General features: G+C 71.5%; 52 protein-coding genes (2 of these 52 cut by a window edge). 23 read left to right on the forward strand and 29 right to left on the reverse strand.

The features are described from left to right. Positions 1–384, reverse strand: partial view of a hypothetical protein gene (locus tag OG417_RS08825; protein WP_329252386.1) — the beginning only. The gene continues 855 nt to the left of window position 1, outside the view; the window shows 384 of its 1239 coding nt (coding positions 1–384); its start codon is at positions 382–384; its stop codon lies off the left edge, out of view. A gap of 55 nt (positions 385–439) precedes the next feature. Next, positions 440–1696, reverse strand: coding sequence for a TIGR02679 family protein (locus OG417_RS08830; RefSeq protein WP_329252389.1), 1257 nt, complete (start codon positions 1694–1696; stop codon positions 440–442). A 169-nt stretch (positions 1697–1865) separates the two neighbouring features. On the opposite strand from OG417_RS08830, the gene OG417_RS08835 reads away from it, so the two are divergent. Together OG417_RS08835 and OG417_RS08840 are read left to right on the forward strand one after the other, a co-directional pair. Further along, the gene (locus OG417_RS08835) at positions 1866–2321 is read left to right on the forward strand and encodes a GNAT family N-acetyltransferase (protein WP_329252392.1); all 456 of its coding nucleotides are present in this window, start codon (positions 1866–1868) and stop codon (positions 2319–2321) included. Beyond that, entirely contained in the window at positions 2318–2674 is a 357-nt protein-coding gene (locus tag OG417_RS08840; RefSeq protein WP_329252395.1) for a nucleotide pyrophosphohydrolase, read from the forward strand. Before OG417_RS08835 ends, OG417_RS08840 begins: the two co-directional genes overlap by 4 nt. A 49-nt stretch (positions 2675–2723) precedes the next feature. Here OG417_RS08840 and OG417_RS08845 read toward each other — a convergent pair whose 3' ends face one another. Then, positions 2724–3323 (reverse strand): helix-turn-helix domain-containing protein, encoded by a 600-nt coding sequence (locus tag OG417_RS08845; protein ID WP_329252398.1) that lies wholly within the window; start codon positions 3321–3323, stop codon positions 2724–2726. Positions 3324–3416: 93 nt separating this feature from the next. On the opposite strand from OG417_RS08845, the gene OG417_RS08850 reads away from it, so the two are divergent. Both OG417_RS08850 and OG417_RS08855 read left to right on the forward strand, forming a co-directional pair. After that, positions 3417–4400 carry an NAD(P)/FAD-dependent oxidoreductase gene (locus OG417_RS08850; RefSeq protein WP_329252401.1) on the forward strand — a complete coding sequence of 328 codons (984 nt, stop codon included), beginning with the start codon at positions 3417–3419 and terminating at the stop codon, positions 4398–4400. Beyond that, positions 4397–5590, forward strand: a complete 1194-nt coding sequence (locus OG417_RS08855) for a Cmx/CmrA family chloramphenicol efflux MFS transporter (RefSeq protein ID WP_329252404.1) — start codon at positions 4397–4399, stop codon at positions 5588–5590. Before OG417_RS08850 ends, OG417_RS08855 begins: the two co-directional genes overlap by 4 nt. Positions 5591–5783: 193 nt before the next feature. On the opposite strand, the gene OG417_RS08860 is transcribed toward OG417_RS08855, so the two are convergent. Then, on the reverse strand, positions 5784–6446 hold the full coding sequence (locus tag OG417_RS08860; protein WP_329252406.1) for a hypothetical protein: 663 nt from the start codon (positions 6444–6446) through the stop codon (positions 5784–5786). Between the two features lie 136 nt (positions 6447–6582). Here OG417_RS08860 and OG417_RS08865 point away from each other — a divergent pair, with 136 nt between their 5' ends. Beyond that, complete coding sequence (locus OG417_RS08865) at positions 6583–8049, forward strand: RNA-guided endonuclease InsQ/TnpB family protein (RefSeq protein WP_329252408.1); 1467 nt, start codon at positions 6583–6585, stop codon at positions 8047–8049. Positions 8050–8060: 11 nt separating this feature from the next. Here OG417_RS08865 and lysX read toward each other — a convergent pair whose 3' ends face one another. Next, positions 8061–11333 carry a bifunctional lysylphosphatidylglycerol synthetase/lysine--tRNA ligase LysX gene (gene lysX, locus OG417_RS08870; protein WP_329252411.1) on the reverse strand — a complete coding sequence of 1091 codons (3273 nt, stop codon included), beginning with the start codon at positions 11331–11333 and terminating at the stop codon, positions 8061–8063. A 161-nt stretch (positions 11334–11494) separates the two neighbouring features. On the opposite strand from lysX, the gene OG417_RS08875 reads away from it, so the two are divergent. The 3 genes from OG417_RS08875 to OG417_RS08885 all read left to right on the forward strand — a co-directional run bounded on the left by OG417_RS08875 (position 11495) and on the right by OG417_RS08885 (position 15463). Beyond that, positions 11495–12526: a serine/threonine-protein kinase gene (locus tag OG417_RS08875; RefSeq protein WP_442875667.1), complete on the forward strand. Its 1032-nt coding sequence runs from the start codon at positions 11495–11497 to the stop codon at positions 12524–12526. 54 nt (positions 12527–12580) lie between these two features. Beyond that, entirely contained in the window at positions 12581–14239 is a 1659-nt protein-coding gene (locus tag OG417_RS08880; protein ID WP_329252417.1) for a serine/threonine-protein kinase, read from the forward strand. A gap of 147 nt (positions 14240–14386) precedes the next feature. Continuing rightward, positions 14387–15463: an ATP-binding SpoIIE family protein phosphatase gene (locus OG417_RS08885; RefSeq protein WP_329252421.1), complete on the forward strand. Its 1077-nt coding sequence runs from the start codon at positions 14387–14389 to the stop codon at positions 15461–15463. A 58-nt stretch (positions 15464–15521) separates the two neighbouring features. Here the strand turns inward: OG417_RS08885 and OG417_RS08890 are convergent, their stop codons facing one another. From OG417_RS08890 to OG417_RS08900, 3 genes are all read right to left on the reverse strand, one after another. Beyond that, a complete protein-coding gene (locus OG417_RS08890) occupies positions 15522–16091 on the reverse strand; it encodes a YbjN domain-containing protein (protein ID WP_329252423.1) in 570 nt (189 codons plus the stop codon). A gap of 74 nt (positions 16092–16165) precedes the next feature. Further along, a complete protein-coding gene (locus OG417_RS08895) occupies positions 16166–16834 on the reverse strand; it encodes a response regulator transcription factor (protein WP_329252426.1) in 669 nt (222 codons plus the stop codon). Between the two features lie 31 nt (positions 16835–16865). Next, entirely contained in the window at positions 16866–18086 is a 1221-nt protein-coding gene (locus OG417_RS08900) for a sensor histidine kinase (RefSeq protein ID WP_329252429.1), read from the reverse strand. A 315-nt stretch (positions 18087–18401) separates the two neighbouring features. Here OG417_RS08900 and OG417_RS08905 point away from each other — a divergent pair, with 315 nt between their 5' ends. Then, positions 18402–19544, forward strand: coding sequence for an alpha/beta hydrolase (locus OG417_RS08905; protein WP_329252432.1), 1143 nt, complete (start codon positions 18402–18404; stop codon positions 19542–19544). A gap of 74 nt (positions 19545–19618) precedes the next feature. On the opposite strand, the gene OG417_RS08910 is transcribed toward OG417_RS08905, so the two are convergent. Next, positions 19619–20356: a DUF427 domain-containing protein gene (locus OG417_RS08910; RefSeq protein ID WP_329252436.1), complete on the reverse strand. Its 738-nt coding sequence runs from the start codon at positions 20354–20356 to the stop codon at positions 19619–19621. 178 nt (positions 20357–20534) lie between these two features. Here OG417_RS08910 and OG417_RS08915 point away from each other — a divergent pair, with 178 nt between their 5' ends. Further along, positions 20535–21878 (forward strand): cytochrome P450, encoded by a 1344-nt coding sequence (locus tag OG417_RS08915; protein WP_329252439.1) that lies wholly within the window; start codon positions 20535–20537, stop codon positions 21876–21878. On the opposite strand, the gene OG417_RS08920 is transcribed toward OG417_RS08915, so the two are convergent. After that, complete coding sequence (locus OG417_RS08920; RefSeq protein ID WP_329252442.1) at positions 21852–22121, reverse strand: hypothetical protein; 270 nt, start codon at positions 22119–22121, stop codon at positions 21852–21854. The two genes, OG417_RS08915 and OG417_RS08920, sit on opposite strands and share 27 nt — an antisense overlap. A gap of 76 nt (positions 22122–22197) precedes the next feature. Here OG417_RS08920 and OG417_RS08925 point away from each other — a divergent pair, with 76 nt between their 5' ends. Beyond that, positions 22198–22635: a MarR family winged helix-turn-helix transcriptional regulator gene (locus OG417_RS08925; protein WP_329252445.1), complete on the forward strand. Its 438-nt coding sequence runs from the start codon at positions 22198–22200 to the stop codon at positions 22633–22635. A 58-nt stretch (positions 22636–22693) separates the two neighbouring features. Here OG417_RS08925 and OG417_RS08930 read toward each other — a convergent pair whose 3' ends face one another. Further along, positions 22694–23572: an NAD(P)-dependent oxidoreductase gene (locus OG417_RS08930; protein ID WP_329252448.1), complete on the reverse strand. Its 879-nt coding sequence runs from the start codon at positions 23570–23572 to the stop codon at positions 22694–22696. 107 nt (positions 23573–23679) lie between these two features. Between OG417_RS08930 and OG417_RS08935 the strand changes: the two genes are divergently transcribed. Further along, the gene (locus OG417_RS08935) at positions 23680–24009 is read left to right on the forward strand and encodes an ArsR/SmtB family transcription factor (RefSeq protein WP_329252451.1); all 330 of its coding nucleotides are present in this window, start codon (positions 23680–23682) and stop codon (positions 24007–24009) included. Between the two features lie 43 nt (positions 24010–24052). On the opposite strand, the gene OG417_RS08940 is transcribed toward OG417_RS08935, so the two are convergent. The 9 genes from OG417_RS08940 to OG417_RS08980 all read right to left on the reverse strand — a co-directional run bounded on the left by OG417_RS08940 (position 24053) and on the right by OG417_RS08980 (position 33766). Then, on the reverse strand, positions 24053–24829 hold the full coding sequence (locus OG417_RS08940) for a DeoR/GlpR family DNA-binding transcription regulator (RefSeq protein ID WP_329252454.1): 777 nt from the start codon (positions 24827–24829) through the stop codon (positions 24053–24055). A gap of 603 nt (positions 24830–25432) precedes the next feature. Further along, the gene (locus OG417_RS08945; RefSeq protein WP_329252457.1) at positions 25433–26074 is read right to left on the reverse strand and encodes a response regulator transcription factor; all 642 of its coding nucleotides are present in this window, start codon (positions 26072–26074) and stop codon (positions 25433–25435) included. 5 nt (positions 26075–26079) lie between these two features. Next, complete coding sequence (locus OG417_RS08950) at positions 26080–26796, reverse strand: ATP-binding protein (protein WP_329252459.1); 717 nt, start codon at positions 26794–26796, stop codon at positions 26080–26082. 164 nt (positions 26797–26960) lie between these two features. Beyond that, a complete protein-coding gene (locus OG417_RS08955) occupies positions 26961–28034 on the reverse strand; it encodes a glycosyltransferase family 4 protein (RefSeq protein WP_329252462.1) in 1074 nt (357 codons plus the stop codon). A 184-nt stretch (positions 28035–28218) separates the two neighbouring features. After that, complete coding sequence (locus OG417_RS08960; RefSeq protein WP_329252465.1) at positions 28219–29598, reverse strand: polysaccharide biosynthesis protein; 1380 nt, start codon at positions 29596–29598, stop codon at positions 28219–28221. 121 nt (positions 29599–29719) lie between these two features. Beyond that, complete coding sequence (locus OG417_RS08965; protein ID WP_329252469.1) at positions 29720–30391, reverse strand: response regulator transcription factor; 672 nt, start codon at positions 30389–30391, stop codon at positions 29720–29722. Between the two features lie 74 nt (positions 30392–30465). Further along, positions 30466–31596: a CaiB/BaiF CoA transferase family protein gene (locus OG417_RS08970; protein ID WP_329252471.1), complete on the reverse strand. Its 1131-nt coding sequence runs from the start codon at positions 31594–31596 to the stop codon at positions 30466–30468. Between the two features lie 186 nt (positions 31597–31782). Continuing rightward, positions 31783–31932, reverse strand: a complete 150-nt coding sequence (locus OG417_RS08975) for a hypothetical protein (RefSeq protein ID WP_329252474.1) — start codon at positions 31930–31932, stop codon at positions 31783–31785. 589 nt (positions 31933–32521) lie between these two features. Next, the gene (locus OG417_RS08980) at positions 32522–33766 is read right to left on the reverse strand and encodes an ROK family transcriptional regulator (protein ID WP_329252477.1); all 1245 of its coding nucleotides are present in this window, start codon (positions 33764–33766) and stop codon (positions 32522–32524) included. Positions 33767–33877: 111 nt separating this feature from the next. Between OG417_RS08980 and OG417_RS08985 the strand changes: the two genes are divergently transcribed. Together OG417_RS08985 and OG417_RS08990 are read left to right on the forward strand one after the other, a co-directional pair. Continuing rightward, positions 33878–37177: an alpha-N-acetylglucosaminidase gene (locus tag OG417_RS08985; RefSeq protein WP_329252480.1), complete on the forward strand. Its 3300-nt coding sequence runs from the start codon at positions 33878–33880 to the stop codon at positions 37175–37177. Positions 37178–37364: 187 nt separating this feature from the next. Further along, the gene (locus tag OG417_RS08990; protein ID WP_329252483.1) at positions 37365–38675 is read left to right on the forward strand and encodes a sensor histidine kinase; all 1311 of its coding nucleotides are present in this window, start codon (positions 37365–37367) and stop codon (positions 38673–38675) included. Positions 38676–38700: 25 nt separating this feature from the next. Here OG417_RS08990 and OG417_RS08995 read toward each other — a convergent pair whose 3' ends face one another. After that, the gene (locus OG417_RS08995; RefSeq protein WP_329252486.1) at positions 38701–39294 is read right to left on the reverse strand and encodes a GNAT family N-acetyltransferase; all 594 of its coding nucleotides are present in this window, start codon (positions 39292–39294) and stop codon (positions 38701–38703) included. Between the two features lie 155 nt (positions 39295–39449). On the opposite strand from OG417_RS08995, the gene OG417_RS09000 reads away from it, so the two are divergent. Together OG417_RS09000 and OG417_RS09005 are read left to right on the forward strand one after the other, a co-directional pair. Beyond that, positions 39450–40574 carry an RNA-guided endonuclease TnpB family protein gene (locus tag OG417_RS09000; RefSeq protein WP_329252490.1) on the forward strand — a complete coding sequence of 375 codons (1125 nt, stop codon included), beginning with the start codon at positions 39450–39452 and terminating at the stop codon, positions 40572–40574. Between the two features lie 62 nt (positions 40575–40636). Next, positions 40637–41014: a phage holin family protein gene (locus OG417_RS09005; RefSeq protein ID WP_329252492.1), complete on the forward strand. Its 378-nt coding sequence runs from the start codon at positions 40637–40639 to the stop codon at positions 41012–41014. Between the two features lie 49 nt (positions 41015–41063). On the opposite strand, the gene OG417_RS09010 is transcribed toward OG417_RS09005, so the two are convergent. Both OG417_RS09010 and OG417_RS09015 read right to left on the reverse strand, forming a co-directional pair. Continuing rightward, positions 41064–41735: a histidine phosphatase family protein gene (locus OG417_RS09010; RefSeq protein ID WP_329252494.1), complete on the reverse strand. Its 672-nt coding sequence runs from the start codon at positions 41733–41735 to the stop codon at positions 41064–41066. Positions 41736–41850: 115 nt separating this feature from the next. Then, positions 41851–43536: a substrate-binding domain-containing protein gene (locus tag OG417_RS09015; RefSeq protein ID WP_329252497.1), complete on the reverse strand. Its 1686-nt coding sequence runs from the start codon at positions 43534–43536 to the stop codon at positions 41851–41853. Between the two features lie 256 nt (positions 43537–43792). Here OG417_RS09015 and OG417_RS09020 point away from each other — a divergent pair, with 256 nt between their 5' ends. After that, entirely contained in the window at positions 43793–44209 is a 417-nt protein-coding gene (locus OG417_RS09020; protein WP_329252501.1) for a hypothetical protein, read from the forward strand. 189 nt (positions 44210–44398) lie between these two features. Here the strand turns inward: OG417_RS09020 and OG417_RS09025 are convergent, their stop codons facing one another. The 3 genes from OG417_RS09025 to OG417_RS09035 all read right to left on the reverse strand — a co-directional run bounded on the left by OG417_RS09025 (position 44399) and on the right by OG417_RS09035 (position 46283). Next, a complete protein-coding gene (locus OG417_RS09025) occupies positions 44399–44944 on the reverse strand; it encodes a copper resistance CopC family protein (RefSeq protein ID WP_329252504.1) in 546 nt (181 codons plus the stop codon). Then, positions 44941–45630, reverse strand: a complete 690-nt coding sequence (locus OG417_RS09030) for a YcnI family copper-binding membrane protein (protein ID WP_329252507.1) — start codon at positions 45628–45630, stop codon at positions 44941–44943. Before OG417_RS09030 ends, OG417_RS09025 begins: the two co-directional genes overlap by 4 nt. A gap of 80 nt (positions 45631–45710) precedes the next feature. After that, positions 45711–46283 carry a hypothetical protein gene (locus OG417_RS09035; protein ID WP_329252510.1) on the reverse strand — a complete coding sequence of 191 codons (573 nt, stop codon included), beginning with the start codon at positions 46281–46283 and terminating at the stop codon, positions 45711–45713. Between the two features lie 230 nt (positions 46284–46513). Here OG417_RS09035 and OG417_RS09040 point away from each other — a divergent pair, with 230 nt between their 5' ends. The 4 genes from OG417_RS09040 to OG417_RS09055 all read left to right on the forward strand — a co-directional run bounded on the left by OG417_RS09040 (position 46514) and on the right by OG417_RS09055 (position 51817). After that, complete coding sequence (locus OG417_RS09040; protein WP_329252513.1) at positions 46514–47407, forward strand: endonuclease/exonuclease/phosphatase family protein; 894 nt, start codon at positions 46514–46516, stop codon at positions 47405–47407. Between the two features lie 11 nt (positions 47408–47418). Continuing rightward, on the forward strand, positions 47419–48678 hold the full coding sequence (locus tag OG417_RS09045) for an exo-beta-N-acetylmuramidase NamZ family protein (RefSeq protein ID WP_329252516.1): 1260 nt from the start codon (positions 47419–47421) through the stop codon (positions 48676–48678). A 10-nt stretch (positions 48679–48688) separates the two neighbouring features. Further along, positions 48689–50455 (forward strand): serine hydrolase, encoded by a 1767-nt coding sequence (locus OG417_RS09050; RefSeq protein WP_329252519.1) that lies wholly within the window; start codon positions 48689–48691, stop codon positions 50453–50455. Positions 50456–50836: 381 nt separating this feature from the next. Further along, positions 50837–51817 (forward strand): TerC/Alx family metal homeostasis membrane protein, encoded by a 981-nt coding sequence (locus OG417_RS09055; RefSeq protein ID WP_329252522.1) that lies wholly within the window; start codon positions 50837–50839, stop codon positions 51815–51817. Between the two features lie 42 nt (positions 51818–51859). On the opposite strand, the gene OG417_RS09060 is transcribed toward OG417_RS09055, so the two are convergent. Further along, entirely contained in the window at positions 51860–52501 is a 642-nt protein-coding gene (locus OG417_RS09060; RefSeq protein WP_329252526.1) for a TetR/AcrR family transcriptional regulator, read from the reverse strand. Positions 52502–52560: 59 nt separating this feature from the next. Here OG417_RS09060 and OG417_RS09065 point away from each other — a divergent pair, with 59 nt between their 5' ends. Then, positions 52561–52962: a hypothetical protein gene (locus OG417_RS09065; protein WP_329252528.1), complete on the forward strand. Its 402-nt coding sequence runs from the start codon at positions 52561–52563 to the stop codon at positions 52960–52962. Between the two features lie 529 nt (positions 52963–53491). Here the strand turns inward: OG417_RS09065 and OG417_RS09070 are convergent. Continuing rightward, complete coding sequence (locus OG417_RS09070) at positions 53492–55840, reverse strand: Tex family protein (protein WP_329252530.1); 2349 nt, start codon at positions 55838–55840, stop codon at positions 53492–53494. Between the two features lie 285 nt (positions 55841–56125). Beyond that, entirely contained in the window at positions 56126–56341 is a 216-nt protein-coding gene (locus OG417_RS09075) for a DUF2277 domain-containing protein (RefSeq protein WP_329252533.1), read from the reverse strand. A gap of 79 nt (positions 56342–56420) precedes the next feature. Between OG417_RS09075 and OG417_RS09080 the strand changes: the two genes are divergently transcribed. Further along, on the forward strand, positions 56421–57377 hold the 5' portion of the coding sequence (locus OG417_RS09080; RefSeq protein ID WP_329252536.1) for an NAD-dependent protein deacetylase. The gene runs 60 nt beyond the window's last position; 957 of the gene's 1017 nt are visible here — the first part of the coding sequence; its start codon is at positions 56421–56423; its stop codon lies off the right edge, out of view.

Genomic DNA, 57377 nt, shown 5'->3' on the forward strand with positions numbered 1-57377 from the left:
GGGGAATTTCAGTGAGAGCACGGTGCCGTAGCCGTGTTCACCGGCCGTCAGAAGATTCCGGATCGACGGCTGGCTCGCCGGGTCACTCCGATCGGCCCGGGGCATCGGGAAGAAACCCCGCAGCCATTTCGCCGACACGTCCTGCAACTCGGCGAGGTTCACGCGGTCGAGAGCCCCGTTGACGTTGCCCGCGAGGACGCCGCGCGGGCTCGGCGCACCCGACGGCGGGCCGGAGGAGCTCGGTGCGGAGGCATGGCCATCCCCCTGGGAGGTGCATCCCGCCGCCGCCAGACCGGCGGCCCCGGCCAGACTGAGCAGCCGGCGTCGCGAGAGCCGCTGGAACCTGTCATGCCCATCCGTCGGAACAGCGGAATTCTCCGTCAAGGCTCCCTTTCCCTCCTGGTGACGCGAAAGCAGGCGGCTCGGCCGACACCCCACGTTAGTGGTCAGACGACCGCAGGTCGGAGAGCAAGGCGGGGAGCAGCCACTCCTCGCGGGCGGCGCGGCGTTCGCGGGTCATCGCGTCCGCCAGGCGGGGGTCCCAGGGAGTCGTCGTCCGGCTGCCCTTGAGGGGCTCCCTGCGGCCGGCCGCCAGGGCGTCGGCGTAGTCCCCGGCGCCCATCCGCCACGGCACCGCGGCGTACCGCTCCGTCGCGGCGGCGGTCATGCGCACGCCCGGCCAGTCGAAGTCGTTCCGCCAGTGGATCCGGGCGCCCGCCGCGGCCCTGAGCAGCCGGTCGCAGGCCGCGGACAACCGGCCCTCCGTGCAGACCAAGGCACCGGCGGCGCCCAGCTCCGCCGCCGCCCGTACCACCACCGGGCTCTCGCAGACGAAGATCTGCGGGTCGCGCGGTGTCACCGGGGCGGCCATCAGCTGCTGCAGGGTCAGCCGGAACGGCATGCCCGCCGCCGCGGCGTCGTCCAGCCAGCGGGCGACGGTGTGCTCCTCCCGTGCCCGCAGGCCGAGGACGAGCACCTGGCTCGTCAGGTCGTCGGGGACCACGCCGGCGTCACGCCAGATCCGGCGTTCGTCCTCACGGCCGGCCGGCGGCGGTGCGCCCTGCCAGAGCACGAGAGCGCGCATCACCAGGCTCGCCAGCGGCGTGCCGGACAGCGCGGTGGCGTCACCGGTCGCCCACTCGGCGAGCACCGGCAGCGGTATGTCGCGCGCGGGCAGCCGGTCGAGCACCGCCGCCGCCCAGCCGGGCAGGTCGCCGCGCCCCTGCCGTACCAGCCGCCCGACCGTGCCGTCGCGGGTCAGCGCGCCGAGCCAGCCGGTGAACCAGCCCTCGTCGGCGTACCGGCAGCGCAGGGCCGCCGTCAGCGCCGACCGTACGTCCTCGGGCCGGCCGGGACCGTCCAGCCACGCGAGCGCCCGGCACAGCCCCGCGCCGTACGCTCCGCGCAGTGCCGCGTCGAGCTCGCGCAGCGAGACGACAGGACGCCGGGAGGACTCACGCCGCCCGGTGACCCGGGTGACCACGCGCGACTCCTCATCGGAGGGATAGGCCAGCGAGACCGAGCCGGTCACCTCACCGCCGGTCTTGCCGAGCCTGCGGCGTGCCGCTGCGAGCAGCCGCCGCCACTCGTCGCCGCGCAGCTCGTCCAGGCCGGGGGCCGGCCGGCGACGCGACGGAGCCTCCTCGCCCGGTTCCGTGCCGCCGGCTGCGGCCGCGTCCCGAGCCTCGTCGTTCACGCCGCGTCCGTACCCAGGGTGCGCGCCCGCCAGTCGCCGCTTCCGTGGCACCATCGGAATCCGGACCCGGGAGGCGACCATCGCGGCACGACCTGAGATCCGGCCCCTGGCACCCGCCGCGGCCGGTGACGACGCCACAGTCACCACGCTCACCGACCTGGTCAACGAGGTGTACGCGGAGTCGGAGAAGGGCCTGTGGGCCGACGACGCCGTCCGGACGACCACGCGCGAGCTCGCCGGGCTCGTACGCGCCGGTGAGATCGCCGTCGCGCGCCTCGACGGCCGGATCGCCGGGTGCGTCCGCGTGCACCGGATCGACGCCGGGACGAGCGAGTTCGGTCTGCTCGCCGCCGATCCGCGCCATCGCGGCGTCGGCGTCGGACGGGAGCTCGTACGCTTCGCCGAGCTCCGCGCCCGGGAGCAGGGGGACGGCCGGATGCGGCTGGAGCTCCTCATGCCGCGGGAGCGGTCGCACCCGGCGAAGGAGTTCCTCGCGGCCTGGTACGACCGTCTCGGCTACGCGGTCGTCGGCACGGGCACGATGGAGGACTCCCACCCGCACCTCGCGCCCCTGCTCGCCACCCCCTGCGACGTCCTGATCTACGAGAAGGACCTGCGCGCATGACGCCGATCGAGGGCCTCGCCGCCCGCCTGCGGGAGTTCGCGGCGGCGCGCGACTGGGAGCCGTTCCACACGCCGAAGAACCTCGCCATGGCCCTGGCGGGGGAGACGGGCGAGCTGCTGGCGGAGTTCCAGTGGCTGACCCCGGAGGAGTCGGCCACGGTGATGACCGACCCGGAGGCCGGCGCACGCGTACGCGCGGAGCTGGGCGACGTGATGACCTATCTGGTCCGCCTGGCCGACGCCCTGGACGTCGACCTCGTCGAGGCCGCCCACGCCAAACTCGACGAGAGCGAACGCCGCTACGACCCACGGACCTACCGCGGCACGGCCCGCAAGGCCCCGCCGCTGCCCTGACCCTGGCCGCCAGGGTCGCCGCTGAAGAACCTCAGAGACGCCGCCCGGATCAGGACGCCGGTTCCTGCCGGGGGCGTGGTCTGGCGCGGATGTGCATGCGTTCTCCTTGGCGGCCGAACAGGTTGAGGACCTCCACGGGAGACTCGCCGGTCGGGCCGAACCAGTGGGGCAGGCGGGTGTCGAACTCGGCGGCCTCTCCCGGCCCCAGGGTCAGGTCGTGGTCGGCCACGATGAGCCGCAGGTGCCCGGACAGCACATAGAGCCACTCATAGCCCTCATGGGTGCACGGTTCGGGCCGGTTCTGCTCGGCCGGGATGATCGACTTCCAGGCTTGCAGGGGGCCCGGGTGCGGGGTCAGCGGGATCACCGTACGGCCGTTGCGGACGCGGGGCTTTGCGCGGATCCGGGGATCCCCGACCTCGGGCGCGCCGACCAGTTCGTCCAGGGGCACCTGATGTGCCTGCGCGATGGGCAGCAGGAGCTCCAGGCTGGGGCGGCGTTGGCCCGTCTCCAGCCTGGAAAGCGTGCTCTTGGAGATGCCGGTGGCCTCGGCCAGCGCCGACAGGCTCACGCCGCGTTCGGTGCGGATGCGCTTGAGGCGGGCGCCGACCTGGGCCAGCGTGGTGGCGATCGGGGATTGCTCGTCCATACCGCTCATTTCACCTCCCGCGTCCCAGGTTCGGCAACGAAAGTTGCCGGTCCGCCGCCGGCGCTCACACCATCGGGCGCGGAGGTGATCGCCGTGATCAAGGCGACGGACTTCCCGGACGGCAGCGCACCGCGCCCTGCCGATGACGGGGTCTTCGACGTGGTGGTGGTCGGCGCCGGAGCGGCCGGGCTGAACGCCGCCCTGCTTCTGGGCCGGGCCCGCCGCAAGGTGGTGGTGCTCGATGCCGGCGAGCCGCGCAACGCGCCCGCCGCGCACATGTACGGCTTCCTGTCCCGCGACGGATCGTCCCCCGCGGCACTGCTCGAACTCGGCCGCGCGGAGATCGCCCGGTACGGCGTCCAGATCATCCGGGGGCGGGTGGAGCGGATCGACCGTGATCTTGACGTCCGCATGGTCGGCGGGCCGGTGCTCAAGGCCCGCCGCGTCCTGGTCGCGACGGGGCTGCGCGACGAACTACCCGACATCCCCGGCGTGCGGGAACGGTGGGGCAGGGATCTCCTGCACTGCCCCTACTGTCACGCCTACGAGGTCCGTGACCGGCCGCTCGCCGTTCTCGGCACCCACCCGGGCGCGGTACATCAGGCCCTGCTCCTGCGCGCGTGGAGCGACGACGTCGTCTTCCTCCCGCACACGCTCGAGCCGACGGCGCAGGACCGGGACCGGCTGGAGGCGCGCGGCCTGCGCATCGTCGAGGGAAGGGTCAAGCGGCTTGTCATCGAGGATGACCAGCTGAGAGGGATCGAGCTCACCGACGGCCGCGCCGTCCCTCGCGCCGCCGCCTTCCTCTTCCCCCGCGTGGTCCCGCGCGACGAGCTGCTGACCGGCCTGGGGTGCGCCAAGGACGACAACGGCTGGGTCGCCACCGACCGCACCGGTCGCACCAGCGTCGCCGGCGTCTGGGCCGCCGGCAACGTCATCGACCCCCGCGCCCAGGTCATCACCGCCGCCGGTATGGGGTCCGCCGCCGCCTTCGCGATCAACACCGACCTGCTGGACGAGGACGTCGACCACGCCGTCGAACAGCGCCGCGCCACGGTGGCGGGTGATCGCCGGTGAGCGTCGACACCGCACAGCGGCGGGTTCCGGTCTCTCGCGGGAGGCTGCCGCTGGGCGTCTACCTCCTCGCGTTCAGCCTGTTCGCCATGGGGAGCGCGGAGTTCCTGCTGGCCGGGGTCCTGCCGGAGATCGCCGACGATCTGCAGATCAGCTTGTCCTCCGCCGGGGCGCTGATCTCGACCTTCGCCGTCGGTGTCGTGGTCGGCGGGCCTCCCTTCGCCATCGTGACGCTGCGCTGGCCGCGACGCACCACGCTGGTGACCACGCAGGTCATCTTCGCCGGCGCGGTGACGATCGGCCTGCTGACCGACAGCTACGCGGTGCTCCTGGCGACCCGCTTCGTCTGCGGCCTCGCCTATGCGGGGTACTGGGCGGTCGCAGCGGTCACCGCGGTCGGCCTCGTCGCGTCCGACCGCACCGCACGCGCCTCAGGAGTCGTCGTCAGCGGCCTCAGCCTCGCGATGATCGCCGGTGGCCCGGCGGGCGCACTGCTCAGTCACTTCACCGGATGGCGGGGCGGATTCTGGGGTGTGGTCGCCCTGACCGCCGCCGGTGCCCTCTTGAGCCTGCTCGCGATGCCGGCGACGAGCACGGGCCAGGAGCCGAGCGTACGGCGCGAGCTCCGGGCCATGAGGCGACCACGATTGTGGGTGGTCTACGCCGTCACCGTCCTGAGCACCGCCGCCTACATGATCTCGTTCAACTACCTCGCGGCGTTCCTGACCGACATCACCGGTATCCCCGGCGTCTGGGTGCCCGCCGTCCTCGCGTTGTTCGGCATCGGCGCCTTCGCCGGGCTGTCCATCGGAGGCAGAATCGCCGACAGGCGGCCCTCTCAGGCGCTCCTGGCCGGGGCGCTCGGGACAGCGGCCGGCTCCGTCCTCCTCGCGATCCTGGCGCGGCACGCGTCGGCCGTCGTGCCCCTCGTTCTCCTCCTCGGGATCGCCGGGTTCGTGCTGAACCCGGCCATTTACGGGCGGGTGTTCGCCATCGCGTCCACGGCACCGACGCTCGCCGGCGCCACCACCGTCTCGGCGTTCCAGCTCGGCATCAGCCTCGTCCCGGCACTCGCCGGGGTCGCCCTGAACGCCGGCGCCGGCATCACCTCCGTGGCCTGGATCGGCGCCGCCCTGGCGGCGGGCGTCGTGCCGATCGTCCTTCTCGACCGGGCGTTCTCCCGTCGCCGATGACGGCGGACGGGCCGGGTGCGACGGGCTGAGCCGGGCATCCGGTCTGGACGCGTGCGGCGGCCTGGGGGGCCGGTACGGCGAGTTCGTGCTCGAACCGGCGGTCCCCCAGGTCCGATCGCGGCGTCCGCGCTAGGAGGTGCCGCTGCGGCCGTCGGAACGGCATGCCCGGAGTCCCTGGACGGGGACGGGCCGGTTACTCCTCGTCCAGGGAGCCGTCCCACGCCCAGGCCAGGGCCCGCGGCAGGCCCCAGTGGCCCAGCGGTGTCAGGCGCCGGTGTTCGTCGAGCGCGCCGAGGGCCTCCCAGATCGGCACCATCAGCCCGAAGGCGAACTCGATCGGCTCGCGGTCGTCCGGTTCGTAGGAGCCCTCGATCTCCGGGCACTTGTCGGCCAGGTCGAACAGGTCCTCCGGCCAGGCGCGTGTGCCCACGCCCGCTCGGGTCAGGCCGATGACCGCGCCCGCCCAGTCGGCGTGCTGGAGGGCCATCAGCGAGCTCTCCTCGTGGCTGCCCAGCCCCGATTCGCCGTGCATCGACACGAGCGCGCCGGCGGCCTGGGTCCAGAGGGTCTCGTCGTCGGCCGGGAGCCGGCGGCCCCAGTCGGCGGCCGCGGCGAGGTGGCGGTACGGCCAGTCGGTCAGGCGGTCGCGGACGCGCTGGGACGCCGTGGCCAGTGCCTCCTGCGGAGCGGACGCCCCGGCCACGCCGGGGAGCGCCTCACGGAGGAGTTCGACCGCGGTGCGGTCGGCCTCCTGCCACTCCTGCAGGAACTCATCGGCGTCGAAGCCTTCGAGGTCGTCGTAGCCGTCCAGATCGTCGGCCGCCGGCGGTGTGACGTTTCGATCAGAGTCACTCACGCCTGACGACTGTAGTGGCGTCCGGCCCATGCTGTGTGCGCTCGAACACCAAGAGCCCGCGTGCCCCGGCTAATGCCGTAGCAGGCAACGGTTGCCCTGTCGGCGCGAGACTCGGCGGGCGTGTTGAATCTGTGCGGTGGGCTGGGGGCCGGGTTTTGTCGTAGGCACCTGTTGTAATCGCCTGGTGCCTCGACGTGACGTTGCTGATGGTGGTGCCCGGGTGGTGTTGCGGACCGCCCGGGTCGACCTGCGGTTGACTCCCGCGCAGCGGCGCCGTTGTTTCGAGTTGCTGGTCTCGGCCCGTGATGTGTGGGCGTGTGTCCTTGATATGAACCGGTGGCGGAGGCAACGCGGGCTGCGGGCGATCGTGGGCTATCAGGCATTGTGCCGGGAGCTGGCGGCGGCGGGGCCGGGCACGTTCGGGGAGTTGGACTCGGTCGGGGCACGGTCGGTGCTGCGGCGCTACAGCGACGCCTGGTTCGCCACCGCCAAACGCCGAAAAAATGGCGAGGAGACGGCGCGGTACCCGCGGCGGAAACGCCGGTTGATGCCGGTGCGTTACTACCACGGCACATTCACCCTGGAAGAGCGGCGGTTGCGCCTTCCGGTCGGTCGTGGGTGTGCGTCGTTGTGGGTGCGGTTGGCCCGGCAGGTCCCGTATGAGGCGGGACAGGTGCGGTCGGTGACGTTGGTGGCCGAGGGCGGCCGGTTGTTCGTCGACGTCACCGCCGAAATCCCCATCACCACCTATCCACCAGACCAGCAACCGGACCCGGGTCGGGTCGCGGGGGTCGATCCGGGGGTGATCCATCCGTTCGCGGTGGCGGGGCCGGATGGGGAGGGGCTGGTGGTGTCGGGGCGGGCGATCCGCGCCGAGACCCACCTGCACCTCAAAGACGCCAAACACCGGCGGCGCGCGATGGCGCGGAAGGCACCGAAACCGGGCCAGGCGGGGTCACGCCGATGGCGAAAGTACCGGGCCCGGCAACGCAAACTCGAAGCCCGCCACAAACGTCGGGTCCGCCAAGCCCAGCACGAGGCAGCCAAAACCGTCATCGACTGGGCGGTCGCACGCCGAGTCGGCACACTGGCGGTCGGTGACCCGCGCGGCGTCCTGACCCTCAAGGCGGGGCGAAGGCACAACCAGCGGGTCCAGGCCTGGAGGATCGGGCACCTGCTCCGGTGTTTGACCGATAAGGCCGAACAGGCCGGGATCGGCCTGGTGCTGGTGGATGAGCGGGGCACGTCCTCGACCTGCCCCGCCTGCCACCGGCGGGTTCCCAAACCCAAAGATCGGAACTTCACCTGCATCCGTTGCGGGTTCAACGGGCACCGCGACCTGGTCGGCGGCGCCAACATCGCCCGGCGCGGCCCGGGCGGCACCATCACCACCACGAGCATGTTTCCGGTGATGATCACGCACCGTCGAGCCGGACGACACCTCCCCGGTGCCGGACCGTCCCGGCATGACCCCAGGCGGTCCCCCCATCACGGCACCGCACCCGCGGTCCCCTGGCCGGCCGTGGCCCGCCCCACCAAAAGTGGGGAGTCGCTCGCCCCAGCGAGGATCAGCCAACCCCCTCCCCAACGAGGCAAATGTTGACTGACACGGCACTAAGATCCCGGACGCGTCAGGGGGAACGCGATGGTGTCGCGGATGTTGCGGCCGGTCAGCGTCATGATCAGCCGGTCGACGCCCATGCCCATGCCGCCCGCGGGCGGCATGCCGTACTCCAGGGCCCGCAGGAAGTCCTGGTCGAGGTCCATCGCCTCCGGGTCCCCGCCGGCGGCGAGGAGCGACTGCTCGGTGAGGTTGCGCCGCTGGACGATCGGGTCGATCAGCTCGGAGTACGCGGTGCCGAGTTCGAGGCCGAACACGATCAGGTCCCACTTTTCGGCGAGTCCCGGCGTGTCGCGGTGGGGCCGGGTCAGCGGCGAGGTGGTGGCCGGGTAGTCGCGGACGAACGTGGGCGCGCGCAGCGTCGACTCCACCAGCGTCTCGAACAGCTCCTGCGTCAGCTTGCCCTGGTCCCACTCCGGATCGTGGCCCAGGCCGACCCGGTCGGCGTGTTTCTGCAGCGTGCGCAGGGACGTCGCCGGCGTGACCTGCTCGCCGAGGGACTCGGAGACCGAGTCGTACACGGTGATCTCCTGCCACGGCTCGGCGAGGTCGTACTCCACGCCGTCGCGCACCACGACGGTGCCGCCGATGCCCGCGCGCGCCGCCGCGAGGACCAGTTCGCGCGTCAGCGCCGCCATGGTGTTGTAGTCGCCGTACGGCTCGTAGGCCTCCAGCATCGTGAACTCGGGGTTGTGCCGGACCGATACGCCCTCGTTGCGGAAGTTGCGGTTGATCTCGAAGACCTTGCCGATGCCGCCGACGAGCAGCCGCTTGAGGTACAGCTCGGGTGCGATCCGCAGGAACAGGTCCAGGTTGTAGGCGTTCATCCGGGTCGTGAACGGTCGCGCGGCGGCGCCGCCGTGCACCGGCTGGAGCATCGGCGTCTCGACCTCGAGGTAGCCGCGTTCGCGCAGCGAGTCGCGGAGGGCGGTCACGACGTCGCCGCGCAGCCGCAGCATCCGCCGCGCGTCGTCGTTGACGATCAGGTCGACGTACCGCTGGCGGACCCGCGACTCCTCGTTCAGCGCGTTGGAGGCGTGCGTCGCGGGCAGCGGGTGCAGGCACTTGGCGGTGAGCCGCCAGGAGGCGACGAGCACCGACAGCTCGCCCGTACGGGATGTGATCACCTCGCCGCGCACGCCGACCTGGTCGCCGAGGTCGATGAGCTGCTTCCACTGCCGCAGCGCCTCGGCGCCGACGGAGTCGGCCGTGAGCATGAGCTGGAGGTCGCCCGACTCGTCGCGGAGCCGTACGAAGATCAGCTTTCCGTGCTCGCGCGCCAGCACGACCCGGCCCGCGATCGCGACGGTCTCGCCCGTGTGGACGTCCGGCGCCAGGGCGCCGAACCGCTCGCGGACCTCGGCCGCGGTCGCGGTGCGCTCGAAGCCCAGGGGGTACGGGTCGATGCCGGCCTCGCGCAGGCGGTCGAGCTTGTCGTGGCGTACGCGCTCCTGCTCCGACAGCCGGCGCGCGGGCATGCGGGCGGCGTCCGCGGCCTCCTCGATCTGCTTGATCTTTCCGACCAGCGTGGGCGACGGTGAGGGCGTGTCCAGCCGCGGCTTGAACAGCGTCGGCAGGAACCCCTCGGCCCGCGCGGCGGCGAGGCCGATGCGGACCAGGTCGCGGCTCTGCGGGAAGCACATGAACCGCGGCGTCCAGACCGGGTTGTACTTGGCGTTGGCCAGGAACAGCGACTCGAGCTGCCAGAACTTCGAGGCCACCGACAGCAGCCGGTACAGCAGCCGCGAGATCGGGCCCGCGCCGATCGCCGAGCCGCGCTCGAACACCGACCGCAGCATGGCGAAGTTCAGCGAGACGCGCGTGACGCCGACCGCCGCGGCGTTCTCCGCGAGCTTGGCGACCATGAACTCGTTGAGGCCGTTCTCGGCGTCGCGGTCGCGGCGCATGAGGTCGAGGGAGAGCCCGGGCCGGCCCCACGGCACGAAGCTCAGCAGCCCGCGCCGCACCCCGGCGCCGTCGAACGCCTCCACCATGACGCAGCGCGCGTCGGTCGGGTCGCCCAGACGGCCGAGCGCCATCGAGAACCCGCGTTCGGTGTGCCCGTCGCGCCACCGGTCGGCGTCGGCGACCAGCTCGGCCATCTCGTCGCGGCCGATCGCGCCGTGCCGCCGGATGCGCACGGTGTAGCCGGCCCGCTCGACCCGGCGTACGGCCTGGCGCACCTGGCGCATGTCGCGGCCTTCGAGGTTGAACTCGCGCAGGTCCAGGATCGCCTCGTCGCCCAGTTCGAGGGCGTCCAGCCCGCAGCGCCCGAAGGCGGCGGCGGCGCGCTCGCTGGCGCCCAGCACGCCGGGGATCCACGCGTGCGCCCGGCACTCGGCGAGCCAGGCGCTGATCGCCGCGTCCCAGGCCTCCGGGTCGCCGAGCGGGTCGCCGCTGGCGAGGCTGACCGAGCCCTCGACCCGGTACGCGATGGCGGCCCGGCCGTTCGGCGACAGGATCACGTCCTTGTCGCGGCGGAGGGCGAAGTACCCGAGCGAGTCGCGCTCGCCCCACTCGGCCAGGAGGGCGCGGGCCGGCAGCTCCTCGTCCGGCGTGAGCACGGCGAGCCGCTGGCCGGGCCGGAACAGCGCCCAGACGGTGATCACGAGCAGGCCGCTGCCGAGGATGCCGAGGATGCCGTCGACCCAGATCGGAACGTCGACGTTGAGGTCCCAGCCGTTGTCGCCGGCGCCGAGGAGGGTCTGCAGCCCGGCGTAGACCAGGTGGGTCCAGGCGGCGCCGCGATGGTCGCGGTCGGTGAGGAAGACGAGGTTGGTGCCGATCACGCCGCCGACGACCAGGAGCACCGAGAAGACGACGAGCGCGAGACGCCGGTTGGCGCGGTCCGGCAGCGCGTAGAACTCCTGGCGGGCGGCGACGAGCAGCGCGACGACGAGGCCGAAGGCGCCCGCCGTGATGAGCTCGCCCGACCCGCCCCAGTCCGACAGCCCGGCGAGCGCCCAGACCGCGAAGAACAGCAGGAACAGCACGACGCTGATCCGCCAGGCGGCCTTCTTGCGCCGCCGGACGCCCACGGACACGAGGATCAGCAGCAGGCCGTACGGGAGGCTCGGGTACCAGCCGAAGTAATTGATGGAGCGGAGCACCCAGACGTTGAACATCCACTCGATCAGGCCGTAAGAGAACCAGGCCAGGACGGAAAGGATTCCGGAGACGCGGAGGTACCAGAACAGGACGGTCGGCACTGTCTCGACAACCCGCCGAGCCCACGGCCGCTCCGCGCCCGCCGCCTTCGTCGTCATCTCGCTCCTGAGGTCGCGCGCCATATTCTTTCTTTGTACCGGTGATTGGGTGAGCGTCAGGCCAACGGAGGCCTCGCGGTGGGTATCGTGGGCGAACTATGCCGGAAAACCCCCTTCTTGCGCAGCGTTATCGCCTGCTCACCGAGGTAGGCCGCGGTGGCATGGGAACCGTCTGGCATGCCCGGGACGAGGTTCTCGGCCGCGATGTCGCGGTCAAGGAAGTGATCCTCCCGCACGGCTTCTCCGACGAAGAGCGCGAGGTTCAGCACAAGCGCACGTTCCGGGAGGCGAGGACCGCTGCGCGGTTGAGCCACCCGGGCGTCGTCACGGTCTACGACGTGGTCGAGGAGGACGGCCGGCCCTGGATCGTCATGGAGCTGATCCGTGCCCGCTCGCTGCACGAGCAGATCAAGAAGGACGGCCCGCTGGAGCCCCGGCGGGTCGCCGAGATCGGGCGCCAGATGGCCGGCGCGCTGCGCGTCGCGCACGAGGCGGGGATCCTGCACCGTGACGTCAAGCCGAGCAACGTCCTCGTCGGCGGTTCCCGCGCGGTCCTCACCGACTTCGGTATCGCGCGGGCGCAGAGTGACGCGACACTCACCCAGACGGGCATGCTCATCGGTTCTCCGGCCTACATCGCGCCCGAGCGGGCGCGCGGGCGGGTCGCCGTGCCCGCTTCGGACCTGTGGTCGCTCGGCGTCACGATGTACGCCGCGGTCGAGGGCAAGTCGCCGTTCGAGCGCCCGGACGCGATGGCGAGCCTGGTGGCCGTGCTCACCGACGATCCCGAGCCGGCGCCGAACGCCGGCCCGCTGCGCCCGGTCATCGACGGACTGCTGCGCAAGGACCCGGCCGAGCGCCTGACCGTCGACGATGTCGCGGTGATGCTCGACCGCGTCCTGGCCGGCGACGCCGCGGCCGAGCCCGACGACCCGCCCGCGGACGCGCCCGACGGGGCCACCCGGCGGCTGCCGCCCAGCGTCCTGACCGCGGCGAAGGAGGCGGATCCGGCGCCGGCCGAGGAGTACGCCGACGACGTCGGCGAGGGTGCCGAGCCGCCGGCGGCCGTGGTCACGGCGCCGGACCGGACCGAGCAGATCGGCGCGTCACCGTATCCGATCCGTTCGATCGTTATCGTCGCCGCAGTGCTGCTTGTCCTTTTTGGCGTGTTCTTTTTCGCGACATTTAGCTGAATTACCCGGCCAACATGGCCGAACCGTCGCTGGCGGTCGGTATGGTCCTCAGCTATGCCGTTCGGGGAGGGTTCGGTGCTCGCGCGCCGCTATCGCCTGCTGAGTCAGGTCGGTCGCGGTGGCATGGGCCGAGTGTGGCGCGCGCACGATGACCTGCTGCACCGCGAGGTGGCGGTCAAAGAGGTCATCTTTCCGCCGGGGCTGACGGACTCCGACCGCGAGGTGCTCGTCGAGCGCACCCTGCGCGAGGCCCGGTCGGCCGCCCGGCTGTCCCACCCCGGCATCGTGACCGTCCACGACGTGGTCGAGGAGGACGACCGCCCGTGGATCGTCATGGAGCTCGTACGCGCGCGGTCGCTCCAGGAGGTCATCGACGACGACGGCCGGCTCCCGGCCGTGCAGGTGGCCGAGATCGGGTCGCAGATGCTCGCCGCGCTGCGCGTGGCACACGCCGCCGGGGTTCTGCACCGCGACGTCAAGCCCGCCAACGTGCTGCTCGACTCCAGCGCGGACGGCGCCACCCGCGTCGTGATCACCGACTTCGGCATCGCCCGGGTGGCGGGCGACGCCACCCTCACCCAGACCGGCCTGGTCCTCGGCTCTCCCGCCTACATCGCGCCCGAGCGCGCCCGCGGCGAGGGGGCGAGCCCGGCCTCCGACCTGTGGGCGCTCGGCGCGACGCTCTACGCAGCCTGCGAGGGCCGCAGCCCGCACGACCGCGTCGAGGCGATGGCGGCGCTGGCCGCCGTGCTGCACGAGCAGGCCCCGCCGCCGCAGTACGCGGGCCCGCTCGGGCCCGTGCTCATGGGCCTGCTGGTCAAGGAGCCGGCCGAGCGGATGACGGCCGAACAGGCCGCCGCCGACCTCGCTCGCGCCGCGCGTGGCGAGATGCCCGCCTCGGGCGAGCCGGCGCTTTCCGGGCCCGGCTCCACGGTTCGCGTGCCCCACCCGACGACCCCGGCGGAGCCGGCTCCGCGGGGAGAGCACGCGACCGAGCACGCGTTCGGCGCGCCCGCGCCGGGCCCCGGGGCAGTGCCGGGCCCCGCGCCCGTGCCGGGCCCTGGTGGCAAGGCCGCGAACGGCCGCTCGAAGGTGTGGTTGATCGTCGTGGCCGCCGTGCTCGTGGTGGTGGCGGTGGCCGCCACGGCCGTGCTCCTGACGCACCGTTCCGCCGGTGATACGACGCCGCCACCCACCCCCACGCCGACGACCACCAAGCCGACGGCTCCGACGCACACGCCGACGCCGACGCCCGGCCCGACCGTGCCGGCCGGATACCACCGCTCCACCGGCCCGGCGGGCTCCTCGATCGCCGTACCCGCCGGCTGGACCCGTCAGGCGCGCGAGAACTCGGTCCTGTGGAAGCAGCCTTCCACCGGCGCCTACATCCAGGTCGACGCGATCCCCTGGGGCGTCTCGGATCCCGTGGAGCACTGGCGGGTCTTCGAGCACGAGGTGCAGGCCAAGAACGTCCTTCCCGGCTTCCAGGAGATACGCCTCAGCGACCGCTTCCCCGCGCGCGGCTGGTCCGCCAGCGATCTGGAGTACACCTGGAACACCCGCGACCATGGCACCATGCGGGCGATCGACCGCGGGTTCACCGCGAACGGGCGGCAGTACGCCATCCTCGTCGCCGCTCCCATGGGCCAGTGGGCTCGCTACTCCACCGTCCTGGATGGAGCATTCGGGTCATTCCAGCCCGCTACGGGCTGACGGGCGTCACTCTCTGTAACCGGCCGTGGGGTTCCCGGGGTCTCGCGTCTCTTGTTTTCCTCACAATGTGTAATCAGGGGCTCGCGTTCTGTCACGATGGGAGCGAGAGACGTCGACCGAGCGGCACATCTCGCGAAGGGAGCTCCCGTGCATCCGATTGTGCGGGCGGCCTACCCGGCGGACCGGACCGCCGTCGCGCAGGCACGCCGGTTCGTCCGGGAGACGCTCATCGGGTGGGGCGCCGATGACGCGATCGACGACGCGGTCCTGCTGACCAGCGAACTGGCCACCAACGCCGTCATCCACGCCCGCACCCCGTTCGAGGTGGTCTGCCGGGCCGCCTGCGCGTCGGTACAGATCGAGGTGGTCGACGGCGATGCCGCGCACGTGCTGCCCGCGCCGGGCGACGGCGACGATCCCGACCGCATCAGCGGCCGCGGGCTCCTCATGCCCGTCATGCTCGCCACCGAGTGGGGCGTGTCGTACGCCGTCGGCTCGAAGACGGTCTGGTTCCGCCTGCGCACGCGGGCCACGCCGCCGTCCGAGCCGCCCGCGTACGCCCTGCCGCGGATCCCGGGCGTCGAGCACCGCCTGGTGCGCCGGGGCGAGACGTACGACGGCGCCCTGTACGACGTGTTCGAGGCGGCGCCGGACCGCTGGCGCTTCGCCCTCGGCGGCGCGTGCGGCACCGGCCCGGAGGCGGCCACCGTCACCGGCCTCGCCCGCCACGGCATGCGCCTGCTCGCCGCCGAAGGACACGGCGTCGCCGACGTCGTCACCCGCCTCAACCACGCCGTCGTCCGCGAGGGCGTCCACGGCCGGCTGATGACCCTCGTGCACGGCGAGCTCGTACGCCGCCGGGGCGCCGGCGTGCGGGTGACGCTGGTCTCCGCCGGGCACCCGGCGCCGCTGCGGCTGAGCTCCTCGGGCGAGGTGACCTCGGTGAGCGCCGTGCAGCTGTCGCTGGGCGCGGTCCGCGACGCCCGGTTCGAGGAGCACACCGTCGACCTCGACCCCGGCGACGCGCTGCTGTGCGTCACCGAGGGGAGCGCCGACGGGGTCGTGCAGGGGAACGGGGGCGCAGAGCCGGGCCCCGGCGCCGGGGCCCGTGCGGACGGCCTGGCGCGCCTCCTCGCGGGCCGTACGGACCTGACCGCCGAGACGGCGGCCGAGCACCTGTCCTACGCGGGCGACCTCGCCGTGCTCCTCCTCCGCGTCCTGTGATCCCCCTGCTCCACTGACGGAGCCCACGCGCTCTGAGAGCCCGCGTGGAGGAACCGCGCTACCGCGCGTTCCCATCCGGGCGGGCTCTTACGCCGGACTCGTCTCCGGGCTTCTCGTCGGCGGCGGAGCCGGGCTCGGGGTTCAGGCCGAGCCGTTCCACGAGCCATCTCTCGAACTCCATCGCGGCACGGATCGAGGAGACGGTCGACGACACGAAGTGCTCGACGGAGACGCCGGTGCCGATGAGCATCTGGTTCTCGCCGACGAGGCGGATCGTGCCGTCGTCGTGGGCGTGGGTGTAGACCTTGGGCCACAGGGTTTGGCGGTTCCAGTCGTCGATGGTCTCCAGGATTCGCGGCCTGGCGTCGGCGCCGTGCCGGCGGTCATAGAACGTCCGCACCGAGAAGACCTGCTGCTCGCCCTCGCCGCGGAACATGAAGTACGTCCGGAACGTCGTCCACGGCGCCCCGAGGTCACCCTCGTCATCGACGAAGTACTTCAGCTCCATCTGCTCCAGGAGCTCCTTGACCATTTCCCGGTCGGGAATGACGGGGCCGGTCGGGCCCGCCCACTGCTGCGGCTCCGCGTTGCCTCCGGGATTCGGAATCGAAGACGGATCGATGCTCACGCTTGGTCCCCTCGTACGGAATGCCGCCATTGTGTCCCACGCCCGAAGGCCGCCTGATCGTTTTCGGCGAATGTCTAGTCCAGCCAGCCGGGCTTGACCAGGCCGGTCTCGTAGGCGATGACGACGAGCTGGGCGCGGTCGCGGGCGTGGAGCTTGATCATGGCGCGGCTCACGTGGGTCTTGGCGGTGGCCGGGCTGACGACCAGGCGGCTCGCGATCTCCTCGTTCGACAGGCCCTCGGCGGCGAGGGCCATGACCTCGCGTTCGCGTTCGGTCAGGGCGGCCAGCGCGGTGGAGGCGGAGTGCGGCTTCTTCGCCTTGGCCGCGAACTCCGCGATCAGCCGGCGGGTCACCCCCGGCGACAGCAGCGCGTCGCCGGCGGCGACCTCGCGCACGCCGCGGACGAGCTCGGCCGGCTCGGTGTCCTTGACGAGGAACCCGCTGGCCCCGTCCCGCAGGGCCTCGAAGACGTACTCGTCCAGCTCGAACGTCGTCAAGATGATGATCTTGGTGTCGGAGAGCCGGCCGTCGGCCGCGATCCGCCGGGCGGCGGCCAGCCCGTCGAGCACCGGCATGCGGATGTCCATCAGGACGATGTCGGGGCGCTCGCGCCGGGCGAGGCGTACGGCCTGCTCGCCGTCGCCGGCCTCGCCGACCACCTCGATGTCCGACTGGGCGTCGAGCAGCGCGCGGAACCCCGCGCGGACGAGTGCCTGGTCGTCGGCCAGCAGTACGCGGATCACCCGTGGTCTCTTTTCCGGTAGGCGTCGGCTGTCATCGTGCCCGTGGCTCCTCACCCGGCTCCTCCTGCGCGGGTGCCTCGGCGGGACGGGGCACCGGTAGCCGGGCCCGTACGCGGAAGCCGCCGGCGTCCGTGCGGGGGCCGGTGGAGATCTCCCCGCCCAGCGCGGCGACGCGTTCGCGCATGCCCGGGATGCCGTTGCCGCCGCCGGGCAGGTCGCCGGGGGCGCCGCGTCCGTCGTCGAGGATCTCGATCAGCAGCCCGTCGTCGTCGTACCGCAGCCGTACGGTCGCCGTCACGCCGGGGCCGGCGTGCCGCGTCACGTTCGTCAGCGACTCCTGGATGATCCGGAACGCGGCCAGGTCGACACCGGCCGGCAGCGGGCGCGGCTCGCCGCCGGTCTCGGTGTGCACGGTGATGCCGGCGACCCGCGCCCGTGAGATCAGCCCGTCGAGACGCGCCAGGCCGGCGGTGGGCGAGCGGGGCGCGCTCTCGTCCACCTGGCGGAGCACGCCGAGGACCGACCGCACCTCGGTGAGGGCCTCCTTGCTGGCGTCCTTGATCGCGCTGAGCGCCGTACGGGCCTGCTCGGGGCGTTCGTCCATGAGGTGCAGCGCCACCCCGGCCTGCACGTTGATCATCGAGATGTTGTGCGCGAGCACGTCGTGCAGCTCGCGTGCGATGCGCAGGCGTTCTTCGCTGGCCTGCCGTCGTTCTTCCTCGGCGCGGGTGCGGCGGACCTCGTCGGCGCGCTCGCGGCGCACCCGGAAGATCTCCGCGCCGGTCAGCAGGACCACCAGCCAGGTGAAGACCGCGAGAGTGTGGCCCAACGTCCAGTACGCGAGCCGGAACGGGCCGAACGGCGTGAACAGGCTCACCACGGCGAGCACGCCGAGCGCGCCGCTCGGGATCGCGTACGTGAGCGCGCGGCGCCCGGCGGTCACCGCCGCGACGATCGCGATGACCGGGCTGAGGAAGACCGGGCCGAAGGTGTACCCGCGCAGAAGGTAGAGCACGGTGGCCGCCATCACCACGGCGAGTGTGGTCGTGGGGTAACGGCGACGGAAAAGGAGGGCGAGGGGCCCCGTGGCCAGCAGCGCGTACGCCGGCGGGTCGAGCAGCATGTGGGGGTACCGCATGTGGGCGTCGGCGCCCGACGACCCCATGAGCTGGAGGAAGCCGGCGATGATCGGCACGACGAAGACGGGGAGGTCCCTGGGCCGCCATCGGGCCGTCCCACGTTCGCCGGTCACATGTGAACCCTAGGAGGTCGAAGCGCGTCAAACATCGTGCACCGGTGGACATCGCGACTACGCCGCCGGGAGTAGCCACTCACTGACCTGGCATTTACCAGTCGTTTGCCGTCCATCCACAACACTGTGGGCCGGACGAGTGTCGCCATATTCGACAGGAGTGCCGGTCTTCGCGGCGACTCGGGCATGTGAGTGGGACGGGAGTGGTCGGTTTGACGGATACCGTAATCCGGCCGGGACGCGCGCGCGTCCCTTCCCCTTCCTGAGCCCTGGCGCGTTCCCGCCGGGAACGGGCCGGATCCTGAGAGGACATCGGTGGGACTGACGAGCGGGGTCCTCCTCGCCTTTCTGATCTTGGTGGCCGTCGGTCTGGGCGCGGCCACGATCTGGTGGTGGCCGAAGTTCGCCGGGCCGGGACCGCGCATGCTGGCCGCCCGGCTCGGACTGTTCGCGGGCGCTCAGTTCACGCTGTTGATGGTGCTGCTGGTCGCGGTGAACAACTACTTCCTGTTCTACGCGTCCTGGTCGGATCTGCTGGGCACGAACCACCAGCCCGTGCGCGTCCAGGCCAACAACAGCATCGTTGCCATGAAGCCGATGGGCACGGCTCAGCCGCTCGCCCGCCAGGCCACCTCCTTCGACAAGAAGAAGTCCGATCCGGCGCACGACGGCCAGATCGAGCAGGTGCAGATCCAGGGCCCGCGCACCGGCCTGACCACCGACGCGTACGTCTTCCTCCCGCCGCAGTACTTCCAGAAGCAGTTTGAGAAGCGCCACTTCCCGGTGATGTACGACTTCACCGGCTATCCGGGCCTTCCGCAGCAGCTGGTGACCCGCCTGAAGGTGCCCGCCACCGCGGCCCAGGAGATGAACACCGGACTGGTCCAGCCGATGATCATCGTGATGATGCGGCCGACACCGACCTCGGTCATGCCCAAGGACACCGAGTGCACCGACGTGCCGGGCGGCCCGCAGGTCCTCTCCTTCTACACCCAGGACGTCGCCGAGGCACTGATGTCGACGTACCGGGTGGCGGCCAACCCGCACGCCTGGGGCGTGATGGGCGACTCGACCGGCGGCTACTGCGCGGTCAAGCTCGCGATGAAGGCCTCGGACCGGTTCACCGCGGCGGTGTCGATGGCGGGCTACTTCTACCCGCGCCAGGACTGGCAGACCGGCGACCTGTACGCCGGGAACAAGCAGGTCAAGAACGACAACAGCCTGATCTGGCGGCTCCAGCACCTGCCGCCCCCGCCGATCTCGGTGCTGGTCACCACCAGCCCGGACGGTGAGCGCGACTACGGCGAGGCGCGCAAGTTCCTGCAGGCGGCGCGGGCGCCGATGACGACGGACAAGATCCTGGTGCCGGGCGGCGGCCACAACCCCCGCACCTGGCGCCGCGTCCTGCCCAGCGCCCTGCAGTGGATGAGCCGCCACCTGGTGCACGAAGGCGTCTGAGAGCCCGCGCTCTAAGGCGGCCGGGAGGTCGCGGGCGGCTCAAAGCCACGAGCCGCCGCGGCCGTCCCGCCGGCTCACGACCAGGGCGACTCCGGGCGCTCCTGCGGCTCGCCGTCGACCTCGACGTCGGTCTTCTCGTTCCAGAAGCAGACCAGGTCGCGCACCGGCTCCGCCTCGCGGAGCGGCCGCTCGTACGTCCAGGCGATGTCCTCGCCGCCGTGGCTCCAGTAGGTCGCCTCGCCCTTGTAGGCGCAGTAGCTGGTGGTCTTCGACGGCTCCAGCAGGTCGAGGCGTACGTCCTCGCGCGGAAGGTAGTAGCGGACCGGCAGCCCCGTCTCGAACAGCATGACCGGGCGGGACGACTCCGCCAGCACCTCGCCGTTCCGGCTCACCTTCACGCGGCGGGAGCTCTTGAGGATGTCGATGCGGCTGTACGGGTCGTGCGGATGCCCGAAGACCTGTTCGTCCTCTTCGTACCAGGCGTCCATGGAGTCCCAGTAGAACGCGACGTAACCCTTGAGCCAGGGCGCGATCGGGTCCGGGTAGCCCCAGACGGCGTTCTCGGCCGTACGCCCACCGGCCGTCACCGTCCAGTAGGCGGCGTCGCCCTTCACCGGGCAGTGCGACGTGCGGTCGGTGCGCGTCAGCAGGTCGGTCCGTACGTCGCTCTCGGGGACGTAGTAGACGGGCAGGATCCCGGTCTCGAACAGCAGGCCGGCGCCGGTGGTGTCGACGATCGTCTCCCCGCCGAACTCGGCCCGGATCCGCTTGTGCACCGGCTCGAAGTACAGCAGGTGTCGTGGGGCGTTCACATTTCCGTTGAACACGCCCGCCGGCCGGCCCGACAGGGGTGCTCCAGGCAAAGTGAGGCTCATAGAAGCGGCAACTCCCGCCGACGGCTGAGCATTCCGTTCCCCTCCCACGCGTCCGGAAGCGGTCTTGGTCCGAGCGCCGGGTACGAGTTACGGTCCTTAGACGCGGGAGGAAAAGATGACTCAACGGCGAGTCAGCCGTCCGATCTCCGACACGGAGCTGATCTACAGCCCGGACACCTACGTACGCTCCGTGCCGTACGACGCGCTCACCCGGCTGCGGCGATCGACCCCCGTCGTCTGGGTCGAGGAGCGGCCCGTCGACGACTGGCCGGCCGGTCCGGGGTTCTGGGCGGTGCTGCGGCACGCGGACGTACGCCACGTGCTGCGCAACCCACGGCTGTTCTCCTCACATCTGGGCGCCACGCAGATCCGCGACGCCGAGGACCTCGACTACGTGCGCCGCATGATGCTCAACATGGACCCGCCGGAGCACTCCCGGCTGCGGCGGCTGCTGACCAAGGCGTTCACCCCGCGCGCGGTGGCGCGGCTGGCCGAGGGCATCGAGCGACGGGCCCGCGCCCTGGTCGACGCGGTGGCCGAGAAGGGCGAGGCCGACTTCGCCAAGGAGATCGCCGCCGACCTGCCGCTGCTCACGCTGGCCGACGTGTTCGGCATCCCCGAGTCCGACCGGTGGCTGCTGTTCGACTGGTCCAACCGCGTGATCGGCTACCAGGACGCGGAGTACTCCGTCAGCTCCGCGTTCGACGCCACCCAGGCGACCGACATGGCCCGCCGGGCGATCGCGCTGCGGCCCTCCGGCCCGGTGAACCCGCGTGCGCGCGCCGGCATGCCCGACCTGTACGCCTACGCCCACGAGCTGGGCGAGTACAAGCGGCGCCATCCCGGCGACGACGTGATGACCGCGCTGATGCACCACGTCGACGACCAGGACGGCACGGTCGCGGTCGAGGAGTTCGAGAACCTCTTCTGGCTGTTCGCGGTGGCGGGCAACGAGACGGTGCGCAACGGCCTGCCCGGCGGGATGTACGCGCTGCTGAAGAACCCGGCCGAGCTGGCCCGGCTGCGCGCCGACCGTTCCCTGCTCGACACCGCCGTGGAGGAGATGCTCCGCTGGTGGACGCCGGTGATGAACTTCCGGCGCACGGCGACGGCCGACACGGTCGTCGGCAACGTCCCGGTGCGCGAGGGCGAGAAGGTGGTCGTCTGGTTCTCCTCGGCCAACCGCGACGAGGAGGTCTTCGACCGGCCGTCGCGCTTCGACGTCGGGCGGGCCGGGGGCGACCACCTGACCTTCGGGCACGGCCCGCACTTCTGCCTCGGCGCGCACCTGGCGCGGCTGCAGCTGCGCGCGATGTTCGCCGCCGTCCTCGACCGCCTGGACGACATCGAGCCGGCCGGCGAGCCGATGCGGCTGCGCTCGAACTTCCAGAACGGCATCAAGCGCCTGCCGATCCGCTGGAAGCCGCGCGGCTCAGCCGCCGGCGACGATCTCCCGTAGCGCGGGCGAGCGCGGCTCGAAGACCTCCAGCACGCCGACGGCGGTCAGCGCCGGAAGCAGGGAGCGCAGCTGGGCGGCCACCGCCTCGTATTCGGCGGTGCCAGGGGCCAGCCGCTGGAGGTTCCTGGCGTTGGCCACGAACGCCGCGACCGTGCCCTTGCGGACGTCGACGCCGTTCATCGACGCGCGGTCCACCTCGTCCGGCAGGACGTCCTCGGGGCGTACGACGGATTCACCGGTCATGAGCCCTCCGTAGCGTGTGTTTTGCACGCATCTCAGGCTACCGCAAGTGCGTGCGCTTTGCACGTATGATCGGATGGTGACCACGCCCACCGAACGCATCGCCGTGGCCTTCGGGGCGCTGCTGCTGCGCGGCAACCGCACCCATCTGTACGACCGGCTCACCGCCGGGGTCAACGGCGTCGACAGCACGACCTATCCGGTCCTGTCGGGCCTGGCACGCACCGGCCCGACGACGGCGAGTCGCCTCGCCGACCTCGTCGGCCTCGACCGTACGGTGACGACGCGCTACGCCGGCCGCCTGGAGAAGGCGGGCCTGGTCGCGCGGGCCGCGGACGCCGACGACCGGCGCGCGACCCGGCTGTCGCTGACGGACGAGGGCCGGCGCGCGGTCGCCGCGTCGCGCGCCGGGTTGGAGGCGATCCTCGCCGAGGCGCTGGAGACGTCCTCGCCCGAGGAGGTCGAGGTCTTCGCGCGGATGCTCGAACGCCTCCGTGACGCCCTCCTGCCGGGCTGAGCCTCGTCCCCGGCGCGGGCACCGCCTGGAACGCCCCATGCCGTGCTCGCGACGTCTCTCAGGTCGCGGGCCGGGCGAGCGTCGCGGCGAGGCGGGACAGTCCGTCCGCGCCGTGGCCCACCTCCACCGCGCGCCGGAGCAGCGCCCGTGACGCGGTGAGCGTGCCGGTGTCGATGCCGTGGACCTCGGCGGTGGCGATGATGTGGTCGATCCCGGCGGCGGCGGACGCGATCGTGGACCGCTCGCCCGGGTGGACGCCCTCGTCGAGCTGCCGGGCGAACCGGGTCGTCATCTCCGGCAGCAGCCCGAAGATCGACTCGGCGTACGGCGCCAGCGCGCCGCCGGAGATGCCTTCGGCGCGGGCGAGCGCGAGGCCGTGGACGAGTCCGCCGACGGAGTGCCAGAAGATGTCGAGCAGGGCCATGTCGTACGCCGCCGCTCGGCCGGGATCCTCGCCGAGGTAGGTCGCGGTGCCGCCGAGACTCGCCAGTACGGGGGCCTGCGTCCGGTACGTCTCCTCCGGCCCGCTGTAGAGCACGAGGGCCGAGGGCCGTCCGATGGTCGGTGTCGGCGTCATGATCGTGCCGTCGAGGTACGCGATGCCGCGCTCGCGCGCCCAGGCCGCTCGGCGCCGCGCCTGCTCGGGGGAGGCGGACGTCAGGTTCACCAGCGTCCGTCCGCCGCCGAACGCCACCGGGTCGAGGACCGCGTGCACGGCGTCGTCGTCCAGCAGGCAGGTCACCACCAGGGGACCGGCGGCGACCGCCCCGGCGGCCGTGGCGGCTTCGGTCGCGCCACGGGCCACCAGGGGCTCCGCCCGGGCGGCGGTGCGGTTCCAGACGGTCGTCGGATGGCCGGCGTCGAGGAACGCTCCGGCCACCGCCCGGCCCATCGGGCCGAGGCCGATGACGCTGACCGGGGTGGGTCGTTCGGACATGGAGGGCCTTTCGTTGGATGGTTGGGCGATCGTCAAACTAACATGACGGTTTGAGAAACGTCCAACAATCGAACTATGCTGTCCGGCATGAAGACGCGGGTGCGATGATGCGAGAGCCGTTCCATCCCCAGACCGAGGACATCGAGCTCGCCGCGGTCATGCACGCGCTCTCCGACCCGGTGCGGCTGGAGATCGTGGCCCGGCTCGCCGACACCGACGGGGAGAACTGCGGAGGCATCGGCGACGGCATCGACGTGCACAAGTCGACCCTGTCCCACCACTACCGCGTCCTGCGCGAGGCCGGCGTCACGCTCACCACGGTCGAGGGCCGGTCACGGGTGGTCCGGCTCCGCACCGGCGACCTGGAGACGCGGTTCCCCGGCCTGCTCGCCTCGGTCCTGGCCGCCCTCGGGCGCACCGCCTCTCTTCAGGACTGACCGCTCACGAGGGCGTCTCGCAGAGACGGATCGAGGGCGGAGCCTAGGCGCGGACGACCTTGATGCCGGCCTCCTCGTACGGGCGGGTGTCCGCGTGCTCGTCGGTGACGAGCATGTCGACCTCGCCGATGCCGCAGATCTTGGCGAACGCCCGCTCGCCCAGCTTGGAACCGTCCGCGACGACGACCACGCGCTCGGCGCGGACCGCCATCTGCCGGTTGATGCTCGCCTCGTCCTCGTTGGCGCAGGTCGCCCCGCGCTCGACGTCCAGGCCGCTGACGCCCAGGAACGCCATGTCCAGCGTCACCTGGTCGAACACCCCGTTCGCGAGCGGGCCGACCAGTTCGTACGACTGCGGCAGCGCCACGCCGCCGGTCAGCACGATCTTGATGTGCGGGCGTACGACGAGCTCGCCGGCGATGTTGAGGGCGTTCGTCACGACGGTCACCGCGGGGGAGGCGCCGTCGGAGGGCAGGTCGGCGCGGGTGGCCAGGGCGCGGGCCACCTCGGTGGTGGTCGTGCCGCCGTTGACGCCGACGACCGCGCCGGGCTCGACGAGGTCGGCGGCGACCGCCGCGATGCGCTGCTTCTCCGACGCGAGGCGGGCGCTCTTGTAGCGCAGCGGAAGGTCGTAGGTGACGGTGTGGGCCACGGCGCCGCCGCGCGTACGGGTCAGCATCTGCTGCTGGGCGAGCTGGTCGAAGTCGCGGCGGATGGTCGCGGCGGAGACGCTCAGCTCGTCGGCCGCCTCCTCGACGCTGAGCCGCCCGCGGCTCGCGAGCAGGGACAGCAACCCATTCCATCGCTCATAACGACTCATGAATCCTCCTTCGTCGGAGGAGTGATCAGGGACGCTGTGTTGTCGATTCGCTCACTGCGTTCGCTCATGAATCCTCCTTCGTCGGAGGAGTGATCAGGGACGCTGTGTTGTCGATTCGCTCACTGCGTTCGCTCATGAATCCTCCTTCGTCGGAGGAGTGATCAGGGACGCTGTGTTGTCGATTCGCTCACTGCGTTCGCTCATGAATCCTCCTTCGTCGGAGGAGTGATCAGGGACGCTGTGTTGTCGATTCGCTCACTGCGTTCGCTCATGAATCCTCCTTCGTCGGAGGAGTGATCAGGGACGCTGTGTTGTCGATTCGCTCACTGCGTTCACTCATGAATCCTCCTTCGTCGGAGGAGCGATCAGGGACGCTGTGTTGTCGATTCGCTCATTGCGTTCGCTCAGGAGTCCTCCTTCGCCCCACCTTGGGAGAGAGGAGGGTCTGGTGCGCGATCGACCGCTTCTCCCGTCCGTCCGCGTGCTCGCTCGTGGAGGCAGGGTGCAGGTCAGGGATTAGACCAGCTGCCGCCGATGAGCTTTACTGATCGTACATCCCTCGCACCGCGCACGAATGTGCATGAGCGGCTAATATGCCGAAAATCAGCCCAGCAGCCATTCCCCGGTGTTCACGCTGACGAGGCCATAGCGGGCGGCGGCGATCACGGCCTCACGCTGGGAATGCACGCCCAGTTTGGTCAGCACGCTCTGCACGTGGCTGCGCGCGGTACTCCGGGTGATCTTCATGGTGCGCGCCAGGGACGCGGTGCTCTCTCCGCGCACGAGCCGGGTCAGCACCTCGCGCTCGCGAGGGGTCAGGTAGTGCGCGAGCCGCTGCGCCTCGCTGCGCGGGCGTAGCGGCATGCGGGTGCCGGCGGCGGAGTCGACCACCACCTCGCCGGAGTGGACGCGGTCGAGCATCGCGACGATCTCGTCGGCCTGCTGGCCCTTGTGCGCGAAGCCGCACACGCCTCCCGCGAGCGCGGCGTCGAGCAGCTCGGCGTCCATCGATCCCGACAGCACGACGAACCGCGTCGCGGGCGCGGTGCGCACGAGCTCGGGCAGGCGGTCGAGCGCCGAGCCGCCCGGGAACTGCAGATCGATCAGGCACACGTCGGCCACCGCCGACGAGAGCAGGCGCAGCGCCTCCTCCGGGGAGTAGACCACGCCGACCACGTCGTGCCCGGCCTCGCCTAACACGAGCGCGAGCGAGTCGGCGAACACCGCGTGGTCGTCGCAGACCACGACCCTCATGGGACGGTCGCCGACGGCAGCAGGATGCGTACGCGCGCGCCCCCGAGCTTGCAGCGGCGGACCTCGAGCCCGCCGCCGTAGCCGGAGACCAGGTCGTGCACGATGCCCAGCCCCAGCGAGGCGAGCCCCCCGGCGCCGCCACCGAAGCCCGGTCCGTCGTCGTCGACCTGGACCACGGTCAGGCCGTCCTCGCTCGCCACGCTCACGTCGACGCGCTCGGCCGCGATGCGGCACGCGTTGTCGAGGATGTTGCGCACGGCGCGCCACAGCGCGAGCGGGTCGATGTGCGCCCACGCCGGGCTCGCGTCGTATCCCACCTGCCGGATCGACGCCAGCCGCATGCCCGAGACGATCTCGCCGACGAGCTCGTCCACGCGGATGCGCTCCGGACGCGGCGGGTCGGCGGCGGGGCCGTCGTCGTCCTCGTCGAGGCGGCGGAGCAGGTGGTCGAGCCAGCGGGTCTCGCCGAGCAGCGCCTCCACGCGGTCGCGGCTCCGCGGCCCGACGTCGTCGGCGACGGAGACGGCGGAGGCCAGCATGATGATGGTGCCCAGCTCATGGCGGATGTCATGACGGATCCGGCGCCGCCGGAGAACCGGGTCGTCGGCCGGCGGGGCCGGCAGGACCAGAGCGTCACCGGCCGTCGCGAGGGTGTGGCAGCCCAGCCGCGGGGTGGTCGCGGACGGTGAGGAACGCGATTGTCCATCGATCATGGCAGACCCCCGTCTTCGGAAAACATGAACCAACCTTTGTCGACCGTCACTCGGTAAGACGCCGGTGTCCAGGCAGCCGGCGGTAAAGACAGGGTTGCTGGCCGGAGGTGGTCATGTCGTCACTGAGGGTAAACTACGCTTCAATGCAATGCGTCTCGTTGCCGTCAAACGGCAGGGGACGATCCTCGATAAACCAGGTCCAACGTCACCGAAAGTGACCGCGGATCGCACCGGTCGGCCACCCGTTCCAGGGCCGCGCGGCTCATGCGCCGTGCCTCCGCCGGGTTGTCCAGCAAGTAGCCGACCGCGCCCGCGAGCTGCGCCGGGTTGCCGGGCGCGGTGAGCAGGCCCGTCTCGCCCGCCCGGATGATGTCCGGGCCGCCCGGCGCCGCCGTGCCCACGAGAGGCACCCCGGCCGCGGCGGCCTCCACCGCGACCTGCGGCACGCCCTCGTGCCGGCCGGTCATCGCGAGCACGTCGAAGCCGGGCAGCAGGTCGGCGATGTCGTCCCGGCGCCCCAGCCACATGAGGCGCTCGCCGCCGAGCCGCTCGGTGAACCTTCGGCCGACCCGCCCCGGCAGGCGCGCGACCGGCCCGCCGTCGCCGTCGGCCCACACCCCGTAGACGTGGTCCGGCAGCCGGGCGATCGCGCGGGCGAACACATCCGGGCGCCACGCTCCGCGCGCCGGGCCGATGCCCCCGACCACCTGCGCGCCGAGTGGCAGCCCCAGCAGCTGCCGCGCCCGCGTACGCGTGCCCGCGCGGTCCGGCAGGGCGACGACCGGCCAGATCGCGCGCAGCCGCTCCGGCGAGGCCAGGCCCAGTCGGAGCGCGCGGGAGGCCGTTCGCGTCCCCACCGCCAGGAACATGCCGGTGTGCCGTGCCGCACGCCGCTCCGCGATCGTCGGCGCGGGCGGGGAGTACCAGGTGTGCACGACGCGCGGGACGCCGGCGCGTGCGGCCGCGAGCCGCCCGGCCGTCCCCCCGTGCGTGTGAACGACGTCGTACCCGCCCGCGCCGATGGTCTCGGCCAGCGTGCCGTGCCCCGCCGCCCGCACGACCTCCACGCCCGAGCCCTCGGCCCACGCGTCGAGCCCGCCGGGCGCACCGGTGATCACCGTGTGCGTGTACGCCTCGGGATCCAGCGCCAGGGCCGCGGCGATCGCCGCCCGCGCCGGCCCGCCCTCGAGCCGGTCGAGCACCAGGGCGACACGGAGCCGGGTGCGGGGTTCGGTCACGGAACCTCCCTGCGGGCTGCGCCCTCCGCCCATGGCTGTGCCCGGTCACCAGGCCCTCCTGCGTCGGGGAGAGTGACCACAGGGGCGTGTCTGTTGATTCCCTCGCTTCGCTCGGTCATGGGCCCTCCTGCGTCGGAGAGGGTGACCACAGGGGCGTGTCTGTTGATTCCCTCGCTTCGCTCGGTCATGGGCGTTCCTCCTGCGGCCGGTACTCCGGCAGGATGCGCCGCATCAGTGCGCGTACCTCGTCGTCGGCGCCGCGTGCGGCCGCGTCGAGCAGCGCGGTCAGGGGCTCGCTCCGCCCGTGTGCGGGCGCGGTGGCGCGGGTCGCGCAGATCAGCGGATGGGCGGTCCGCATGCGCTCCTCCGAGTCGGCGAACGAACGGGCGCGCAGCCGTTCGCCGGGACCCAGCCCGGTGAACCGGATCGTCGCGTCCGGCACGCGCAGCCCGTCGACGAAGGCGCCCACCACCGCCAGCACCGACGACGGCGGGCCGGTGTCGAGGGCGAACGTGTCGGCGTCATCGGCCATCACCGTCGCCTCCAGCACCAGCTCGGCGGCCTCGCGTGCGGACATGAGGTGCCGGGTGGCGTCGGGATGGGCCACGGTGACCGGCTGCCCCGCGGCGAGCCGGCCGGCGACCGCGCTCAGCGGGGAGTCGCTCGAGCCCAGCACCCCACCGGCGCGTACGGCCGCGAAACAGGTCGAGCCGCCCGCCTCCGCGCGCAGCACCAGCTCGGACAGCCGGCGGGTCGCGCCGAGGACCGACACCGGCTCGGCGGCCTGGTCGGTGGAGACGAGGACGAAGCGTTCGACGTCATGGCGGAGCGCGGCGCGGACGAGGTTGCGCGTGCCGAGGACGTTGGTGCGCACCGCCGCGGAGGGCCGGCGTTCGAGCGGGCGCGGGTCGTGGTTGAACCCGGCCGCGTGCAGCACCAGCTCGGGCCGTACGTCCTCGAACAGCGCGTCGACGCGTGGCCTGTCCCTGATGTCCACGACGGCGGAGCGGCCGGTCTCGCTCTCGGCGGCGAGCCTGGCCAGGCCGTCCTCGTCGTGGTCGAGCTGGACGAGCGCGGCCGGGTGGAGCGTGCGCAGCCGCCGGCAGAGCCGCGCGCCGACCGTGCCGCACGCGCCGGTGACCAGCACGCGACGCCCCGAGACGAACCGCCGCGCCCGCGTGCTCGCCACGACCAGCTCACGTCGCCCGAGCAGGCTGAGCGGCTCGTCGCGCGGGCCCGCGCCGGGCGGAAGGTAGCGCACGTCGAGGCCGGCCGTGCAGACGTCGTCGACGAGCCGCGCGACGCGTACGGGCGGCAGCGAGGGGATCGCCACGATGACGAGGTGCGCGCGGACCGGCCAGGTGGCGCCGGCGATGTCCGTGGTGCCGCCGAGCACCGGCAGGCCGTCGACCGCGTCGCCCACCGGCCCGTCGTCGAGGAACCCGACCGGAGTCAGGCCGCCCTCCTTGTCCAGCAGCGCCCTGGCCACCGTACGGCCCGCACCGCCCGCACCGACGATCACGGTACGGACGCCGTCGCCGCCGTGGCACCGTCGCCTGCGCAAGCTCAGCCCCGTCCGATTCTCACGAACGCCCCTCTCGTTTGCGCTGAGAGTACGGCCGCCGTTCCTGCGCCTGAACGCGCATCAGGACGATGAGGACCTACGCCATATGGTGGACGTCGCTTCACAGCGGGGGATCATCGCCGGGATTCGACGGGCGCATCCCCGCACGCATCGCCACCGTGATCGCCTCGAGCGCGGAGTGCGCGTCGAGCTTGCCGAGGAGGTTCTGCGTGTGGGTGCGGACGGTGTTGGCCGACAGCCCGAGCCGGTCGGCGATCTCCGGCCGGCTCAGCCCGTCGACCATGCACCGGAGCACCTGGCGTTCGCGCGGCGTCAGCTCGGCGAGGTCGTCGGTGTCCGGGGCGCCGTCGGCGAACAGGCGCCGGAGCACCTCGCCGAGGACCGTCGGCGGGATCCAGCCCCCGCGCCCGGCCGCTCGCCGGATCACCTGGGAGACGAGGTCGGCGCTCTCGGTCTTGGGCAGCCAGCCCACCGCCCCGTGCCGCAGCGCGGTCACCATGGGATCGATGTCGGTGATGCCGCTGAGCACGACCACCCGGACGTCCGGATAACGCCGCCGGATCAGGTCGAGCGCGTCCAGGCCGCTCTCCTCCCCGAGCACGAGGTCGAGCACGACGACCTGGGGCGCCTCCGTCGCGATGAGCGCGGTGGCACGCCGGATGTCATGGGCGACGGGCAGCACCTCAAGGTCGTGCTCGGCCCCGAGCCGGGCGGCGAGCGCCTCGGCGAACAGTGCCTGATCATCGACGATGAGGACGCGAATGGGCCTCATGCGGGCCAGGATGACGCACCCCGGCCGATCGCGGATCCCGCATTTGCTGGAGACCGGGCGCCCGTGGCCCCGGGTCAGGCGACGGCGCCTCGCTCACGCAGGTCGGCGATCTCCTGCGGCGACAGGCCGAGCTCGGTCAGCGTCGCGTCGGTGTGCTCGCCCGCGCGTACCGGAGGCGCCGGCTCCTCGGCGGACGTACGGCTGAAGCGCGGCGCCGGGGCGGGCTGCGTCAGGCCGCCGACCTCCACGAACCCCTGGCGCGCCGTCACGTGGGGGTGTTCCGGGGCCTCGCCCAGGCTCATCACCGGCGCGACGCAGGCGTCGGTGCCGTCGAAGATCTTCGTCCACTCCGCGCGGGTACGGGTCTTGAACACCTCGGTGAACCGCGCGCGCAGTTCGGGCCAGCGGTCCTGCTCGTGCTGGCCCGGCAGGTCCTCGCCCTCCAGGCCCAGGCCGTGCAGCAGCGCGGCGTAGAACTGCGGCTCGAGCGCTCCGACGCTCATGTACAGCCCGTCGGCCGTCTCGTAGGTGTCGTAGAACGGGGCGCCGCTGTCGAGCAGGTTGGTGCCGCGGTCGCCCGCCCACAGGCCCTGGCCCCGCATGCCGTGGATGAAGGACGTCAGCAGGGCGGCCCCGTCGACCATCGCCGCGTCGACGACCTGCCCGCGGCCGGAGTGCGACCGCTCGTACAGCGCGGCGAGGATGCCGACCGCCAGCAGCATGCCGCCGCCGCCGAAGTCGCCGACGAGGTTGAGGGGCGGCAGCGGGCGCTCACCGGCGCGGCCGATGGGATCCAGCGCCCCCGCGACGGCGATGTAGTTGATGTCGTGTCCGGCCATTGCGGACATGGGGCCCTCCTGGCCCCAGCCCGTCATCCGGCCGTAGACGATGCCGGGATTGCGGGCGAGACACACGTCCGGGCCGAAGCCGAGGCGTTCGGTCACTCCCGGGCGGAAGCCCTCGACGATGACGTCGGCGTTCTCGACCATGCGCAGGAGGACGTCCACCCCGGCGGGGTCCTTGAGGTTGAGGCCGATGGAACGGCGGCCCCGGCCGAGCGGGTCCACCGGCGCCTCGCCGCCGACCGTGGCCGGACGGTCGACCCGGATGACGTCGGCGCCCAGGTCGGACAGCACCATGCACGCGAAGGGCGCGGGTGCGAGACTCGCGATCTCGACGACGCGGACACCGTTCAGCGGTCCCATGCCTCACCTCTCAGGTCGGTCGCTGCGGTACACCCTAGAACGTCGTTCTGGAGCGTCGCGCACCGCCTCCAGGGAAGGGAGATGCGAGAAACCGGTCGCTCCGTGGCGGGAAGACCACGGTGAGATGACGGCGGAGAACCGCCGCCGTGCAACGTGGATGCGGCGCGGCCTGAGCCGCGCCGGTTGTCACAGTGCGTTCACGAACCTCGACAAAGAGTTGCCCGCGTCGGCGAGGCTGCCGAGTGCGCTGTGCACCACGCGCGCCGCGCCGGACGGAGAAGTCAGCAGGTAGAACACAACAAAGGCCCCGAGTGCCCAGGTAAGGTACTTCTTCATTGGCGCTCCCGCCTCCCTATGAACGCCGATTTGCCGCCAACGTGTGGCGTGGACGGCATCCTTCCGGTTTCAGTTGTTCTGGTGCGGGCCGCCCGGTGGGCGGACCGTCATCGCGATCGTCCGTTTCCCATAGTCGAGTATCACCGCTTCGCTGGCTTCTGTCGCGTGTCAACTTTGACACACATTGGTGCGAGGGGGCGACCAAGAGTCGAGACCCCGTACAAGGTTTCGCTAATGACATCAAATGTACTGGTCACGGCACTGTCGTGGCGAAGTCATGCGTTCCGTCGTAGCGGCTGGGGTGGTGCCACCGAGATGGCGCGGAAGTGGGAGATATGCCGACGGTTCCGTCGCTGAGCGTGTCCGCCGGTCACTCCCCGTCGGCGAATCGTCGCACCGTGAAAAACGGATATAGGTGCATATATCTCCGAGTGTCCGGTCGCCGGGGATGACCGCGCTCCGGCCGCTTTCGGACAGCTCCGTCTCGTACTTCGGACACTCGTAGGTCCGGCCGGGCGGCGAGTGCTCGGCGGCTTGGGTGTTCCGGCGAACGACGCGGGCTCCGCGCTCTGCCGGGCGGGAGCCTTTCTCAGGAGGAGTCGGTCGTCATCTCGTGTATCCGGTCCTTCACCGCCGACCGGGCGTGAACGGCGGCGCCGCGCGCCACGGCGTTCTCTCCCAGCTCCGACAGGACGAGGCGCGGCTCGACCAGGAGGCGCGCGGCCAGGTGCCGGTTGAGCAGGTCGATGAGGGGTGGGCCGGAGGCCGCGACATCGCCACCGATGACGACGACCTCCGGGTCGAGCAGCAGCAAGAGCGCGGCGAGCCCCGTGGCGAAGCGGCGCGTGACGCGCTCGCACAGTGCCTGTGCCACGGCGTCGCCCTCCGCGGCCAGCTCGAACAGGACCCGGGAGATGTGGCCGAGGTCCGCGGCGCGCGCCCGCGCGTGCAGGGCCGATCCGGGGGCCGCTTCGGCCAGCGCCAGCTCCCGGATGGCGCGGGTCCCCACCAGGCGCTCGAAGCCGCCCAGCCCGTCCCGCGCGGTCAGGTCGCGCGCATCGTCGCCGGATGGCCGGTCCGGGTCGCCGGCGACGTCCAGGAAACCCAGCTCGCCCGCTGCTGAGGAAGAACCGCGGTACGGCCTGCCGTCGATCATGACGCCGGTGCCCACGCGTTCACCCCAGTGCACGTAGGCGAAGGTGTCGTTGCCCGACGCCGCGCCGAGAGAGTGCTCCGCCAGGGCGGCCAGGGTGACGTCGTTGTCGATGAAGACCGGGCACCGGAACCGCCGCCGCAGGACGGAGTTCACCGGCAGGCCGGCCCAGTTCGGGATGCTGGGGGCCACTCTGATCGCTCCGTCGGTGTCGATGATCCCGGGAGTCCCCGCCGTGACGGCCCAGAGGCGGGTGCCGTCCACGCCCGCCGAGCTCAGGCAGTGGTCGATGGCGTCGGCCGCGGCCTGGACGATCTCCGTCCCCGAAGAGGGTGCGACGACGCCCGTGGCGGCCACCGGGGTTCCCGCGAGATCGGTGAGCACGACCTGGATGTGGCGCGGGTCGATGCCGACCCCGGCGACATGGCCGATCTCGGCGTTGAACCGTACGTGCTGGGCGGGGCGGCCGACTCCCGTCCCACGGGCTTCCAGCCACTCCACCAGGCCGACCTCGCCCAGGTCGGACAACGCGCGGGTGACGGCGGGGCGGGACAACCCGGTCCGTTCCATGACCATCGCCACCGTCGCGAGCCCCGGTGCGGCGCGCAGCGACTCCAGGACCACCCTGCGGTTGATATGACGCAGTACGCCCGGCCCCCGTGCGGGCTCGTCCGGTCCCATAAGGGTCAACTATCCCACTCCGAACCCTTGACACGGTTGCCGAAAGAATACTTAATAGCGATTCGTTAATAATACCCCGCTTCTGAATCCCGACCCCCGCGGGAGTAGTCAATGCCCCACTGGCCACGTCCCCTCCGCCGCCCCTTCCGCCCGCTCGCCCTCGCCGCCGCGCTCCTGGCGACCGTCGCGCTCGTCCAGGGCGGTACGGAGGCCCCAGCCGCGGCACGGCCCCAGGCCCGGCCGTGCATCACCGACCCGAAGCCGTCCATCCGTCCAGACGAGACCGTCGGCGCGATGTCGCCGGGGCTGGCCGACCGGGTGATCCGGCGCCTGCTGCCCTGCCGGCAGGCCTCGCAGATCGTCTTCGCGAAGGCCGGCGCATCGCCCGGCCGTGACGGCTTCACCGTCTCCGGTAGCCACGCCAAGGTCCGGATCTCCGCCGACACCACGAGCGCCGCCCTCGCCGGTGCCGACTGGTATCTCAAGTACGTGCTCAAGGTGCAGGTGTCCCGGCACGCTCGCCCCGACCTGTCGCGGCTGCCCGCCAGGCTCCCCGTGCCCCGCCGGCCGATCAGCCGCAGCACGCAGATCGTCAACCGCTACATGTACAACTTCACCTCGGCGGGCTACTCGATGCCCTACTGGAACCTCGACCAGTGGGCGGATGAGCTCGACTACGTCGCCGTCGCCGGGTACGACCAGGCGCTGGAGCTGATCGGCCAGGACTACGTGTGGTACCGGTTCCTGCTCCGCTTCGGCTACACCGACGAGCAGGCACGGAGCTGGATCAGCCAGCCCGCGCACCAGCCCTGGCAGTGGATGAGCAACATGTCCGGCTTCAAGGGCCCGATCGCCAAGGACCTGCTGGACAAGCGGCTGGCCCTGGGCCGCCAGGTCGTGGCTCTGATGCGCGAGCGCGGCATCACGCCCGTCTTCCCCGGCTTCGCGGGAACCGTGCCCGCGGACTTCGACCGGCACGTGCCGCAGGCGCGGCTGGTCCAGCAGGGCGGCTGGGAGGGGTTCGAGCGTCCCGCCTGGCTGGACCCCACCAGCGAAGCCTGGGGCACCGCGGCGCGTACCTGGTACGACGTGCAGACCGAGCTTTTCGGGCCGACCTCCCACTACGCCATGGACCTCTTTCACGAGGGCGGCAAGAACGGCGATGTCCCCGTACGGACCGCCTACCGGCTGGTGCAAGAGGCGCTCGAGTCGGCGCACCCGGGTGCCATCTGGATGCTCCAGGGGTGGACGGGTACCCCCAAGGCCGGCTTCAGCGCGGACCTCGACACCTCCAAGGTCCTCGTACTGGACCTGAACTCCGACGGTGACGCGAAGTACAGCGCCGGCTACGAGGGCGTCCAGTGGGCGTTCGGCTCCATCAACAACTGGGGCGGTCGCGGTTACGTCTTCGGCCGGCTGTTGTCGATGGCGACCTCGATGCCGGCCGCGCTGGCCTCCGACCAGGGCCGCCGGATGACCGGGATCGCGTCCGTCATGGAGGACACCCAGGCGAACGACGCCGACGCGGACCTGCTGGCGGACCTGGCCTGGCGGACCGAGCCGGTCGACCTGCGGTCGTGGCTGTCCGACTACGGCGTCCGGCGGTACCAGTCCGACACTCCCGACGTACGAGCCGCGTGGGAGGGCCTGGCCCACTCCGCGTACAGCCTCGCCGGAGAGCGCTTCTACCCCGGCCACGGCGGGCCCGACGCGATGTTCGAGGCACGGCCGAGCTGGAGCTCGACGGGCGCGATCACGTACCGGCCCAAGAAGCTCTACTGGGACCCCGGAATCCTCGACGCGGCGTGGCGGCACCTGGTCTCGGCCTCGGACCGGGACCCGCGCCTGCGGAGTGACGACGCCTACCGCAAGGACCTGGTCGACGTCGGCGCCCAGCTGCTCAGCGACCGGTCCCGGTACGACTTCACGCAGGCCAAGGCCATCGCCGCCAAGCCGGTGAGCGACTCCTACCCGGCTGATCGGAAACTGGCCGACTTCGGCGCCGCCGCGCAGACCTTCCTCGACCACCTCCGGCTGGCCGACGAGCTGCTCGGCACCCGGCGCGACTCCATGCTCGGGACCCTCATCGCCGAGGCCCGGTCATGGGCCGGCTCGCCGGCCGAGGCCGACGTGCTGGAGTACGACATCCGCTCGATCGTCAGCACCTGGGGCGACACCGCACAGCGCGCGGCCGACCTGCACGACTACAGCGCGCGCCACCTGAACGGCCTCTACAGCACGCTCTACACGCAGCGCTGGACGACGTTCTTCGACGCCGTCAAGAACGCGATCCGCACCGGCGCCGACCTTCCGGACATCGACTTCTACGGGATGGAGGCGGCGTGGACCACCTCGACGGACAAGGCCCACATTCCCACCGCACCCTCGGGTGACACGGTCGAGGTCAGCGGGCGCATCGCCAAGGCCATCACCCCGGTCGACCTGACCCACGGGCAGCGGATCTCGATCTCGAAGATCCCGGCGAAGGTCACCCAGGGCGCCCCGTTCAAGGTCGCCGTGAGCATCACGAACACCGGGACCGAGCGGCTCAGCAGTCTGGCTCCCCAGCTGGAACTGCCCGACGGGTGGGCGGTCGTCAACGCCGGAGTCGCCTCCCCGACGGCCATCGACGCCGGTGCCACGGCCACGGCGACCTACACCGTCATGCCCGGCCGGCACACCCCGATCGGCACGGCCACGGTCACGGCCCGCATGCAGTGGGTCCCCGGGGACACCGCGACCAACCCGACGTTCGTCGGCACGCCCACCGCGTACACGTCCGCGCACGTCAGGGTCGGGCCGTGGGTGAAGACCCCGGGCGTCGACACGCCGTTCGCCTCGATCGCCGACGCCTTCTCCGCCGTCGCCTTCTCCGACGACACGAACCCGTCGGCAGGCGACATGGACCTCAAGGGCAACAGCTACAGCGCGCAGGCCCTGGCCGCCGCCGGGTTCACGGTCGGCGGGAAGGTCTCCGCGCTGGACACGACCTTCGACGTCGGCCGCGCCGGCAGCCCCGACGCGGTCCCCGCCGACGGATCGTGGTTCAACGTCAACGAGGAGGGGCGAAAGGGCGCGAAACTGGCGTTCCTCGGGGCCACGGCGAGCCCGAGCGCGTCCGGCACGGTCACCGTGACCTACACGGACGGCACCACGGCCACGGGCACGCTCGGCTTCCCCAACTGGGCGCAGGCCTCCATCCCGGACAACCCGGCCTTCGGCGCCAAGGTGGTCGTCGACAGCCGATACCGGAACGTGCCCACCGGCCCCGCCAACCAGGGATTCCACTACGTCGTGTGGGGCAACACGATCGACATCGATCCGGCCAGGACGGTCGCCTCGGTGCGCATGCCCGTAACGGCCAACGGCGAGTTGCGGGTGTTCGCGGTCGCGGTCGTCCCCGTGTCGTGACGCCCTGAACCGGTCGGCCTGACCGCTCGTCCGCTTACCCGCGGTCAGGCCGACTTGTGGCCTCTGGCCTGCGGCAATGCATGATCGGAGGTTCCGCAGGGTAGATCACCGTTGCCGTGCGCGGCCGTCGGGGGGGCGCCGTCCACGGCGGACACACGTGCGGCCATCGAACGAGCAACTCATCAGAGTGCGCGTCACCGTCATCGCGATGGTGGTGACGGGCTTCCTCGCCATGCTCGGCTACGGGGGGCTCCTCGCGTTCGTCCGCATCCAGGCGGGCGCCCAGATCGACAACCAGCTGATGTTCACCGCCCGTCAGGTCGCCACCCTGGCGCGGGCCGGTCACCTCGAGAACCCGATCGTCAGCGGCAACCCCGGCCTGATCCAGGTGCAGAACGACCGGCGGCAGGTCGTGGCGGCCAGCCGTTCCCTGGTCGGCCTGTCCGCGCTGCGGGCGAAGGCGCCCACCGGCGACGGCCACCTCTTCGAACGCGTCTGCCCGGGCAACCGCTGCTTCCGCGCCATGGCGATGCGCGTGACCGGCCCGGACGGCCCGCTCACCGTCTACGTCCTGGCGCCGGAGCTCGGCCTGTTCCCCCGGCCAGGACTTGCCGTCTTCCTCGCCCTGGGCATCCCGTTCAGCATCGGGGTGGCCGGGGTCTGGCGATGGTGGCTCGCCGCGCGCAGGCTGCGTCCCGTCGAGCTGATCCGCGCCGAGCTCGACGAGATCAACGCGGCCGACCTGCACCGGCGGGTGTCGGTGCCGCTCCGGCGCGATGAGTTCTCCTCGCTGGTCGAGGCCGTCAACGCCACGCTGGACCGGCTGGAGGCGGCCGTCGAGCAGCAGCGGCGGCTGGTCTCCGACGTCTCGCACGACCTGCGCAGCCCCATCGCCGGCCTGCGCGCCGAGCTGGAGGCGGCCCTGATCGACCCGGAGGGCACCGACCTGCGGTCGGCGCTGAGCCGGACGCTGAAGAACACCGAACGCCTGCAGAACATCGTCACCGAACTCCTCGTCCTCGCCCGCAGGGAGGCGGGCCTGCCCGGCCGTACCGAGCGCGTCGATCTGGGGGAGCTCGCCGAGCGCGAGGTGGCCCGCCGGCCCCGCCGGGTCTCGGCGAAGGTCGCCGCCGAGCCGGGCGTGATCGCCCGGGTGAACGACGTCGACGTCGGCCGGGTGCTCACCAACCTGCTCGACAACGCCGCCCGGCACGCCGACTCCGAGGTGATCGTGACCGTACGGCGCGAGGGCGACGTGGCGATCGTGGAGGTCTTCAACGACGGTGAGGCGATCGCCCCCGAGGACCGCGAACGCATCTTCGAGCGGTTCATCCGGCTGCCCGCCTCACGGAAGCGGGACGCGGGCGGTACCGGGCTCGGGCTGGCCATCTCCCGTGACATCGCCAACGCGTACGGCGGCTCTCTGGAGCTGGCCGACGACGACCTCGGCACCCGATTCGTCCTCACGCTCCCGCTCGCGGGGGAACCCGAGGCCTGAGCGAAGCCTCATTCGTTGCGGCTCGCTACTGCGGATTCCGCCACATGGGCCAGACGCGCGGCCCGCCTCCGGGCACGCGGATCTCCCCGGTGAGCCGGAACCCGAAGCGCTCGTAGTAGGCGATGTTCGCCTCCTTGGAGGACTCCAGGTACGCGGGGAACCGCTGGTCGTCGCAGCGGGACAGCCGCGACATCAACAGCGCCGAGCCGAACCCGCGGCCCTGGGCCGACGGGTCGGTGCCGAGTGTCGAGAGGTACCAGTGCGGTTCGATCGGGTGCGCCCGCTCGATCTCGCCGAGCCCGCGCAGCACCGCGTACGTCCGGGTGCCCAGGACGCGCAGCATGCCCGGAAGCTGCCGGAGCTGCGCCGCGAGGGAGATCCGGCCGCGGCCCGGCGGGTCCCACAGCGCGCCCGCCCGGACCCGGCCGTTCTCCTCGGCCAGCTCGTTCAGGCCGTTCGGCAGGCGTGCGTGGCGGAGCAGCATGGCGAACATGGCGGCCATCCGTTCCGGATGGCGGGGGAACATCCACGTCCAGACCGGATCGTCGGCGAAGGCGCGTCCCAGCACCGCCGCGAGCGCATCGGCGTCTGAGGCCAGGACGTCACGGACCGCGTTCATCTGAATCCTCCGAGGAAACCCCGCCCTTCAGGGCGGGAGGAATCGGAGCCCTGTGGAGCAGGGCATGGGTAGCCGAATCGCCGCCAGGGCGATGCGGCGGCCACCTCCCGAAAACCCGGTGCACGGTCACACTTTGACGCGATGGTCTGCGGTCTGTGACCACCCGTCGTGTGGCGCGTGCTTTCAAGTACCGCTTCTATCCGACCGATGTGCGGGCAGTGGAGTTGTCGCGCACGTTCGGGTGCGTGCGGAAGGTCTACAACCTGGCGCTGGAGGCCCGCACCGACGCCTGGCGGTCGCGGCGGGAACGTGTCGGCTACAACGCCACCTCGGCGATGTTGACGGCGTGGAAGAAGACCGAGGAACTGGCGTTCTTGAATGAGGTGTCCAGCGTTCCGCTGCAGCAGGCGCTGCGGCACCTGCAGACCGCGTTCACGAACTTCTTCACCAACCGGGCCAAGTACCCACGGTTCAAGGCGAAGAAGAAATCCCGCAAGTCCGCGGAGTACACCGCCAGCGGGTTCCGGTTCCGGGAGGGAACACTCACCCTCGCCAAGATGGCAGAGCCGTTGAACATTGTGTCCCTGCTGTGCGACGACCCCAACGTGCAGCCGTTCCCGGCGAACGGTAACGCGGTCGGGGCCGATGCCGGGCTGGAGCATCTGCTGACGCTGTCCACCGGGGAGAAGGTCACCAACCCCCGGCATGAGCGCCGGGACCGCAAGCGCCTGGCCCGCGCTGGGCGGGAGTTGTCGCGTAAGGCCAACGGGGATGGGTCGAACCGGGCCAAGGCCCGGCGTAAGCTCGCCCGCATCCACGCGCGGATCGTCGACCGGCGCCGTGACGGTCTGCACAAGCTCACCACTCGACTCGTCCGCGATAACCAAACGATCGTGATCGAGGACCTGACCGTCCGGAACCTGCTGAAGAACGGCCATCTGGCCCGCGCCATCGCCGATGCCGCGTGGAGCGAGTTCCGGAGCATGCTGGAGTACAAGGCGACCTGGTACGGCCGCGAGGTGATCGTGGTCGACCGCTGGTTCCCCTCCTCCAAACTGTGCTCGGTCCGCGGCGACGTGACCGGCACGCTGCCCTTGGACGTCCGCATCTGGACGTGCGGCTGCGGCGCGACTCACGACCGGGACGTGAACGCGGCGAAGAACCTTCTGGCCGCCGGGCCGGCGGTGTCGGCCTGTGGAGCCGGTGTAAGACCTCAGCGGGATCCCTCCCGGTCGGGGCTGTCGGCACTGAAACAGGAAGCCCTACAGCGCGAGCCGTAGGAACCCCCTCGTTCACGAGAGGGAGGAGCCAACTGCTGAGTGTTTCGTGCAACGATCGGTATGTGAAGATCCTGATTCGAGTGGTTACGACCGCAATCGCACTCTGGGTGGCGACGCTCATCGTGAGCGGCATCGACCTGACGACGGCCTCCACACCGAAGAAGGTCGGCACTCTGATCGCCGTGGCCATCGTCTTCGGTGTGATCAACGCCTTCCTGAAGCCGATCGTCAAGACGCTCGGCTGCGTCTTCTACATCCTCACGCTGGGGCTCTTCGCGCTCGTGGTGAACGGGCTGCTGCTGTGGCTGGCCAGCTGGGCGGCCGGCAAGATGAGCCTGCCCTTCCACGTGAGCGGATTCTGGCCGGCGTTCTGGGGCGCGATCGTCGTCGGCGTCGTGAGCTGGCTGCTCAACCTGTTCGTCCACGACGACAAGGACTGAGGTCGCGAAGGCCGCCCGGGAGTCGCGGGCAGCGGCTCCGGGCGGTCTCTCAGGCGGGCAGGTCCGCCGCGTCGAGGTGCTCGGTGCTGTTGGAGGTGACCAGCCGCAGTTCGCCGTCCTTGCGGGCCCACAGCGTGAGGGAGGCGTTCGGCACGAGGGTGCGCTCGATCTCGAGCACCTCCTTCTCGGTGAGCCGCTCCACGATGTAGCGCGTGAGGACCACGACCGCGTCGTGGGCGACGACCAGCACCCGGCCGTCGGGATGGTCGCGCTGGATTTCGGACAGCACGCTGCGGAGCCGGAGGGCGACGTCCGCCCAGGACTCGCCGCCGGGCGGCCGGTAGTAGAACTTGCCGGTGAGCCGCTTGCGCGCCACCTCGTCGGGGAACCGCGCGGCGATGCCCCGCCACGTCAGCGCGTACAGCACTCCGTTCTCCCGGTCGCGCAGCCGCTCGTCATAGCGGATCGGCACGTCGCCGACCTGCGCCAGCGCGATGCGCGCGGTCTCCGCGGCACGGACGTACGGCGAGGAGTAGACCACCGTGGGCCGCTCGTCCGGCGGCGTCGAGGCCAGCCACCGGCCCAGCGCCTCGGCCTGCCGCCGGCCGGTCTCCGACAGCGGGACGTCGGGGTCGCGCAGGCCGATGTCGATCTCTTCACGCTGGTCCGTCTCGGCCGCGCGCCAGGCGACGTTGCCGATGCTCTCTCCATGCCGGGCCATCGCCAGCCACTCGATTGAGTTCAGGAGTCCTCCTTCGTCGGAAGAGTGACCAGCCGCGTGTGTTCAATGGTTCGCTCGCTGCGCTCGCTCACAGAATCCCGACCTTACCGGGCGCTCAGGACATGGGGCATTCCTCGCCGCACGTGAGACGGATCAGCATCTCGAGGAACACCTGCTGGATCTGGCCGGGGTCGAGCGTGACGAACGCCTGGCCGCCGGTTCGCGCCGCGATCTGCTGGAGCGGGGCCGGATCGATGTCCGGTCCGAAGGCGATGGGCACGATCGCCACCGGCTTGAGCGGGTCCGCGATGCGCCCCAGCTCCTTCAGCAGCTCCTGCAGAAGGATCGTGTGCCCGGGGTCGTAGTTCATGCCGTCGGTGAGCACGACCAGCACGTTGTTGCGGTCCGGCTGGTAGGTCCGCACCGCCTCCCGGTACGCGGCCAGCACCGAGTCGTACAGCGCCGTACGGGTGCCGGGCGCGGGCCGCGCCGCGTTGAAGGCGGCGATCACGGCGTCGCGCTGGGTCCCGGCGCCCACGCGCTGGGTCAGCTGCCGGTACGGCACGAGCTGCCGGTAGTCGCGGTCACCGTCCAGCCGGGTGGAGAACTCCCAGAGGGCGACCTGGGAGTTGTCGCTGAGGATGCGGGTGCCGCCGATGGCCGCCTGGGTCGTCGCGCGCATGCGCGTCTCCTTGCCGCGCGGCACGGGATCGCCCATCGAGGGGGAGACGTCGAGCAGGATCAGCATGCGCGCGCCGAGCACGGTCCGCTGCCACATCTGCAGGATCCGGCCGACCGTCGCCGGGTCCTGCGGGCGCGTCGGCGCCGGCGCCTCGGCCGCGACACCGTACCGGGGACCGAACCCGGCACCGGCGACGCCGTCCGGGGTGCGCAGCCCGAGCGACTGCAGAGCCTCGCGCGCCGGCGACTGCGACAGCGCGTCGCGGAAGTCCTCCACGGTCCGCGACCGCTCGCGGTCAGTGGTCGCCGAGACGTACGGGAAGTCCAGCGCGAGCGTGCCGTCGGCCGGGTAACGGGCGCTGACCGGCCGTTTCGGGTCCACGTGGTTGTGCTGCCAGACCGACTGTTCCGACAGCACCACGGCGGTCGGCGGGTCGCCGCCACGGAACATCGCCTCGTACGCGGCCTTGTCGTCGGGCAGGGCGGAGCCGAGATCGGAGTAGAGCGTGATCGCGAACGTGCTGAGCCCGGACTTTCCCGCCCCGGACGCCTGGTGGGCGAGCATCAGCGCGCCGAGGCCGCTCGCCTGCGTCGTGGGATCGAGGAACCGCACGCGGACCGGCGGCCGCGCCGCGCCGGTGCCGGGCAGCCGGGAGGACAGGAGCAGCCGCCAGCTCACCTGGTTCGGTGAGCGTCCCTGCGCGGCGGCCAGGATCAGGGGCGAGGAGGCGATCGAGGTGCCCGACGGCCGTACGGCGGCGGCGCCGAGGCGGGTGCGCCGGGCGACCGGCAGCCAGAGCGAGGAGTCCGGGATCCACGCGTCGGGCCGTACGGCGCCGGGGGAGGAGCCCTGCCCGGACAGGACGCCGGCCACGTCCGCCGGCTCCTTGCGGAGCACGGTGACGCGGACGCAGGTCGTCCGGGCGTTGTAGCGGCGGGCGGTCTGCTCGACGGCCGGCGCGATCGTGGGCGCGGCGGCCACGGTGATCGCCTCGGCGCGGCAACCGTCGGCATGGGAGCCGAGGGAGCAGGCGGCGGCGGCCGGAACGATGGTCAGCAGGAGGGCCGACAGCAGGGCCGGCGCCTTGCCCCGGACAGCGCTACCGCGACGGTATGGCATCCAACACCCGTCCCCGATCATTAACGGCATCCCGTCATTTGCCCCGGAGATTAGCCGGTTAAGCGCACATCAATGTCCCTTTCCTGACATTTCGGCTGAGGTGTGGCGTGGAAGTGAGATGACTTTCGTAACACCAGTCACAGAACTTTCTTTGAGCCGCTTTATTAACACGCGATACCGGGAGAACTCGCCCTGGTCGACTCTTGGCTATTTCGAACACCTGACGTCGCATAGGTCACTGGATAAGCTCCCCGTTGTGGGACGTCATGTCTCTGCCGAGCGAAGACGTGCGCTTCGCGGCCGGTTCTTCCTCGCGCTTCTCGCGATCGGGGCCCTCGTCTGCCTGGCGGCGTTCGCCGGTTACCGGATCTGGGACGAGACGCGCGGCCGGCCGCTCTTCCGGCATGGCCGGCCGTCGCCGTCGGCGGCTCCGGCCGCGGTGACCCTCTCGGTCACGGTGACGGGTCCGAAATGCCAGGTGTTCGTGCGGGTGCCGGGCGGCGACATCCTCGTCAACCGCAACTTCACGCGCGGCCAGTCGCTGCGCTTCGACGAACAGCGGCTGAGCGTCGTCCTGAGCGACGCGAGCGCCGCACGCGTCTATGTGAACGGCCACCTGCGCCCGCCCGGAAAGCCGGGCAGGCGCGTCGCCTTCGTCGCGCTGAAGGGCTGACGCGGAGGCAGTTTTCGGTTCGCCGGAAAGGCGGGTTTCCTTCTGCCGCAATTACGGCGTACGGACACCACACGCGTACGCCGTGCGAGCGTCCGGGCGATTCGGTGCGGGTCACGAGGCGCACTGACCGGCCATCCGGGGGACGTGGTCCTCGTTCCCCGCGGCCGGGGAACGAGGACCACGGAGGCGTCAGGCCCGGCCGCCCGCGGAGCGGCGGCGGAGCAGTGCCAGCGCGCCGCCGATGACGCCGAGGACGATGACGACGAGCCCGATCCACCACCAGCCGGCGCTGGAGGTGTGCCGTACGGGCTCGGCGGCGGGGGAGGCCGGCGCCGACGACGCCGAGCCCGCCGGGGCCGTCTGGGTCGCCGACGGAGAGCCGCCGCCCTTCACCGTGAACTTGTACTCGCCGGTCACCGGGTGGCCGTCCTCGGCGACCACGCGCCAGCCGACCGTGTAGACGCCCGGCGCCAGCGCGCCGCCGACCTGCTGCGTCACGTGGTTGTCGACCGCGCTCGCCTTGCCCGCCTCGTGGTGGCCGCCCTTGGCGTCCAGCAGGACGACGCCGGGGAAGCGCACCGGGTCGGCGTAGGTCAGGCGGATCTGGGCCGGTGCGGCCACCGTCGCGCCCTTGGCCGGATCGGACGATGTCAGGGTCGTGTGGGCCTCGGCCGGCGCGGCCGTGGCCAGCACGCCCAGCAGTGCCGCCGCCGTGGCGGCCACCGCGATCCTCATGACGCGCGCCTCCGGGTCAGGCCGTACACGCCGACGGCCAGGCCCACGACCCCGAAGCCGAGGCCCAGGCCGCCGAGCAGCCGTGCGGTGCCGTCGTCCGGCGACGCCGGGGAGTCCGCCGCGGTCACTCGCGTCGACGCGTCCTTGGCGTTCGCACCGGACGCGGCGGCGACGAGATGGATGGTCGGCGCGGGGTGCTCGGGCTCCTGACCGCCGTTGCCGGGGTCCTGGTTCCAGTTCACCACGTCGCCGTCCGAGTAGGTCTGGGCCGCCTTGAACATCAGCCGGTCGACGCCGGTCGGCAGCGGGCCCATCGAGACGTCGAACTCCTGGAACTCGCCCGGCGTGATCTTCCCTCCGCTCCAGGTGATCTTCGAGACGGCCTCGGTGAGCTCCCCGCCCTCGACCTTGAGCGGCGTGGCCAGCTTGGTCTTCTCGACCTTGATCTTCCAGCCGGGCACCGGGCGGACCGACACGGAGGCGATCGGGTGGTCGGCGGGCAGGTCGACCTCCAGCTTCGTGGTGTCGGCGCTCTTCTCCTCGTTCGGGACGCGGAACGACACCTTGCTGTACGAGCCCGGCTCGGCCGTGCTCGGGTTGGCGGTGACGTGCGCCGAGGCGGCTCCGGCCGCGAGCGTGACCGCCAGACCGGCCAGGGCGGACACGGTCGCCACGCGCTGTGACATGCGCATAAAGGGACTTCTCTCCATTTGACAGTGGAACGCCGAATTACCGGACCTGCGGAGATCCGGGAGCCGTGCGGCGCTCAACCGGCGAGCGCCGCCGTACGGGCGGCGGGAGGTCCCCTTCGGATGACGACGTGACGCAGGAGGGCGCCGCGCGGCGCGGCGGCGGGTGAGGGCGCGGCCTGGAGGCGCGGCGCCGAGCGGACCGGCGGCGCCGCCGACAGCAGGGCGCGCGCCGGACGTACGAGGGCCGCGGCGACGCGCCGGGCCAGGCTCCACACCGCCCGCTCGCCGCGGTGCAGCCACCAGGCGGACACGGCCGCCGCCACGCCGTGGGCGAAGGTCATGGTCCAGCCGGCCGAGGACGGCGCCATGGTGTCGCCGTGAGTCAGGTGCTGCCCGTGCTCGGCGGCCGAGAACAGGGCGTGCAGGACGAACTGGCCCCCCAGCAGCCCACCGAAGATCGTCGCGAGGGAGCGTTCGGCGCCGGCGAGGGCCATGCCGACCACGGTCATGACCGCGAGCCCGCCGACCGCCGCGACCGGGGAGACGGTGGCGTGCGAGGCCATCATGTGACCGGTGACGGCCAGCGCGACGCACACGGTGGCGAACACCACCGCACGCGCGGCACGGTACGTCGGACGGGTCGGCATGACGCCTCAATTATCGGCGTACACCCTCTGTGCTCGCGGCCGCCTCACCCGAATCCGACACTCGCCCGCAGATGCCCTGGACGCTCGCGGTCGCCTCGCCGGAAGACCGGCGGCGTGCCGATGTCGGCCAACCTTAACGTCGCAGGCTATTGACGCCGTGATCGTTAGTACTTAACTTCCATACGACCACGTGATGACGTTGGATTTTTTCCAGAACCACCGGGAGATCCATGTTCCGGCCCGTTTCGCGTTCCTCCCGAGCCGTACGCCGCACCGCAGCCGGGCCGGCCGTCATGGCCCTGCTGCTCGGTGCGCTCGCCACCGGTCCGTCCGCCCATGCCGCTACGGAGAGTGATCACGGCCGAGGCGTACGGTTGCGGGTGATGAACTACAACATCCAGGCCGGCGCCGGCTCCGATCACGTCTTCGACCTGGAACGACAGGCCGAGGCCATCGAGTCCGAGCACCCCGACGTCGTCGGCCTGGAAGAGGTCGACGTCGACTGGGCGAGCCGCAGCGACTACACCGACGAGGCCACGTGGCTGGCCCGGCGGCTGCGCATGCACGTCTTCTTCGCCCCCATCTACGACCTTCCGCCGGACCGCGAGGGCGCGCCCGACCGGAGGTTCGGCGTCGCGTTGCTGTCGCGGTTCCCGATCATGTACGCGAAGAACCACGACATCACCCGGCTGTCCACGCAGGTTCCCGACCCGGTGCCCGCGCCCGGCCCGGGATTCCCCGAGGTGCTCCTCAACGCGCACGGCATGCCACTCTGGGTGTACGTCACCCACCTGGACTACCGCGCCGATCCGGGCGTACGGGAGGCCCAGGTGGCCGACATGGACTCGATCATGGATCGGCGGCACGGCCGCAAGCTGCTCCTCGGCGACTTCAACGCCCAGCCGGACGACCCGGAGCTGGCGCCGCTGTGGACGCGGCTGACCGACGCCATGACGGTCGTGGGGCAGCGCACCACGCCGACCTGGCCCGCCGACACACCGACCAAGCGGATCGACTACGTGACCTACTCGACCGGGTCCGGCATCCGCGCCGTCGGGGCGCACGTGCCGGACACGCTCGCCTCCGACCACCGGCCCGTCGTGACCGACCTGACGGCGTTCTGAAGGGGGATGACATGACGACACGACGAGGAGTACTCCGCGGCATCGCCGTCACCGGAGCCGCGGCGCCGTTCGCCTCTTTGGCCGCCACGCCCGCCGAGGCGAAGAAGGCCGGCGACGTGCAGACCGGCTTCGACGTGCTGCACGCGGGCGGCTACCAGCAGCTCAAGGGCCAGAAGGTCGGCATGGTGGCCAACCCCACCGCGGTCGTGCGCGACCTGAGCCACGAGGTCGACGTCATGCACGCCTCCGGCGCCGTCGATCTCGTGGCGGTGTTCGGCCCCGAGCACGGCTTCCGCGGCTCCGCGCAGGCCGGCGGCTCCGAGGGCTCCTACAAGGACCCGCGCACCGGCATCCCCGTCTACGACGCATACGCCAAGAGCGTGCAGGCGATCGCGGACGACTTCACCAAGTCCGGCATCGACACGGTCGTCTTCGACATCCAGGACGCCGGCGCGCGCTTCTACACCTACATCTGGACGATGTACGACTGCATGCAGGCGGCGTCCCTCGCCGGCAAGCGCTTCGTCGTCCTCGACCGGCCGAACCCGCTCGGCGGCACCCAGGCGACCGGCCCGGTCATGCAACCGGGGTACACCTCCGGCGTCGGCAAGCAGGCGATCTCGCAGCAGCACGGCATGACCGTCGGCGAGCTGGCCCTGCTGTTCGACAAGGAGTTCCTCGGCGGGAAGGTCAAACCGCAGGTCGTGAAGATGCGCGGCTGGCGGCGCGGCATGTTCTTCGACGAGACCGGCCTGCCCTGGGTGATGCCCTCGCCGAACATGCCGACCCTCGACACGGCGATCGTCTACCCCGGCCTCGGCCTGTTCGAGGCCCTGACGATCTCGGAGGGCCGCGGCACGACCCGTCCGTTCGAGATCGTCGGCGCGCCGTTCCTCGACTGGCACTACGCCGACGCCCTGAACGCGCTGAACCTGCCCGGTGTGCGGTTCCGCGAGATGTACTTCGTGCCCACGTTCTCCAAGTGGGCGAACCAGAACTGCGCGGGCGTCGAGGTCACGGTGACCGACCGCCGCAGGTTCGACTCGATCCGTACCGCGATCGCGATGATCGTGACCGCGAAGAAGCTCTACCCCAAGGACTTCGCCTGGCGCGAGAGCGCCCCGCCGTACTGGATCGACAAGCTCACCGGCTCCGACCTCGTCCGGAAGGGGGTCGACGGCGGCTCCACGACGGACCAGATCGTCGCCTCCTGGCAGGGGGAGCTGGCACGGTTCCGCGCCCAGCGGGCCCGTTATCTGCTGTACCGCTGAGGAGGAACCGTTGCGTCGCCCCCCACGTCGCTCCCTCATGGTCCTCGTGGCCGCCGCGTGCCTCGGCGCGCCGGCGGCCGCCCAGGCCGCCCCATCTTCGCCGTCCGCCGCGCCTGCGGGCGGCCCGCCGACCGTCACCGCCTCCGATTTGAAATTCACGCCCGGCCGTACGCTGCACTACGGCTCGGCCGCCTCCGCCGGGCTGCTGCCCGACCAGGTCGCGGCGATCGCCAGGGACGCCGCCGCGTACGAGACCGCCCTGCCCGGCGCGGCGCACCCGCTGTACCCGGGCGCGGTCGTGCTCGCCGCGCGGGGCGGCACGATCGTCCAGCACAGTGCGTCCGGGTACGCGCTGCGCTACTCCGACGACAAGCCGACCGAACTGCCGCGGGACCAGTGGATCCCGATGCGCGACGACACGATCTTCGACCTGGCGTCGATGTCCAAGCTGTTCACCACGATCGTCGCCCTGCAACAGGTCGAGCGCGGCACGATTGATCTGGACAAGACGGTCGCGACGTACCTGCCCGACTTCGCCCAGAACGGCAAGGGCACGATCACCCTCCGCCAGCTGCTCACGCACACGAGCGGCCTGGAGCCGGACCTGCCGTTCTACAACTACGAGGGCCGCGCCGCGCAGGAGCAGGCGCTGTACGCGGAGAAGCTGCAGAACCCGCCCGGCACCGCGTACGTCTACTCCGACCTGAACCTGATCACGATGCAGTTCATCCTGGAGCACGTGACCGGCAAGACCCTCGACGTCCTCGTACGCGACGGGATCACCGGGCCGCTCGGGCTGAAGGACACCGGCTACAACCCGCCCGTGTCCGAGAAGAACCGCATCGCCGCGACGGAGTACGAGCATGTGCCGCCCGCCCAGCTCAATCGCGGGCTCGTGTGGGGCCAGGTCCACGACGAGAACTCCTACGCCCTCGGCGGTGTCGCCGGGCACGCCGGGGTCTTCTCCACCGCGCACGACCTCGCGATCCTCGCCCAGATGATCCTGGACGGCGGCCGGTACGGCCACGCGCGGGTCCTTGGGGACTCGTCGGTGCGGAAGATCTTCACCGACTTCAACCAGGCGTTCCCCTCCGACTCGCACGGCATCGGATTCGAGCTGAACCAGCGCTGGTACATGGGCGGCCTGTCCTCCCCGGTGACCGCCGGCCACACCGGCTACACCGGGACCGACATCGTCATCGACCCGCTGTCCCGGTCGTTCAGCATCCTGCTGACCAACCGGGTGCACCCGAGCCGCAACTGGGGCAGCATCAACCCGGCGCGTGTCGCGGTCGCCCAGGACCTGGCCCGCGCCATCCCGGTGCGCCCGGCCGAGGGCCGTACGGCGTGGTTCTCCCAGACCAAGGACAAGAGCACCGCGACGCTCACCGCCCCGGTGACCGGCGCCACGAAGCTCTCCTTCGACCTGTGGTACGACACGGAGGAGACCGACCTCGGCGTGCTGGAGGCCTCGCCGGACGGCACGACCTGGACGCCGGTGCCGTTCTCGCTCAAGGCGGGCCGTTCTTCCTGGACGTCGGACGGCACGTTCTCCGGCTTCGAGGACCGCCGCTGGGCCAAGGCGGCGGCCACACTGCCGGCGGGCACCACGCAGGTGCGCTGGCGCTACACGACCGACCCGCTGTACGAGGGCCGCGGCGTGTACGTCGACGGCGTCCGCGCCTACGACGCGCACGGCCACGTCGTCCTCAACGGCGAGCGCCCGTCGGACGCAGCACGCTTCGTCCCGAACGGCTGGACCGTGAGCTCGAACTAGCCTCAACCGGCCCTGGCCCGCGGACACGGGCCTCGGCCTCTCCCGGCCCTGATCCCGCCGCGCGCGACCCGCGCGGCGGGATCAGGACGTTCGGGCCGGCGAGGCCCTCCGTTCGTCTGATGGAGCCCGGCGGCCGTGCACCCGGTGGACGGATGTGGACGCCGCACTGGACGGCGCCGCGTCGGCTCACCGTTCCGGTCGGGGTCCGATCAAGCCCTCTGCCAGCGGGAACCGGTGGTCAGCGGCTATCGTTCTCGATGAGGGGAGTACTTCCCAGCGTCGGCCCGGTCAGCACGGACACCCTTGGTGGTGGCCCCGGGTGGCGGCCCGCCTCGCGCGGGTGAAGGAGACCTCGGACGACGAGCCGTTCGAGGAGTCCGCATGTCCACTTCCGTCGCTTCGCCGCTGGTCTGGGTCGTGACCCTCGCGGGGGTGCTGTTCTTCTTCGCGGTGGACTTCGTGCTGACCCGGCGTCCGCACGCGGTCGCCTTCCGCGAGGCGCTGGCGTGGACGGCCTTCTACCTCGCCCTGCCGATCATCTTCGGCGTCTTCGCCTGGCAGCGGTGGGGTTCGGAGACCGCGGTCGACTACTTCACCGGCTGGCTGGTGGAAAAGTCCTTGTCGGTCGACAACCTTTTCGTGTTCATGCTGCTCATCGCCGCCTTCGCGGTGCCCGTCGCTCTCACCCAGCGGGTGCTGCTGTACGGCATCGCCGGCGCCCTCGTGCTGCGCGGCGTCTTCATCGCGATCGGCGCCGCGGCCGTCCAGACGGTCTCCTGGACCTTCGTGATCTTCGGTGCCATCCTCCTGTTCACCGCCATCAAGATCGTGAGGGACACGATCACGGGAGCGGGGCACGAGGTGAACGTGTCCTCCCTGCGCTCCGTCCGCCTCGTACGCCGCCTGATGCCGGTGACCGACGACTACCGGGGCCCGCGCCTCACCGCCCGCCTCGACGGCCGGCGGGCCCTCACCCCGCTCGCCGTGGTCGTCGTCGCGGTGTTCGGCACGGACCTGGTCTTCGCGATCGACTCGATCCCCGCCGTGTACGGCGTCACCCAGGACCCGTACCTCGTCTTCACCGCCAACGCCTTCTCACTCTTCGGCCTGCGCGCGCTGTTCTTCGTACTGCAGAGCACGCTGAGCAAACTGGTTCACCTGGGGTACGGCCTGGCGGTCATCCTCGCCTTCATCGGCGTGAAGCTGATCCTGCACTGGGCACACGGCACGTGGAAGTGGCTGCCGGAGATCCCCACGCCGATCTCGCTCGCCGTGATCGTCGTGACGCTGCTGACGGTCACCCTGACAAGCCTGCGCGCGGGCCGCCGAGACGCGGCGTCGGCGGTCGCCGACGGCCGCTGAGAGGACGTACGCTCACGGCTCTCCCGCACGTGAGGGGCCTCCTCAGGATGAGACGAAAACGCCGGCGCGTGCGGCCGCGGCGACGGCCGCGGCCGACTGGTCGGCCGCAGCGCTGTCGAGTGGTTCCGCGGTGACGAGCAGCCGCATGTACAGGGGTGCTCCGATGGCTCGGGATACGTCGGTCGGCTGAGTGCCAGAGGGAAGCTCGCCGCGGCGGACGGCGCGGGTGACGATCTCGGCGACCATCGTGGTGTGCTCGGCCCAGAACGCGCGGATGACCTGCGCGACCTGGTCGTGGTGGCCGGCCGAGACCATGGCGCGTACCAGCGCCTGGCCGGCGCGGTCCGTGAGTACGGCCAGCGCGGAGCGGGCGAGTTCGCGCAGGTCGCCATCGATGCCGCCGGTGTCGGGTGCCGGCACGGATTGGTCGGCGAAGAACGTGAGGGCGTCGACCAGGAGGCCGTCGAGGGTGCCCCAGCGCCGGTAGACCGTTGCCTTGTGCACGCCGGCGCGGTGGGCGACGGACTCCATGCTCAGCCCCGCATAGCCGGACTCGATGAGCTCGTCGACGGTCGCCTGGAGCACGGCCGCGCGGGTGCGTGCGGTGCGGCCCCCGGGCCGGGTCTGGGTCATGTGCGCCTCGACATCTGATGCGACGAATCGTTGCATTAAGCGTTCGGTCATGCCATCGTATCCATTAATGCGACAGTCCGTCGCACAAGCAGTCGTCAGGGGAGCGGATCGTGAACATTTCGACGTCAGCCGGCACATCGTCCCGGTGGGGGACCGTCGGTCAGGTCCTGACCGGGTTGGTCGCGGCCTCCGCACTCCTCGCGGCCGTCACCGCGGTCTCCGACGTGACCGCGGCAGACCATGCCACCCTTGTCGTCCAGACCTGGCGGATGTACGGCCTGTTCCTGTGCGGCGGGATGTTCGCGCTGCTCGCGCTGAGGCCGCGCGTCCACGGTGCGGTGTGGGCATTGATGATCGCCAACAAGGCGGCACTGACGGTCACGACAGTCGCCTACTCCACCCACGGCGGCATCGCGGAGGCGACCAAGACCGTCGGCTGGGACGGCACGCTGACCGTCGTCTTGATCGCCGCCTTCGTCATGTGCCGGGCGAATTCTGAGAGCCGGTCGTAAGCCACCCGCTGCTCGGAGGGTCTTCAACATGCCCTGCGTCCGGACGGCGTCCGCCCGGACGCAGGGCACTGACGCGTCGGCCGCCCGGCTCTCCGCACCGTGCGCGGCGGCCTCCGGCTGCGGTCGACCACACGTGGCACCAAAGCCTCCCGCGCCGGTGCCGCGTCGGCCCGCGTCGGTGCCGCGTCGGTGCCGCGTCGGTGCCGTGCCGGTGGGCGCGTCGCTCCTGCGTCGGTCCCGCGTCGGTCCCGCGCCGGTGCCGCGTCGGTCCCGCGCCGGTGGCGCGTCGCTCCTGCGCCGGTCCTGCGTCGCTCCTGCGCCGGTCCTGCGTCGCTCCCGCGTCGGCCCTGCGTCGGTCCCGCGCCGGTGCCGCGCCGGTGGCGCGTCGCTCCCGCGCCCGGCGGCGCGCCGGGCGCGCCCCTCCCGCGCCCCTCCCGCCCGGGGGCTCCAGCCCATCTCTAGTGTCCAGGGGTAGGAGGCGGTCGCGGAAGGGGCGTGGGGTGGCTGTGGATAACCTGCGGCCGGGTCCCTACTGGCCGGGCAGGCCCTTGTCGAGGCCGGCGCGGCGTAGGGCGTCGGCGAGTGCGCCGCCGCCCGAGCCGCTCGAACTCCCGGAGCCGCCGCGGCCCTGGCGGCCGCCGTTCCGGCCGCCGCCCTGGCGTCCGCCGCCCTGGCGCCGGGCGCCGCCGTCGCGTCGGCTCTCACCCGGTTTGCGGCGGTCGGCCTCGTCGTCGAGCCGGAGCGTGAGGGAGATCCGTGACCGCGGGATGTCGACGTCGAGGACCTTGACGCGGACGATGTCGCCGGGCTTGACGACGTCGCGCGGGTCCTTGACGAAGGTCTTGGACATCGCCGACACGTGCACGAGGCCGTCCTGGTGCACGCCGACGTCCACGAACGCGCCGAATGCCGCGACGTTCGTGACCACGCCTTCGAGGATCATGCCGGGCTCGAGGTCGGCGATCTTGTCGACGCCCTCCTTGAAGGTCGCGGTCTTGAACGCCGGGCGCGGGTCGCGTCCCGGTTTGTCCAGCTCCTTGAGGATGTCGGTGATCGTCGGCAGGCCGAACGTGCCGTCGACGAAGTCCTCCGGACGTACCGTCCGCAGCGCCCTGGTGTTGCCGATGAGCGCCGAGACGTCGCCGCCGTCCTTCTTCAGGCCGGTCGACTCGAAGATCCGGTGGACCAGGGGGTACGCCTCGGGGTGCACGCTGGAGCCGTCGAGCGGGTCGTCGCCGCCCCGGATGCGGAGGAAGCCGGCGCACTGCTCGTACGCCTTCGGGCCCAGCCGCGGCACCTCCTTCAGCGCGTTCCGCGACCGGAACGGGCCGTTGGCGTCGCGGTGGAGGACGATGTTCTCGGCGAGGCCCGAGCCGATGCCGGACACCCGCGTCAGCAGCGGCACCGAGGCCGTGTTGACGTCGACGCCGACCGCGTTCACGCAGTCCTCCACGACCGCGTCGAGCGAGCGGGAGAGCTTGGTCTCCGACACGTCGTGCTGGTATTGGCCGACGCCGATCGACTTGGGGTCGATCTTGACCAGCTCGGCGAGGGGGTCCTGCAGCCGCCGGGCGATCGAGACGGCGCCGCGCAGCGAGACGTCCATGTCGGGCAGTTCCTGCGAGGCGTACTGCGAGGCGGAGTACACCGACGCCCCGGCCTCCGACACCATGATCTTGGTGAGCCCGGGCATCAGCTTGATCAGGTCGGCGGCGAGCTGGTCGGTCTCGCGGGAGGCCGTGCCGTTGCCGATCGCGATCAGGTCGACGCCGTGCTGCTGGGCGAGCTTGCCGAGCGTGGCGAGCGCCTCGTCCCAGCGGCCCTGCGGCTTGTGCGGGTAGATCGTGTCGGTGGCCACGACCTTGCCCGTGGGGTCGACGATCGCGACCTTGACGCCCGTACGGTAGCCCGGGTCCAGGCCCATCGTGGTGCGGGTGCCGGCGGGCGCGGCGAGCAGCAGGTCGCGCAGGTTCGCCGCGAACACGCGCACCGCCTCGTCCTCGGCCTCCTGCCGCAGGCGCAGCCGCAGGTCGAGATCGAGCCGGACGAGGATGCGCGTGCGCCAGGCCCACCGCACCGTCTCGGCCAGCCACCGGCTGCTCAGCGGCACCTCGAACCGCCGCGCGATCGCCCGCTCGTACGCGGTGACCTCGCCGTCTTCCTCCTCCGGCGTCAGGGTGAGGTCGAGGACCTCCTCCTTCTCGCCGCGGTACAGCGCGAGGATCCGGTGCGACGGCAGCCTCGTCAGGGGCTCGGCGAAGTCGAAGTAGTCGGAGAACTTCGCGCCGGCCTCCTCCTTGCCCTCACGTACGCGCGAGACCATGCGGCCCTTGGACCAGAGCCGCTCGCGCAGGTCGCCGATGAGGTCGGCGTCCTCGGCGAACCGCTCGACGAGGATCGCGCGGGCGCCGTCCAGCGCCGCCGCGGCGTCCATCTCCTCCGTGACGTACGGCCCGGCCGCCGCCTGTGGGTCGAGCGACGGGTCGGCGAGCAGCGCGTCGGCGAGCGGCTCGAGGCCGGCCTCCCGGGCGATCTGCGCCTTGGTGCGCCGCTTGGGCTTGTACGGCAGGTAGATGTCCTCGAGCCGGGCCTTCGTGTCGGCCTCCATGATCCGCGCACGCAGGGCGTCGTCCAGCTTGCCCTGGGACTCGATCGACTCCAGGATCGCGGTGCGACGCTCCTCCATCTCGCGCAGATAGCGCAGGCGTTCTTCGAGCGTCCGCAGCTGGGCGTCGTCGAGCGCGCCCGTCGCCTCCTTGCGGTAGCGGGCGATGAACGGCACGGTGGCACCGCCGTCGAGCAACTCGACGGCCACCTGCACCTGCCGTTCGCGCACGCCGAGCTCTTCGGCGATCTTCTGGTGAACAGACGTCGACACGATCCCTTGCCCTCTCACTGAGCTTGGGATGCATTGTGCAGGCATCCGCCGACATTGTCGCGCCGGACGGGGCCGGTCCGGGAAGGACGACCCCGCGGAACCCCCCGATGTGGGCGGCTCCGCCCCCAACATCCCCTGCACGAGGAGAAAACTTTCCTCGGCCCACGAGCTGCGCCGGTGGGGCGGGGTCTCCCGGCCGCCATCGAGCCATCGTTCAGCGGCGTGCGGCCCTGCCGATGTGTTTCGAGTAACTCATTCATCCACAGGCTGTGGACAACCCGTGGATCAGAGATGGGCGCCGCGGACCCGGAGGTCCGCCAGGAGGTCGGCGGTGGCCTGGGTCACCGCGTCGACCGCGCGCTCGAAGACGGCCTCGTTGTGGGCCGCGGGCTTGCGGAACCCCGAGATCTTGCGCACGTACTGCAGGGCGGCCGCGCGGATGTCGTCGTCGGTGACCTCTTCGGTCATCGGTGGCCGCAACGTCTTGATGCTTCTGCACATGTCGCCCATCTAACGCCTCCGGTGTGACAGCCGCGACGCCGCGGCTCGGTCAATCGGACAGATCGGGCACCATTGGGGGGTGAACACTCAGATGCTGGGCGAGTGTCCAGGCGATACGTCGCCCGCAGCCGTCACACGGCCGGACGCCGACGCAGCCGTCACCCGGCCGCGCCCCGGCGCGGGCCCCACCCGGCCGCGCCCCGGCGCGGGCCCCACCCGGCCGGACCCCGGCGCGGCTCTCACACCGCCGGACACCGGCCCCGCACTCACGCGGCTGGCCGACCTCGTCGCGGACGGCGACGTCGTGGTGCTCAGCGGTGCCGGTCTGTCGACCGAGTCCGGCATCCCGGACTACCGCGGCGAGACCGGCCGTAAACGACGGGCCGAGCCGATGACGTACCAGACGTTCATCGGGAGCGCCGCCGCCCGCCGCCGCTACTGGGCGCGCAGTCACCTCGGCTGGCGGCACGTCGCCCGGGCCACGCCCAACGCCGGGCACCGCGCCGTCGCCGAACTGCAGCGCCGCGGGCTGGTCAGCGGGATCATCACCCAGAACGTCGACGGCCTGCAGCAGGCCGCGGGCGCGCACGACGTGATCGAACTGCACGGCAGTCTCGACCGGGTCATGTGCCTGAACTGTGGCCGGCGTACCTCCCGCGAGGTGCTCGACGAACGCCTGGGCGCCGCCAACCGCGCGTGGAGCGCCGAGGCCGGCGCGATCAACCCCGACGGCGACGCGGTCCTCGCGGACGAGGATGTCGCGTCCTTTCGCGTCGTGGACTGCGCCGACTGCGGCGGTCTGCTGAAGCCCGACGTGATCTTCTTCGGCGAGAACGTGCCCAGGTCCCGGGTGGACGAGTGCTACGGGCTGACCGAGCGCGCCGGGCTGCTGCTCGTGCTCGGATCCTCGCTGACGGTGCTGTCCGGCTACCGGTTCGTCCGCCACGCGGCCCGGCTCGGCATCCCGGTGGCCATCGTCAACCAGGGCGGCACCCGCGGCGACGAACACGCTCTCGTGACGTTCGACGCCCCGCTC

The sequence above is a fragment of the Actinoallomurus sp. NBC_01490 genome, assembly GCF_036227085.1.
In the GTDB taxonomy this organism is placed as follows: domain Bacteria; phylum Actinomycetota; class Actinomycetes; order Streptosporangiales; family Streptosporangiaceae; genus Actinoallomurus; species Actinoallomurus oryzae.

Bases quoted from the DNA above. Each gene is read 5' to 3' on its own strand.
- OG417_RS08840 (WP_329252395.1), top strand. From the start codon at position 2,318: ATGACGCCGATCGAGGGCCTCGCCGCCCGCCTGCGGGAGTTCGCGGCG.
- OG417_RS08845 (WP_329252398.1), bottom strand. From the start codon at position 3,323: ATGGACGAGCAATCCCCGATCGCCACCACGCTGGCCCAGGTCGGCGCC.
- lysX (WP_329252411.1), bottom strand. From the start codon at position 11,333: ATGACGACGAAGGCGGCGGGCGCGGAGCGGCCGTGGGCTCGGCGGGTT.
- OG417_RS08875 (WP_442875667.1), top strand. From the start codon at position 11,495: ATGGGAACCGTCTGGCATGCCCGGGACGAGGTTCTCGGCCGCGATGTC.
- OG417_RS08880 (WP_329252417.1), top strand. From the start codon at position 12,581: ATGCCGTTCGGGGAGGGTTCGGTGCTCGCGCGCCGCTATCGCCTGCTG.
- OG417_RS08915 (WP_329252439.1), top strand. From the start codon at position 20,535: ATGACTCAACGGCGAGTCAGCCGTCCGATCTCCGACACGGAGCTGATC.
- OG417_RS08920 (WP_329252442.1), bottom strand. From the start codon at position 22,121: ATGACCGGTGAATCCGTCGTACGCCCCGAGGACGTCCTGCCGGACGAG.
- OG417_RS08930 (WP_329252448.1), bottom strand. From the start codon at position 23,572: ATGTCCGAACGACCCACCCCGGTCAGCGTCATCGGCCTCGGCCCGATG.
- OG417_RS08935 (WP_329252451.1), top strand. From the start codon at position 23,680: ATGCGAGAGCCGTTCCATCCCCAGACCGAGGACATCGAGCTCGCCGCG.
- OG417_RS08940 (WP_329252454.1), bottom strand. From the start codon at position 24,829: ATGAGTCGTTATGAGCGATGGAATGGGTTGCTGTCCCTGCTCGCGAGC.
- OG417_RS08950 (WP_329252459.1), bottom strand. From the start codon at position 26,796: ATGATCGATGGACAATCGCGTTCCTCACCGTCCGCGACCACCCCGCGG.
- OG417_RS08965 (WP_329252469.1), bottom strand. From the start codon at position 30,391: ATGAGGCCCATTCGCGTCCTCATCGTCGATGATCAGGCACTGTTCGCC.
- OG417_RS08970 (WP_329252471.1), bottom strand. From the start codon at position 31,596: ATGGGACCGCTGAACGGTGTCCGCGTCGTCGAGATCGCGAGTCTCGCA.
- OG417_RS08975 (WP_329252474.1), bottom strand. From the start codon at position 31,932: ATGAAGAAGTACCTTACCTGGGCACTCGGGGCCTTTGTTGTGTTCTAC.
- OG417_RS08980 (WP_329252477.1), bottom strand. From the start codon at position 33,766: ATGGGACCGGACGAGCCCGCACGGGGGCCGGGCGTACTGCGTCATATC.
- OG417_RS08985 (WP_329252480.1), top strand. From the start codon at position 33,878: ATGCCCCACTGGCCACGTCCCCTCCGCCGCCCCTTCCGCCCGCTCGCC.
- OG417_RS08995 (WP_329252486.1), bottom strand. From the start codon at position 39,294: ATGAACGCGGTCCGTGACGTCCTGGCCTCAGACGCCGATGCGCTCGCG.
- OG417_RS09010 (WP_329252494.1), bottom strand. From the start codon at position 41,735: ATGGCCCGGCATGGAGAGAGCATCGGCAACGTCGCCTGGCGCGCGGCC.
- OG417_RS09015 (WP_329252497.1), bottom strand. From the start codon at position 43,536: ATGCCATACCGTCGCGGTAGCGCTGTCCGGGGCAAGGCGCCGGCCCTG.
- OG417_RS09025 (WP_329252504.1), bottom strand. From the start codon at position 44,944: ATGAGGATCGCGGTGGCCGCCACGGCGGCGGCACTGCTGGGCGTGCTG.
- OG417_RS09030 (WP_329252507.1), bottom strand. From the start codon at position 45,630: ATGTCACAGCGCGTGGCGACCGTGTCCGCCCTGGCCGGTCTGGCGGTC.
- OG417_RS09035 (WP_329252510.1), bottom strand. From the start codon at position 46,283: ATGCCGACCCGTCCGACGTACCGTGCCGCGCGTGCGGTGGTGTTCGCC.
- OG417_RS09040 (WP_329252513.1), top strand. From the start codon at position 46,514: ATGTTCCGGCCCGTTTCGCGTTCCTCCCGAGCCGTACGCCGCACCGCA.
- OG417_RS09045 (WP_329252516.1), top strand. From the start codon at position 47,419: ATGACGACACGACGAGGAGTACTCCGCGGCATCGCCGTCACCGGAGCC.
- OG417_RS09055 (WP_329252522.1), top strand. From the start codon at position 50,837: ATGTCCACTTCCGTCGCTTCGCCGCTGGTCTGGGTCGTGACCCTCGCG.
- OG417_RS09060 (WP_329252526.1), bottom strand. From the start codon at position 52,501: ATGACCGAACGCTTAATGCAACGATTCGTCGCATCAGATGTCGAGGCG.
- OG417_RS09075 (WP_329252533.1), bottom strand. From the start codon at position 56,341: ATGTGCAGAAGCATCAAGACGTTGCGGCCACCGATGACCGAAGAGGTC.